Below are 49,384 nucleotides of genomic sequence, written 5' to 3'. Positions count from 1 at the left end.
GCGCCGTGCCGTCGGTCCGACGGCCCCCGGCGCGCACCGGTGCACCTCACATCTGGGACATTTTTCTATGCGTAAGAAGACGTTCGCCGCGGCGGCCCTGCTCGCCGCCGCCTCCCTGACCCTGTCCGCCTGCGGCAGCGGCGCCGACAGCGACAAGCCGGTCACCATGGTCTCCGAGGACACCGCCCAGCAGGCCGCCACCGTCCTCGACAAGCCCTTCGAGAAGCCCGACCTCGTCCTCACCGACACCCAGGGCAAGAAGTACGACCTCCGTGAGCAGACCGCCGGACGGCCCACGCTGGTCTACTTCGGCTACACGCACTGCCCCGACGTCTGCCCGCTGACCATGAACAACATCGCCGTGGCCAAGAAGCAGCTGTCGCAGGCCGAGCAGGACAAGCTCCGGGTCGTGTTCGTCAGCACCGACCCGGAACGGGACACCCCGGCCGCGCTGGGCAAGTGGCTCAAGGGCATCGACCCGCAGATCGTCGGCCTGACCGGCGACTTCGACACCATCCAGGCCGGCGCCCGCACCCTCGGCATCTCGATCGACCCGCCGGCCAAGGACAAGAACGGCAAGATCGTCTCGACCCACGGCACCCAGGTCGTCGCCTTCTCCCCGAAGTCCGACGCGGGCTACGTCCTCTACGGCGAGGACGCCACGGTCGACGACTACACCAAGGACCTCCCCAAGCTCGTCAAGGGAGAGAACCCGTGAGCGGCCGCGGCACCCGCCCCGCCCTCGCGGCCCTCGCGGTGATCGGCACGCTGGCCCTCGCGGGCTGCGGCGGCGCGGACTCCGGGGCCTCCGGGGCCTCCGGGGCCTCCGGGGCCGAACTCTCGGTCGGCGCCGCCTACATACCGCAGCCGGTCTCCGCCTCGATGGCCGCCGGATTCCTCACCATCACCAACGAGGGCGACTCGGACGACGAACTGACCTCGGTCACCAGCGAGGCCGGCGACGTCACCGTGCACGAGACCGTCGACGGAACGATGAAGGAGGTGGACCGCCTCAAGATCCCCGCACACGGTCAACTCGTGTTCAAGAGCGGCGGAAACCACCTGATGTTCGAGAAGCTGAAGCAGCAGCCGAAGCAGGGCCAGTCGGTCACCGTCGAACTGCACTTCGCCCAGTCCGACCCCGTCACGGTCAAGGTGCCCGTGAAGGCGGCCACCTACCAGCCCACCGGACACTCCGCACACACCGGAAACTGACCGGACCGAGGGAGGGACCACCTTGACACAGACCATCGCCCCACGCTTCCGGACCCTGGTGCTGCTGCTCCTGGCCGCGGCCTGCGCGCTGCTCGCCGGCGCCGGACCGGCCTCCGCGCACGCCGCCCTGACCGGCAGCGACCCCCAGCAGGGGGCGGTGGTCGACCGGGCTCCGGCCCAGGTCTCGCTCACCTTCTCCGAGTCGGTCTCCCTGGACGACGACTCGCTGCGCGTCCTGGACCCCAAGGGCAAGCGCGTCGACGACGGCAGCCCGTCCGGCACGGGCGGCACGACGTACTCCGTGAAGCTGCACACCGGGCTGCCCGACGGCACCTACACGGTGACCTACCAGGTGGTCTCCGCCGACAGCCACCCCGTCGCCGGCGCCTACACCTTCTCCGTCGGAGCCCCGTCCGACACCTCGGTCTCCGTCTCCGCCCAGGAGGCGGGCGGCGGGTTCGTCGGCACCCTCTACAGCTTCGGCCGGTACGTGTCGTACGCCGGGTTCGCCGTGCTGGTGGGCGGCGCCGCCTTCGTGCTGGCCTGCTGGCCGCGCGGCTCCGGGGTCCGCGTCGTCCAGCGGGTCGTCGTCTCCGGGTGGCTCGCGCTGACCGCCGCCACCCTCATGCTCCTGCTGCTGCGCGGCTCCTACACCGGTTCCGGTAAGGCCGGTGACATCGTCGACCTGAACCTGCTCGGCGAGGTGCTGCAGACCAAGACCGGCGCCGCGCTGATCTCCCGGCTGCTGCTGCTCGCGGCCGCCGCGCTGTTCGTCGCCGTGCTCTTCGGCGCCTACGACAAGCGGGAGGACGAGGAGAAGAAGGACCTCACCTTCGGGCTCGCGGTCGGCGGGTCCGTCGTCGCGGCGGGCCTCGCGGCGACCTGGGCGATGTCCGAGCACGCCTCCGTGGGCCTCCAGGCGGGCCTCGCCATGCCGGCCGACATCGTCCACCTGATCGCCGTGGCCACCTGGTTCGGCGGACTCACCGCACTGCTCGTCGCGCTGTACCGCGGCCCCGCGGACACACCGGTCCCGGCCGTCGCCGTACGCCGGTTCTCGCGCGTCGCCTTCGGCAGCGTGGTCGCGCTGGTGGTGACCGGTACGTACCAGTCCTGGCGCCAGCTGGGCTCCTGGACGGCCTTCACCGACACGCGGTACGGACAACTGCTCCTCGTCAAGATCGGGCTCGTCGCGGTACTGGTCGGCATCGCCTACCTCTCGCGCCGGTGGACCGCGCAGCTGGCGGGGGCGGCGGCCCCGGGCGTGGTCCGGCAGCGGGGGCAAGGGGAGAAGCACGAGAAGGGCCAGAAGGGCCAGAAGGGCGAGAAGGACGAGAAGGACGAGAAGGCGCAAAAGGAGCGGGTGGGCGCGTCGTCCGGCCGGGGAAACGGGAAGGCGAAGACTTCCGGGAAAGCGGCCGCCTCCGACAATGCGGCGGCTTCCGGCAAGGCGGCAGCCTCCGGCAAGGCGACCGGTGGCTCGAAGGGCTCCGGGGGCGCCAAGGGGGCCGGTGCGGGTGCCAAGGGGGCCGGTGCGGGTGCCAAGGGGGCCGGAGGCGGGAAGGGTTCCGGGGCCGCGAACGGCTCCGGCGGCTCCCAGCGTGCCGCTCAGCTCGCCCGGCAGCGCGCCGCCGTGGACGCCGCCCGGCAGAAGCGGCAGCGGGACGCCGACCCGAACCGCTTCGGACTGCGCCGCTCCGTGCTCGCCGAGGCGGGCGTCGCCGTCGTCCTGCTGGCCGTCACCACCGTGCTGACCCAGACCGAGCCAGGCCGGACGGAGCAGGAGGCCAAGGCCACCGGCGCCTCCTCCGCCACCACGCCCGCACCATCCACCGGCGCGGTGACCCTGGACATGCCCTTCGACACCGGCTCCCAGAACGGCAAGGGCGTCGTACGGGTCGAACTCGACCCCGCCCGGGTCGGCGCCAACGACCTGCACCTCTACGTCGAGCGCCCGGACGGGACAGCCTTCGACATACCCGAGGTGAAGGTCGCCCTGACCCAGGAGTCCAAGGACATCGGGCCGCTGCCCGTCGCCCCGGACCACATCACCACCGGCCACTGGTCGGCGAGCGGAGTGCAGATCCCGATCGGCGGCGACTGGGAAGTCTCGGTCACCGTGCGGACCTCCGACATCGACCAGGTGACCGTCTCCAAGAACGCGCAGATCGGCTGAACCGCACCATGTCTGACCAGACCACTCCGGAAGCTCTGAACGCCGAGACCGCCGAGACCGCCGCCCGCGAGGGTGTCTCGCGTCGGCGGCTGCTCGGCACCGCCGGTGCCACGGGGCTCGTACTCGGCGCGGCCGGCGGCGCCACCGGCTACGCCGCCGCCCCCTCCACTGCGGCCGCCCCGCTCACCTCGCTGGGCAGCGGGCGGGCGATGTTTCACGGGAAACATCAGCCCGGCATCACCGACCCCATGCAGGCCTGCGGCCATCTCGTCGCCTTCGACCTGACGGCCGGAGCCGGACGCAAGGAGGCCGCCGCGCTGCTGCGCCGCTGGTCCGACACGGCGCGCCGGCTGATGGCGGGCGAACCGGCCGGGACCCGTGACACGGACGTGGCCCGGGACTCGGGGCCCTCCTCGCTGACCATCACCTTCGGTTTCGGGTACAGCTTCTTCGGCCGGACCGGCCTGGACGGACAACGCCCGGTCGCCCTCGACCCCCTCCCCGACTTCTCCTCCGACCACCTCGACAGGAACCGCAGCAACGGCGACCTGTGGGTGCAGATCGGGGCGGACGACTCCCTGGTCGCCTTCCACGCCCTGCGCGCCATCCAGCGGGACGCCGGAGCCGCCGCCCGCGTCCGCTGGCAGATGAACGGCTTCAACCGGTCACCGGGCGCCACCGCCCGCCCCATGACGGCCCGCAATCTCATGGGACAGGTCGACGGCACCCGCAATCCGAAGCCGTCCGAGGCCGACTTCGACCAGCGGATCTTCGTCCCCGACCAGCCGGGGAGGAACGAGCGGGCTTGGATGGCGAACGGCTCCTACGCCGTCGTACGCCGGATCCGCATGCTCCTGGACGACTGGGAGAAGCTCTCGCTCAAGGGCCAGGAGGACGTCATCGGCCGCCGCAAGTCGGACGGAGCGCCGCTGTCCGGGGGCGGCGAGACGACCGAGATGGACCTGGAGAAGACGGACAAGGCGGGGAACCTCGTCGTCCCGATCAACGCCCACGCCCGCATCACCCGGCCCGACCAGAACGGCGGCGCGGCCATGGTCCGCCGCCCCTTCTCCTACCACGACGGCTTCGACACCGACGGTGTCCCGGACGCGGGCCTGCTCTTCATCTGCTGGCAGGCCGACCCACTGCGCGGCTTCGTACCCGTCCAGCGCAAGCTGGACCGGGGCGACGCCCTGTCGCAGTTCATCCGGCACGAGGCGAGCGGCCTGTTCGCGGTGCCGGGCGGGGCCGCGGAGGGTGAGTACGTGGGCCAGCGGCTGCTGGAGGGGTGAACCGGCGGGACCCGGGAGCAACCGGGTCTCACCCGCGTCTCACCCGCGCGAGGGGCCGGTATGAGACACGTGAGCCGTGTCTCCCCGGGCCCATTAGGGTGAGGTCATGCCAGCCAGTTACGCGTATCTCGGCCCTGAAGGCACCTTCACCGAAGTCGCCCTGCGCACACTTCCGGAGACGGCGACCCGGGAGCTGGTCCCGTACGTTTCGGTCCAGTCCGCGCTCGACGCGGTGCGCACGGGCGAGGCCGAGGCCGCGTTCGTGCCGATCGAGAACTCCGTCGAGGGCGGCATCACCACCACCCTCGACGAGCTGGTCGCCGGCCAGCCGCTGATGATCTACCGCGAGGTGCTGCTGTCCATCACCTTCGCGCTGCTGGTCCGCCCCGGCACCAAGCTGTCGGACGTCAAGACGGTCACCGCCCACCCGGCCGCCCAGCCCCAGGTCCGCAACTGGCTCAAGGCACACCTCCCGGACGTCGCCTGGGAGTCCGCCGCGTCGAACGCGGACGGCGCCCGCCTGGTCCAGGAGGGGCGGTACGACGCCGCCTTCGCCGGCGAGTTCGCCGCGGCCCGTTACGGTCTTGAGGTGCTGGAGGCCGACATCCACGACGCGGAGAACGCGCAGACGCGCTTCGTGCTGGTGGGCCGTCCGGCCCGGCCCGCGGCCCCGACCGGCGCGGACAAGACGTCCGTGGTGCTCTGGCAGCGGGACGACCACCCCGGTGGCCTGCGTGATCTGCTGGGCGAGTTCGCCACCCGGGGCATCAACCTGATGTTGCTCCAGTCCCGGCCCACCGGCGCGGGCATCGGCAATTACTGCTTCTGCATCGACGCGGAGGGTCATATCTCCGACCGCCGGGTCGCCGACGCGCTGATGGGCCTGAAGCGGACCTGCCTCCAGGTGCGCTACCTGGGCTCGTACCCGCGCGCGGAGGTCGGGGTCGCGGACGTGGACGCGCTGCTGCCGGGCACCTCGGACGAGGCGTTCGTCGCGGCCGCGGACTGGGTGGCGCGCTGCCAGGACGGCCGGTTCTGACGGCCGGTTCCGACGGCCCCGTGCGACCGGTCCTACCTGCTGATTTTCGTTATCCACAGGAGTTATCCACAGGTCTGCATCTCGACCTGGGGACAAGTCGACAACGTAAGGGCATTCAGTCGACATATCCCCCTACAGCCCCCCACTTCGTCCACAGAGGCCCAAGCCACCCTTCGTCCACCTGTTTCTTGCACCCCATCCTCCGGAGTGACACCGGGTGTCCCGTTTCCACTCGAAAGTGCAGGCATGGAGGGTTTGGACAGGCCGCCCCCAGGAATTGGGAATGATCACTTCCGAGAGTCCACAGATCTTTCGCACAGCCTGTGGATAACTTTTTCGGGCTGTGGATTCCTGTGGGTAGTCACGCCTCAAGTCCCGTTCCCCACAAGGAAATCCGGTCAACCCGTCGTCCCTCAGGTGCCTCGTTCCAGGGATGCCGCAGCATTTCATTGACCGGCCGCACGGAACGTGAGACGCGCGTTCGGCAATAGTGGGTCGAGACCCGTCACCGCACACCGGTAGCCTTGACCGCGTGATTGACCTTCGCCTGCTCCGTGAGGACCCCGACCGTGTGCGCGCCTCTCAGCGCGCCCGTGGAGAGGACGTCGCGCTCGTCGACTCCCTCCTGTCCGCCGACGAGCGACGCAGGTCGTCCGGCGTGCGCTTCGACGAGCTGCGCGCCGAGCAGAAGGGCCTCGGCAAGCTCATCGGCAAGGCCTCCGGCGACGAGAAGGCGGAGCTGCTGAAGCGCGCCGAACAGCTGAAGACCGACGTCAAGACCGCCGACGCCGAGCGCGACGCGGCCGACGCCGAGACGCAGGAGCTGCTCCAGCGGCTCGGCAACCTCGTGCACCCCGACGTCCCCGTCGGCGGCGAGGAGGACTTCGTCACGCTGGAGACCCACGGCACGCACCGCGACTTCGCAGCCGAGGGCTTCGAGCCCCGCGACCACCTGGAGCTGGGCCAGCTGCTCGGCGCCATCGACGTCGAACGCGGCGCCAAGGTCTCCGGCTCACGTTTCTACTTCCTGACCGGCGTCGGCGCGCTCCTGGAGCTGGCCCTGGTCAACGCGGCGATCGCGCAGGCCACGGCCGCGGGCTTCACCCCGATGCTGACCCCGGCGCTGGTCCGCCCCCAGTCGATGGCCGGCACCGGCTTTCTCGGCCAGGCCGCCCAGGACGTCTACCACCTCGACAAGGACGACCTGTACCTGGTCGGCACCTCCGAGGTCCCCCTCGCCGCGTACCACATGGACGAGATCCTCGACGCCGACCGCCTGCCGCTGCGCTACGCCGGCTTCTCGCCCTGCTTCCGCCGCGAGGCGGGCTCGCACGGCAAGGACACCCGGGGCATCTTCCGCGTGCACCAGTTCGACAAGGTCGAGATGTTCTCCTACGTCCTCCCCGAGGACTCGCAGGCCGAGCACCAGCGCCTGCTGGAGTGGGAGAAGCAGTGGCTGACGTCGCTGGAGCTGCCGTTCCGCGTCATCGACGTCGCCTCGGCCGACCTGGGCTCCTCGGCCGCGCGCAAGTACGACTGCGAGGCGTGGATCCCGACCCAGGGCAAGTACCGCGAGCTGACCTCGACCTCGGACTGCACCGAGTTCCAGTCCCGCCGGCTGTCGATCCGGGTCCGCGAGGACCGGAAGGTGCGCCCGCTCGCCACGCTCAACGGCACGCTGTGCGCCGTCCCGCGCACGATCGTGGCGATCCTGGAGAACCACCAGCAGGCCGACGGCTCGGTGCGCGTGCCCGAGGTGCTGCGTCCGTACCTGGGTGGCCGGGAGGTCCTGGAGCCGGTGAAGAAGTGAGCGACACCGCCTCCGCCACGGATCCCGGCACCGGTGGAGCCGGGTCCTTCCCGTACCGGCTGATCGCGACCGATCTCGACGGCACGCTGCTGCGCGGCGACGACACGGTCTCGGGGCGCACCCGGGACGCGCTCGCCGCCGCCACCTCGGCGGGTGCCGCCCACATCGTGGTGACCGGCCGGGCGGTCCCGTGGACCCGGCACATCCTCGACGACCTGGGCTACGACGGTCTGGCCGTCTGCGGCCAGGGCGCGCAGGTCTACCACGCCGGCGAGCACCGGCTGCTGACCTCGGTCACGCTGGACCGCCAGCTGGCCGGGGTGGCGCTGGCCAAGATCGAGGCGGAGACCGGGCCGCTGTACCTGGCGGCGAGCCGCGACGGCCTGGACGGCGACGTCCTGGTCGGCCCGGGGTACGAGGTCGGCGGCGATCTCCCCGCGGTGCCCTTCACCGACGCCTCCGACTTGTGGTCGGCGCCGCTGAACAAGATCTACATCCAGCATCCGACTCTGTCGGACGACGAGCTGGCCGAGGCGGCCCGGCGCACCGCGGGCGGCTTCGTCACGGTGACCATGGCCGGCGCGGGCATCGTCGAGCTGCTGCCGCTCGGGCTCTCCAAGGCGACCGGGCTGTCGCTGGCGGCCCGCCGGCTGGGGCTGAAGGCGGCGGACACGATCGCCTTCGGCGACATGCCCAACGACGTCCCGATGTTCGGCTGGGCCGCCCGCGGCGTGGCGATGGCCAACGCCCACGAGGAGCTGAAGGCGGTGGCCGACGAGGTGACGTCCTCGAACGACGAGGACGGTATCGCGGTGGTCCTGGAGCGTCTGTCGGGCTGATCCGCCCGGCACGGAGCCCACGAGCCGGACGGCGCCGACGTCCCCGTCGGTCGGCCCACGCGAGGCATCCCGCGTGCTCGAAGCGGCCGCCCGATGCGCCGGCGCCGTCCGGCCTCGTGCATCCACCACAATGCCGCCGCGGAAAGCCGGGCGCCACCGATTAAAGGCGGACATACGCCGCGTCAGCTCCGGCGCCACCTGCGGCGTCTGGCCTTGCTGAAGAACCAGCCGGCGGGCGGCTCGTCGGAGCGCCACGGCTGCGGCTCCGGCTTCTCGCGGCGCCAGCGGGCGGCGAGCATCCGGGCGCGGGCCGAGGGCTCGGAGGTGCCGGCCTCGCGCACGAACTCCTCGTCGAGGACGAGGCCGTCCCAGCCGTCGTCACCGGCGCTGTGCCCGGCGCCGCCCCTGGTGGCTTCCTCGCCGCCGTCCCGCGGTCGTCCGTGGCCGTCCTGCTGAGGTGTCTGGCCCGCCATCCCGGTCCTCCCAGCCCCGTGTCCCCCGTGTGTTCCCCGTTCTCTTCCCGGCCCAGTGTGCCCGGGCCGGGGTGAAGGCCCCGTCAGGTCGAGGCCCCGCCGGGCCGGGGCCCACTCACTCCTCGCCGGCGAGCGTCAGTGACCTGAGCTTCTGGCCCGCGTACCAGGTGGCGAGGACGGTCACGCCCACCAGCAGCGCCGTCGCGGTCGGCAGGCCGACGTCGGAGGTCACCAGGTTTCCGTCGGCGACCTTCTGGGCCACCGCCAGGGACCACTGCTGGACGCTCAGCGTGCGGGCGCCCGGCACCAGGGAGCCGAACAGGGCCTCCCACACGAGGGCGTAGACGAGCCCGAAGACCACCGCGTGCCGGGACACCGTGCCCAGCAGCAGGAACAGCGCGGCGTAGGCGATGGAGGCGACCAGCGCGGCGATCGTGTAGGCGACGGCGATCTGCTGACCGTTGCCGTTGAGGATCAGGCCGGCGAGGAACGTGGGTACGGCGGAGAAGACCATCGTCACCGCTATGGCGACGATCAGCTTGGTGAAGATGATCGTCGGCCGTTTGATCGGCTTGGACAGCAGGTACACCACCGAGCCGTCGTCGATCTCCGGACCGATCGCACCGGTGCCGGCGATGACGCCGATGATCGGCACCATGGTGGCCAGGGCGAACCCGCCCAGCACGTCCGCCGCGGTCTGGTCGTCGACTCCGGCCAGCGCGCGCACCGCGACGGCGATGACGAGCAGCAGCAGGGGCAGCACGCCGAGGATGAGGGCCCGGCGGCGGCCGAGCAGGGCTCGGTAGGTGAGCCGGGCGACTGTGGGGTCGTACATTCTTCGGCCTCCTACGCCGCGACGAGGTACGAGAAGACGGACTCGAGGGACTCGTCGGACGGCGAGACCGTGAACAGCCGGATGCCGTGGTCGCGGGCGACCTTGGGCAGCAGGGCCGTGAACCGTCCGAAGTCGACGGCCTGGACGCGCAGCGCGCCTTCGGCGAGGTCGACCTCGATGCCGGACGTCGACGGGTCGGCGATCAGCGCGGCCGCGAGAGCGCGGTCGTCGCTGGAGCGCACCAGGTAGCGGTGCGGCCGGTCGGTCATCAGGCGGCGGATCTTGCGGAAGTCGCCGCTGGCCGCGTGGCGTCCGGCGACGATCACCTCGATGTGCCAGGCGAGCTGTTCGACCTCTTCGAGGATGTGTGAGGAGAACAGCACGGTGCGGCCCTCGTCGCCCATGCGCCGCAGCAGATCCATCAGCTGCATGCGCTGGCGCGGGTCCATACCGTTGAACGGCTCGTCGAGCAGGAGCAGGGACGGCTGGTGGACGAGGGCGGAGGCCATCTTCACGCGCTGCCGCATGCCCTTGGAGTAGGTGGCGATCTTGCGGTCCTGCGCGTACTCCATCTCCACGGTGGAGAGCGCTTCCTGTGCCGCCTTGGCGCCGAGGCCGTGCAGTTCGGCGTTGGCCAGGACGAAGTCGCGGCCGGTGAGGAAGTCGTACATCGCCTCGCGCTCGGGGACGATGCCGATGTGCTTGTAGATGGCCTCGTTGCGCCAGACCGGCCGGCCGTCGAGGGTGACGCTGCCGGTGGAGGGGGCGAGGAAGCCGCCCATCATGTTGATGAGGGTGGACTTTCCCGCGCCGTTGGGGCCGAGGAGGCCGGTGACGCCGGGGCCGATCGTCATGGTGATGTCGTTGACGGCGACCACGTTGCCGAACCAGCGGGAGACGTGGTCGATGCTGAGGGTGCTCACAGTCCCACCTTCTTGTAGCGGCGCACCAGCAGGCCGTAGGTGCCGGCGATCAGGCCCAGGGTGACGAGGACGAAGACCAGGCCCTCGCCGTTGCTCGGGCCGACGCCGCCCGGGAAGGCCGAGGTGGCGCCGAGGAAGGCGGACTGCACGCCGTCGATGAGGGTGATGGGCGAGAACAGGCCGATCCAGGAGACGGCCCCGGAGCTGCCCTGGACGTCGGCGATCGCCTGGAGCGTGGAGACCGCGCCGTAGGTGATGGTCAGGACGGCGATGACGGCCGCGATGCCGAAGCCGCGGCGCGGGGTGACCGAGGCGACGACCAGGCCGAGACCGGCGAAGAGCAGCGAGAGCAGTGCCACGGAGACGAGTCCCTGTGCGAACCCCTTGGTCTGGTCCGCGAAGTCGAGTTTGGCGAGCAGCGCGCCCACATAGAGCACCAGGAGGGGTGCGGCGGTGAGGATGAACAGGGCCGAGGACAGCGCCGCGTACTTCGCGCGGACGTAGTCGGAGGTCTCGATGGGCCGGGAGAAGTACAGCGGCACGGTCTTGAAGCGCAGGTCGCGCGAGACGGACTGGGGGGCCTGTGAGGCGACGTACAGGCTGATGACGGCCTGGAGGACGATCGCGTAGCGGGTGTAGTCCACCGGCAGGTCGTTCGCCTTGGTCGCGACGGCGACAGCGACCATGATGGCCGCGGGCAGGCACATCACCACGAACAGCAGCATCGGCAGCACCTTGGACTTGGCCGAGCGGCCGAGGCCGTAGGCGCCGCGCAGGGACTGCGAGTACAGCGAGCGGCGGGCGTAGGCGCGGCCGAGGCGGGGGCCGTCGTAGTTGCGGTAGCCGATGTTGTGGATGCGGGTCTGGTCACCCGGGACCGTGGCTGTGGGCTGTTCAGCTGCCATGGCCGACCGCCTCCTTCCGTGCTTCGTCGCTGTCCTTGAAGACCTCCGAGATGTGGTGCCGGCGCTGTTCCATCCGGACCAGGCCGAGGCCGAGGTCGGCGATGACGTCCCGGACCAGGTCGTAGGTCTCCTCGCCGGAGGCGGTGAGCAGCAGGACGTGGCCGGCGCCGGGGAGGCCGCTGCCGTCCTGGACGGTCACTCCGCGGGCGTCGAGCGCGTCGCGCACCGCGCGGGTGCCGTCGGGGTGTTCGTCGGTGTCGGTGACCTCGATGGCGAGGGTCGTCGTGTTCTGCGTGAAGTCCGTGGTGGAGCTGGAGCGCAGCAGCTTGCCGCCGTCCACGACGACGACGTGGTCGCAGGTGCGTTCCAACTCGCCGAGCAGGTGTGAGGTGACCAGGACGGAGATGCCGAAGTCGGTGTGGATGCGGCGGATGAGGCCGAGCATCTCGTCCCGGCCGACCGGGTCGAGGCCGTTGGTCGGCTCGTCGAGGAAGACCAGCTGGGGGTCGTGCACCAGGGCCTGGGCGAGCTTCACGCGCTGCTTCATGCCGGTCGAGTAGCCGCCTATGGGCCGGTAGCGCTCCTCGTAGAGGCCGACGTGGCGCAGGGTGTCGGCCGTACGCTCGCGCGCGGCGGTGGGCGGCAGGCCGGACATGCGTGCCATGTGGACGACGAACTCGGTGGCCGAGACGTCGGGAGGCAGGCAGTCGTGTTCCGGCATGTAGCCGACCCGCTCGCGGATGGTGGCGCCCTTGGTGGCGACATCGAGTCCGAGCACTTCGGCCCGGCCCTCGGTGGCGGGAGACAGACCCAGAAGGATCTTGATCAGGGTGGACTTGCCGGCGCCGTTGGCACCGACGAGTCCGGTCACACCGGGTCCGACATCCACGGAGAGCCGGTCGAGCGCGGTCACCCGGGGGAACCGCTTGCTCAGGCTTTCGGTCGCGATCACAGTCACATCCACGACAGTAGTGACGCGCGCCACTGAAGTCGTCAGACCGCAGAGCCGTCTTGGAGTCAGACTCGAGTAGTACGGGCCCGTAGGGGATGCCGTACTTGAGAGCCACGGAGCGGGGTTGGAGGGCCCGCGCCCACCATCCTATTGACGTTGGGTCTAACAACTGGGAGATTCGGCGGCGTCACGTTACGAGCGAGTAGCACCGTCGGCGCGGACCGCGTCCGGACGGCTGGAACGGGGTGGCATGGCGACGGCAGTGGCGGCGGAACTCCGTGCGGACCTGCGGGGATTCCGGGAGGTGCAGCGTCTCGCCTACGAGTGCGCCGAGGCGGTGGCGGCCCGGCTGACGCCGGGGGTGACCGAGCGCGAGGCGGCCCGGATGCAGCGCGAGTGGCTGCGGGAGCGGGGTGTGCGGGACTGGTTCCACCTGCCCTTCGCCTGGTTCGGCGACCGCACGGCGTTCACGGACTTCCGGGTTCCGCTCCAGTTCTTCCCCACCGGCCGCCGTTTGGAGCCGGGGATGCCCTTCATCCTGGACATGGCCCCGGTGTACCGGGGCTTCACGGCCGACATCGGCTACTCCGGATCACTCGGCCCCAACCCGGTCCAGCACCGGCTGGCGGCCGACCTGGCGGCACACCGCGAGCTGATCCTGCGCGGGGTACGCGAGCGCCGTTCGCTGCGGGAGATCTACGAGGACGTGGACCGGCTCATGGTCCGTCAGGGCTATGCCAACCGGCACCGCGCCTATCCCTTCGGCGTCATCGCCCACAAGGTGGACCGGGTGCGGGAACGGAGGCTGTCGCCACGTCTGTTCGGCTTCGGCACGCAGTCGCTCAAGGGGCTGGCGGGCGACGCGCTGCACGGCCACCGCGAGGGCTGGTCCCCGCTGTGGTCGCCGTACCGCTTCTCCGACCACCCGCCCCGCCCGGGGCTGTGGGCGGTCGAACCCCACCTCGGTTTCCGGGGTACCGGCGCGAAGTTCGAGGAGATCCTGGTCGTCACCGACTCCACGGATCCCGCGGAGAGCGCCTTCTGGCTGGACGACGATCTGCCGCACGTGCGGCGCTGGGCGGAGGCGAAATGACGGTGCTGGACGGAGCGCGGGAGCGCTGGGTGCGCACGGGCGGGGTCGAGTTGTGCGTGGCCGAGCTGGGCGATCCGCGGCAGCCCACGGTCGTCCTGGTGCACGGCTATCCGGACAGCAAGGAGGTCTGGTCCGAGGTCGCCGGCCGCCTCGCCGACCGCTTCCACGTGGTGCTCTACGACGTCCGGGGCCACGGCCGGTCCTCGGCGCCGAGCCCGCTGCGCGGCGGGTTCACCCTGGAGAAGCTGACGGACGACTTCCTCGCGGTGGCGGACGCGGTCAGCCCGGACCGACCCGTGCACCTGGTGGGCCACGACTGGGGCTCGGTGCAGTCCTGGGAGTTCGTCACGGCCGGACGCACCGAGGGGCGCATCGCCTCCTTCACCTCGATGTCCGGGCCGTCCCTCGACCACTTCGGGCACTGGATCAACAAGCGCCTCAGGCGCCCCACCCCGCGCCGGGTCGGGCAGCTCATCGGCCAGGGCGCCAAGTCCTGGTACGTCTACCTGCTGCACACGCCCGTGCTGCCGGAACTGGCCTGGCGCGGCCCCCTCGGCAAGCGCTGGCCGCGCATCCTGGAGCGCGTCGAGCAGGTGCCCGGTGGGGACTACCCGACCGCGTCCCTGCCGACGGACGCGGCGCACGGGGCATGGCTGTACCGGGACAACGTCCGGCCCCGGCTGCGGCGACCGCGCGACGACGCCTACGCGCACGCGCCCGTGCAGCTCATCACGCCCCTCGGCGACGCGTTCCTGTCGGAGCGGCTCTACGACGGGCTGGAGGAGTGGGCGCCCCGGCTGACCCGCCGCACGCTGCCCGCCAAGCACTGGGTGCCGCGCACCCGGCCGGACCGGCTGGCGGACTGGATCACGGAGTTCGTCACCTCCACCGAGGACGGACGGTCCGGGACGGCGCCGCAGGGCAGGCACACCGACCGCTTCGGCGGACAGCTGGTGCTGGTCACCGGGGCGGGCAACGGCATCGGGCGGGCGACGGCGTTCGCGTTCGCCGAGGCCGGGGCGCGCGTGGTGGCCGTCGACCGGGACGCCGAGTCCGCCGCACGCACCGCGGAGCTGTCCAGGCTGATCGGCGCGCCGGACGCCTGGGCCGAGACCGTCGACGTCTCCGACGAACAGGCGATGGAGAAGCTGGCGGCCAAGGTCGCCGCCGAGTACGGCGTGCTGGACGTGCTCGTGAACAACGCCGGGATCGGACTGTCGGGCTCCTTCTTCGACACCACCGCGGAGGACTGGCGGAAGGTCCTCGACGTCAACCTGTGGGGCGTGATCCACGGCTGCCGTCTGTTCGGCCGGCAGATGGCCGAGCGCGGGCAGGGCGGCCACATCGTCAACACCGCGTCGGCCGCTGCCTTCCAGCCCTCGCGGGCCCTGCCCGCGTACAGCACGTCCAAGGCGGCCGTGCTGATGCTGAGCGAGTGCCTGCGGGCCGAACTGGCCGGGCAGGGCATCGGGGTCACGGCGATCTGCCCCGGCCTCGTCAACACCAACATCACCTCGACGGCGCGCTTCGCGGGTGTGGACGCCGACGAGGAGAGGCGGCGTCAGCAGCGCAGTGCGCGGTTGTACGGGATGCGCAACTACCCGCCGGAGAAGGTGGCCGACGCGGTCCTGGAAGCCGTCGTGCACAACAGGGCCGTCGTTCCCGTGACGCCGGAGGCGCGCGGAGCACATCTCATGTCCCGTTTCGCACCACGGGTGTTGAGGCGTCTCGCACGGGTGAAGCCACCGCTTTAGTTTCCACAGGAACGCCCAATCAGCCTGTGGATAACTCGACTTGACTGTGGATCAAACCTCGGCGGCAAAATCGATCGCGTGAAGCCTGTCTCTCTCGGCAGGCTGGCTCCATGCAACACGAACACAGCCCCGAACGCAGAAGTGAGCACATCGACGACAGACGCACCGTGAAGGTGTCCAAGTACCTGTCGAAGCATCTGCGCCACCAGCCGGAGCACATCGGCCTCACCCTCGACGAGGCAGGCTGGACCGAGATCGACACGCTGATCGCCGCGGCGGCCGCGCACGGCTTCCGCTTCACCCGTGAAGAGCTCGACCACGTGGTGGCCACGAACGACAAGCAGCGCTTCGCCGTCGTGGGCACCCGGATCCGCGCAAGCCAGGGGCACAGCGTCGACGTGGATCTCGGACTGCCCGCGGCGACCCCGCCGCCGTACCTCTACCACGGGACCGTGGCCCGCCACCTGGACGCGATCCGGGGCGAAGGGCTGCGGCCGATGAGCCGGCACGACGTACACCTCTCGCCGGACCGCGAGACCGCCACCCGGGTCGGCTCCCGCCGAGGCCGGCCGGTCGTCCTCTCGGTAGACACCGCCGCCATGCACCGCGACGGCCACGTCTTCCACGTCAGCGCGAACGGCGTCTGGCTGACGCGGGCCGTTCCCCCGCAGTACCTGCGCTTCCCCTCCGGCCACTGACCACGCGTCGCGTGTGGTGACAGCGCGTGATGTTTCACGTGAAACAGGGTCGGCCGCTTAGGCTCGGGGGCATGAGTCTGCGTCTGAGCACCGTGATCCTTCCGTACCGCCGCTGGCACGAAGGCGGACGTTCGTCCTGGACGCGTGCCGAGCAGCTCGGCTTCCACACCGCGTACACCTACGACCACCTGTCCTGGCGGAGCTTCCGGGACGGCCCGTGGTTCGGCGCCGTGCCGACGCTCACCGCCGCCGCGGCGGTCACCGAGCGGCTGCGGCTGGGGACCCTGGTCACCTCCCCGAACTTCCGGCACCCGGTGACGCTCGCCAAGGAGCTGATCTCCCTCGACGACATCTCCGGCGGCCGGATCACCCTGGGCATAGGAGCGGGCGGCACCGGCTTCGACGCCACCGCGCTCGGCCAGGAGCCGTGGACGCCGCGTGAGCGGGCCGACCGGTTCGGCGAGTTCCTGCCCCTGCTCGACCGGCTGCTGACGGAGGACGCCGTCTCGTACGAGGGCGACTTCTACTCCGCCCATGAGGCGCGCAACATCCCCGGCTGTGTGCAGCGGCCCCGGCTGCCGTTCGCGGTGGCCGCGACCGGTCCGCGCGGGCTGCGGCTCGCGGCACAGTACGGACAGGCGTGGGTGACCACCGGTGACCCGAAGCTCTACGAGAACGGCACCCCCGAGCAGTCCGACCGGGCCCTGCGGCAGCAGAGCGACAAGCTGGCCGACGCCTGTGCCGCGATCGGCCGCGACGTGGGCGAACTGGACCGGGTCCTGCTCACCGGCTTCACTCCGGACCGCAGCCGCCCGCTGGAGTCGGTCGACGCGTTCGTGGACTTCGCCGGCCGCCACCGCGACCTGGGCTTCACCGAGCTGGTCGTCCACTGGCCGATTGCCGACTCGGACTTCACAGCCGACGAGAAGATCTTCGAGCGGATCGCCATGGAGGCCCCGGCACAGCTGAAGGCCTGAGAGCCGTAGCTCACAGATGTGCGGACCGCCGCACGGGCGTGCACGCATGTGCGTGACAATGACCCGGTGACCTCAGCGACCCGACAGCCCGAGCCCCCGGCCGCCGCCACCCGCCCGCGGCTCATCGCCACCGACCTCGACGGCACTCTGCTGCGCGACGACAAGTCGGTCTCCCCGCGCACGGTCGCCGCACTGGCCGCCGCGGAGAAGGCGGGCATCGAGGTCTTCTTCGTCACCGGCCGCCCGGCCCGCTGGATGGACGTCGTCAGCGCTCACGTCCACGGTCACGGGCTCGCCATCTGCGGCAACGGCGCCGCCGTGGTCGACCTGCACGGCGGCCCCGGCGCCCACCGCTTCGTGAAGGTGCGGGAGCTGGCCCGGGAGAACGCGCTGGACGCCGTGCGTCTGCTGCGCGAGGCCGCGCCCGGCACGGTGTACGCGGTCGAGCAGACGTACGGCTTCCACCAGGAGCCCGCGTACCCGAAGCTGCACATGGAGGTGCCCGACGACCTCCTGCCCGCCGAGGACATCCTGGCCCCCGGCGGCCGCGCCGCCGACGAGCCGGTCCTCAAGATCCTGGCCTTCCACCCCGAGCTGGACCCCGACGGCTTCCTCACCGTGGCCCGCCTCGCCATCGGCGACCGTGCCAACGTCACCCGCTCCAGCCCCAGTGCCCTGCTGGAGATCAGCGGGCCGGAGGTGTCCAAGGCCAGCACCCTCGCCCTGTGCTGTGCCGAACGCGGCATCTCGCACGAAGAGGTCGTCGCCTTCGGCGACATGCCGAACGACGTGGAGATGCTGACCTGGGCGGGACGGTCGTACGCGATGGGCAACGCGCACCCGGACGTGATCGCCGCCGCGTCGGGGCGGACGGTCGCCAACAACGAGGACGGCGTGGCGGTCGTCATCGAGCGGCTGCTGGCCGGCCTGGACTGACGGCCGCGCCCGCGTCAGGTCAGAGGGGCACTCCGCGCTGCGACAGCCACGGCACCGGGTCCACAGCGGAGCCCGTCTCTGGCGTCACCCGTACCTCGAAGTGCAGGTGCGGTCCGGTGGAGTTGCCGGTACTGCCCGACTGCCCGATCCACTGACCCGGACGGACCCGGTCGCCCTGGTCGACGGCGACCGAGGCGAGATGGGCGTACTGCGTGTAGTAGCCGCCCGCGTGCTGGACGACGACCTGGATGCCGAAGGCGCCGCCGCAGGACACCTGCACCACCCGGCCCGTACCGACCGACCCCACCGGCGTGCCGACCGGTACCGCGAAGTCCTGGCCGGTGTGCCGGTGCGCCCACCGCGAGCCGCCGCTGCCGAAGGACGCCGACAGCTCGTACGCGTCCACCGGCGCCACCCAGGGCCGGCCGACGGGCAGGTCCCGCTGGTCGAGGCGGACCGCGCCGGGGCACGAGCCGGCCGCGACGGAGGCGTCCGCCCGGCCCTCCAGCCGCGCACGCGCCGCCTCCAGCTTGCCCTCGATCCTGGTCTTCAGCGCCGCCAGATCGGCGTTGCGCTGCTCCAGCGCCTGCCAGGCCGCCTGCGCCTTCGCCTCGTCGGCGGCGAGCCGGGCCTCGGCCCGCAGACTCCTGCCGATGGCCTTGTTGACCGCCAGGTCCGCGCGCGTGAAGGCCCGCTGACCGCGCATCAGCTCGTCCGGGTCGTCCGCGAGGAACATCCGCGCCGTGAGGGGGAGCCCACCGCCACCGCGGTACTGGGCGCGGGCGATCCGGCCCAGGTCCGCGTGCATGGCGTCGATCTTCTGCCGCTGCTCGTCCAGCCGCTCCTCGTACGCCAGCGCCTTCGTCCGCTGTGCCTCGGCCTCGCGCCGCCCCTCCTCGTACCGCTGGGTCGCTTTGGCCGCGTCCTCGTACAGGCGTGCCACCTCCGGGCCCGGGCCGGCACCCGATGCGGCGTCCGTGCCGTCGGCGGGGCGGGCGGCGAGCACGGCGAGCGCGCACAGCAACACCGGAACGAGCAGCGGATGTCGGCGGGATGAGCGCATGCCAGCGATCGTGGACCGTGCGGGGCCGCCGGGTCTCCTTCACGTCGTACGAGTGGGGGAACGGTTGCTGCACACGGATCAGCGCGACTGCTGCAACCGGGGCAACGGCGCCCCGGCGACGTTCAGTACGGCGCCTCCCACCACACCGTCGTACCGCCGCCGTCCGCCCCGATGCCCCGGCCGAGCCGGCTGGTGCCGCCGACCGTCTCGGCGCGGCGCTCCAGGTTGTGCAGGCCGCTGCGCCGGCCGCCCTCGGGGATGCCGACACCGTCGTCCGCGACGGTCAGCCGCACGCCGGGCCGCCCGTCCGGCAGGGTCGCCGTCGCGTCGACGGCTACCTCGATCCGGGTGGCGTGGGCGTGCCGGAAGGCGTTGGACAGGGTCTCGCGCAGCGCGGCGATGAGGTTCTTGCCGGTCAGCTCGCCGACGGCGGTGTCGACCGGGCCGACGAAGCGGTGCGCGGGCGTGAAGCCCAGTGGTACGGCGGCCATGGTGATCTCGCGCAGCATGCGGGTCCGCAGGCCCGTGGGTGCCTCGGCGGGCTGCTGCAGGGCGAAGATCGCCGAGCGGATCTCCTGAATGGTGACGTCGAGTTCGTCGACGGCTCCACCGACGCCGTCGCGCACCTCGGGCGCCGTCGCCCTGCGCTGGGCGCTCTCCAGCATCATTCCCGTCGCGAACAGCCGCTGGATGACGAGGTCGTGCAGGTCCCGGGCGATGCGGTCCCGGTCCTCGTACACGGCGAGCCGTTCCCGGTCGCGCTGGGCGTCGGCCATCATCAGCGCCAGCGCGGCCTGCGCGGCGAACTGGTCGCCGAGTGCGCGCTCCGTCCGCGTGAACGGGCGCTCGCCCCGGGCGCGGGGCATGACGAGGCCGCCGAGGATCCTCCCGTCCCGGCACAGCGGCAGCAGCATGATCGGCCCGTAGGCGCGCACCGGGCCGGCGTCCAGACGCGGGTCGGTGGCGGCGTCGTCCACGAACACGGGACGGCCGGCGAGGAGTTCGGAGACGATGCCGTTCTCGGGGGGAATGACCTTGCCGAGGGCGTTCGTGCGGTGCGATGCGGCGACCGCCACGATCTCCAGGCCGCCCCCGTCGGCGGGCAGCAGCACGATGCCGGCGGCCGCTCCGGAGAGCCGGCGGGCCTGCTCGGCGACGGTCTGGAGGGCGTCGTCGGTGTCACCGCCGGACAGCAGCGCCGTGGTGACGGCGACCGACCCGTCGATCCACCGCTCCCGCTGCTGTGCGGCCTCGTACAGTCGCGCGTTGCCGATGGCGATGCCGGCCTCGGTGGCCAGGACCCGGACCATGGCGAGGTCGTAGTCGGTGAACGGCTCGCCCGTGTGCTTGTCGGTCAGGTAGAGGTTGCCGTAGACCTCCTCCTGCACCCGGATGGGGACCCCGAGGAAGCTCCGCGCCGGAGGGTGGTTCTCGGGGAGGCCGCACGCGCGCGGATCTTCGGTCGGGTCGGTGAGCCGGACCGGCTCGGGGTCGGCCATGAGGGCGCCGAGCAGCCCTGTGCGGCCGCCGGTGAGGTGGCCGACGCTCCGGACGGTCGCCTCTTCGAGGCCGTGGTGCACGAAGTCGGCGAGTCCGTCCCCGTCCTCGTCGACGACTCCGATGGCCGCGTACCGGGCGTTCGCCAGCTCGGCGGCCGTCTCGCAGATCCGTTTCAGCGTGGAGTGCAGCTCCAGTCCACTGCCGACGGAACGCATCGCCTCCAGCAGTTTCGGCACCCGTGCCAGAAGCTCGGCGGAGGCCCCCTCGCGGGGCGGCGGGGGGCCGGGGGGCGGCGCTGGGTGCATGACCCGAGCCTAATGAGACCCTTTTGTTCAGGAAAGTCGGTTTACCGAAGAATTTCTTGACCGTGCCCGCGCCGCGCCCGTGCGCGTGCCTGTGCCCCTGCCTACGGCCGTGTCTGTGGCACCAGCAGCTCCGCCGCCGCCTCCCGCCCGGCCATCTCCCGCAGCGGACCCGGCACGGCCGCCAGTTCCGCGTACGTCCCCCGCTGCACGACTCGGCCCCGGTCCAGCACGAGCACCTCGTCCACGGCCCGCAGGCCCGCCAGCCGGTGCGTGATCAGCAGGGTCGTCCGGCCCTCGGTGGCGGCCAGCAGATCGGCGGTGAGCGCGTCCGCGGTCGGCAGGTCGAGGTGTTCGGCGGGCTCGTCGAGGACCAGGACCGGGAAGTCGGCGAGCAGAGCCCGGGCCAGGGCCAGCCGCTGCCGCTGGCCACCGGACAGCCGGGCCCCGTGGGCGCCGACCAGCGTGTCCAGGCCGTCGGGCAGGCTGTCGGCCCACTCCAGCAGCCGGGCCCGGGCCAGCGCCTCCCGCAGTGCGCCCTCGGTGGCGTCCTTCCTGGCCAGCAGCAGGTTCTCGCGCACCGAGCTGTCGAAAAGGTGCGCGTCCTGGGCGCACAGCCCGACGAGGCGCCGCACGTCGTCGCCGGCCAGGGCGTACGCGTCCACCCCGGCCAGCGTGTAGGAGCCGGCGTCCGCGTCGAGGAAGCGCAGCAGCGTCTGGGCGAGCGTGGTCTTGCCGGAGCCGGACGGCCCGACCACGGCGACGCGGCGGCCCTCGGCGAGCGTGAGGTCCAGGCCCGCCAGGGCGTCCCGGTCCTGCCCGGCGTGCCGTGCGGCCAGCCCCCTCAGGACGACCGGGAACGGCGAGGAGGGAGCCTGCCGGGGTGTCTCCGGCTCCCGTACCAGCTCGGGGGCGTCGAGCACCTCGTACACGCGCTCGGCGCTCCTGCGCACCCGCTGCCGGTACTGCACGGCCAGCGGCAGCCCGAGTACGGCCTCGAAGGCGGCCAGCGGCGTGAGGACGACGACGGCCATGGCCACGCCGGCGAGCCGGTCGTCGGCCACCGCCTGGGCGCCGACGAGGGCGGCACCCGCGACGGTCAGGCCGGAGATCAGCGCGGTGAGTCCGTCGCCCAGCGCGGTGGCGGTGGCGGCGCGCGAGGCGATCCGGGTGAGCGTGCCGTCGGCCCGCCGTGCCTCCGCGGCCCGGCCGGGCAGGGCTCCGGCGACGGTCAGCTCCGCGGTGCCGGTCAGCAGGTCGGCCACCCGGGTGGCGAGCACGCCCCGCGCGGGGGCGAGCCGGCGCTCGGCCCGCCGGGCCACCGCCCCGGTCACCAGCGGGACGCCAACCCCGGCCGCCAGGAGACCGGCCGCGAGGACCGCACCGGCCTCCGGCAGCAGCCAGGCCGTGAACCCGATCGAGGCGGCGGAGACGACGACCGCGCCACCGGCGGGCAGCAGCCACCGCAGCCAGTAGTCCTGCAGGGCGTCGACATCGGCGACGAGCCGGGACAGCAGGTCGCCCCGGCGGGTGCGGCACAGTCCCGCGGGCGCCAGCCGCTCCAGCCGCCGGTACACCGCGACCCGGGTGTCGGCCAGCATCCGCAGCACGGCGTCGTGCGTCACGAGCCGCTCCGCGTAGCGGAACACGGCCCGCCCGATCCCGAAGGCGCGCGTCGCTGTGACGGCCACCATCAGGTACAGCACCGGCGGCTGCTCGGAGGCCCGTGAGATGAGGTACCCGGAGGTGGCCATCAGGCCCACGGCACTGCCCAGCGCCAGGCTGCCGAGCAGCAGCCCGAGAGCGAGCCGTCCGCGCCGGGCGGCGGACATGGCACGGACCCTGGCGAGGACACCGCCCCGGGCCTCCACCACGGGCGCCGGGCCGTCCGGAGCGACGGAAACGGCGGATGCGGCGTTCTTCTCGGCACCACGGTCGGCCGCTACGGGAAGGGTGCCGTCGGACAGGTCGGCGGGCGCCGGCTCCGCGAGCCGCACCACCCGGTCGGCCACCTCCAGCAGCGCCGGACGGTGCACCACCAGCAGCACCGTCCGCCCCTCCGCCAGCCTGCGCACGGCCGCCACGACCTCGGCCTCGGTGGCCCCGTCGAGGGCCGCCGTCGGCTCGTCCAGCAGCAGCACCGGCCGGTCCGCGAGGAACGCCCGGGCCAGCGCGAGCCGCTGCCGCTGCCCGGCGGACAGCCCCGTCCCGTCCTCGCCGAGGACGGTCTCCGTGCCGTCGGGCAGCGCGTCCACGAACTCCAGCGCGCCCGCGTCCGCCAACGCCCGGCATACGGCGAGTTCGTCGGCGTCGGGCCGGGCCAGGCGTACGTTCTCCGCGATGGTCCCGGCGTACAGGTGCGGGTGCTGCGGCACCCAGGCGACCTGGGTGTGCCACTGCGCCGGGTCGAGCGAGGAGAGGTCGGTTCCGCCGATCCGGATCCGTCCCGCGCTCGGGGTCACGAAGCCCAGGAGGGCGTTGAGCAGCGTCGACTTGCCCGCTCCGCTCGGGCCGACGAGCGCGACCGTCTCCCCGGGCTCGACGGTGAGGCTCACGTCCGTGACGGCGTCCGCGGAGCGTCCGGGGTAGCGGACCGTGACGTCCTCGAAGGCGAGGGCGCCGTGGGCCGGAACCGGGGCGTTCCCGGATGCCGGTACGGGCCGTTCCAGGACCTCGAAGATCTCCTCGGCGGCGGCGAGCCCCTCGGCGGCCGCGTGGTACTGCGCCCCTACCTGCCGCAGCGGCAGGTAGGCCTCGGGCGCGAGGACGAGGACGACCAGGCCGTCGTACAGGGCCATGTCCCCGTGGACGAGCCGCATGCCGATGGTGACCGCCACGAGGGCCACGGACAGGGTGGCGAGCAGTTCCAGCGCGAAGGACGACAGGAAGGCGATCCGCAGCGTCCGCATGGTCGCCTGCCGGTACTCACCGGTGATGCGCTTGATCGACTCGGCCTGGGCCTTGGCCCGTCCGAAGACCTTCAGCGTCGGCAGTCCCGCGACCACGTCCAGGAAGTGCCCGGACAGCCGGGACAGCAGGCGCCACTGGCGGTCCATCCGGGACTGGGTGGCCCAGCCGATCAGCACCATGAAGACCGGGATGAGCGGCAGGGTCCCGACGATGATGGCCGCCGAGACCCAGTCCTCGGTGACGATGCGGGACAGCACCGCCACGGGTACGACCACCGCGAGGCCCAACTGCGGCAGATAGCGCGAGAAGTAGTCGTCGAGGGCGTCGACGCCCCGGGTGGCGAGGGCGACCAGCGAGCCGGTCCGCTGTCCGCTCAGCCAGCCGGGGCCGAGCGCCGTGGCCCGCTCCAGCAGCCGGCCCCGCAGCTCCGACTTCACCGCCGCGCTCGCCCGGTGGGCGGCCAGTTCGGTGAGCCAGCCGACCAGCGCGCGCCCGCAGGCCACGGCGACCAACAGGAGCAGGGGGGCGCGGAGTTCGGCGGCGGTCGTGGAGTGCTGGAAGGCGCCCACCACCACTTCGGCGATGAGCATCGCCTGCGCGACGAGCAGTCCCGCCCCGACGGCTCCGAGGACGACGACGGCCGTGAGAAAGAGCCGGGTGGCGCGGGCGTACCGCAGAAGGCGTGGATCGATGGGTTTCACGTGAAACAGACCTCCCCGGCACTCAGTGCTTGGCGTCGGCGAGGTGCTGGGTGCCGATGCGCTTGCGGAACACCCAGTACGTCCAGCCCTGGTAGAGCAGGACGACCGGTGTGGCGATCACGGCCAGCCAGGTCATGATCTTCAGCGTGTAGGCGCTCGAGGACGCGTTGGTGACGGTGAGGCTCCAGTCCGGGTTGAGCGTGGACGGCATGACGTTCGGGAAGAGCGTCAGGAAGAGCATCGCCACGGCGGCGACGATGGTGCCGCCGGAGAGCGCGAACGACCAGCCCTCACGCCCGGCCTGGTTCGCCACCAGGGCCGCGACCAGGGCGGCGACGGCCACCACGAGGGCGACCAGGCTCTTACCGTTCCCGCTGTGGGCCTGCGTCCAGACCAGGAAGACCAGGGCCAGCACGGCCGTGACCAGCCCGACCCGCAGCGCCAGGACCCGCGCGCGCTCCCGGATCTCACCGACGGTCTTGAGGGCGGTGAACACCGTTCCGTGGAAGGTGAACAGGGTCAGCGTGACCAGCCCGCCCAGCAGCGCGTACGGGTTGAGCAGCTCCCAGACGGTACCGACGTACTCCAGGTCCTGGTCGATCTTGACCCCGTGAACGATGTTGCCGAAGGCCACCCCCCACAGGAACGCCGGGATCAGCGAGGTCCAGAAGATCGCGGTCTCCCAGTTGCGCTGCCAGTTCTCCTCGGGCCGCTTCACGCGGTACTCGAAGGCGACACCCCGGACGATCAGGCAGACCAGGATGACCAGCAGCGGAAGGTAGAAGCCGGAGAAGAGCGTGGCGTACCACTCGGGGAAGGCGGCGAAGGTGGCCCCTCCGGCCGTCAGCAGCCACACCTCGTTGCCGTCCCACACGGGGCCGATGGTGTTGATCAGCACCCGCTTCTCGGGCCGGTTCCGGGCGAGCAGCTTGGTGAGTACGCCGACCCCGAAGTCGAAGCCCTCCAGGAAGAAGTAGCCGGTCCACAGGACGGCGATCAGTACGAACCAGACGTCGTGCAGTTCCATGACTGTGCAGCTCCCTCGGCCTAGTACGAGAAGGCCATCGGCTTGTCGGCGTCACGGAGGTCGCCGCCGATCTTCTTGGGCGGGTTGAGGTCGGCCTCGGACAGCTCGGGCGGGCCGGCCTTGACGTACTTCACCAGCAGCTTGACCTCGATCACGGCCAGGACGGCGTAGAGCAGGGTGAAGACGGACATCGAGATGATGACCTCGGTGGTGGAGACACCGGGGGAGACCGCGTCCCGGGTCTGCATCACGCCGTAGACCACCCAGGGCTGGCGGCCCATCTCGGTGAAGATCCAGCCCCACGAGTTGGCGATCAGCGGGAAGGCCATCGTCCAGACCGCCAGCAGCCAGTACCAGCGGGTGAGCCTCGCCCCGAGCGGCTTCCTCAGCAGGACCAGGTGCGGCACTTCGTCCTCGCCGGTGCGCAGCGGGGCCGGCAGCAGGAACCTCTTCCGGGTGAGCCACAGGCCCAGCAGGCCGAGGGAGAAGGACGCCATGCCGAAGCCGATCATCCACCGGAAGCCCCAGTAGGCGACGGGGACGATGGGCTTGTAGTCACCGGGGCCGTATTTCTCCTGGAGGGCCTTGTTGGTGTCGTTGATGCCGGGCACGTAGGACTCGAAGTCGCTGTGCGCCAGGAAGGACAGCAGTCCGGGGATCTCCAGGGCGACCTTGTTGTGCCCCTTGTCGACGTCCCCGTAGGCGAACACCGAGAAGGGCGCCGGCTTCTCGCCGTCCCACAGGGCCTCGGCGGCGGCCATCTTCATCGGCTGCTGCTCGTACATGACCTTGCCGAGGGTGTCGCCGCTGACCGCGGTGAGCACGCCGCCGACGGCCAGGGTGACCAGGCCGAGCCGCAGCGAGGTCCGCATCACCGGGATGTGCTTCTTGCGCATCAGGTGGAAGGCGGCGATGCCGACCATGAAGGCACCGCCGGTCAGGAAGGCCGCCGAGAAGCTGTGGAAGACCTGGTTGAGGGTGGTGTTCTGGGTGAGGACCTGCCAGAAGTCGGTGAGTTCGGCTCGGCCCTTCTCCTCGTTGATCCGGTAGCCGACGGGGTGCTGCATCCAGGAGTTGGCCGCGAGGATGAAGTACGCCGACAGCAGGGTGCCGATCGAGACCATCCAGATGCAGGCCAGGTGGATCTTCTTGGGCAGCTTGTCCCAGCCGAAGATCCACAGCCCGATGAAGGTGGACTCGAAGAAGAAGGCGATCAGCGCCTCGAAGGCGAGCGGGGCGCCGAAGACGTCGCCGACGAAGCGCGAGTAGTCGGACCAGTTCATGCCGAACTGGAACTCCTGCACGATGCCGGTGACGACACCCATGGCGATGTTGATCAGGAAGAGCTTGCCCCAGAACTTGGTCGCCCTGAGGTACTTCTCCTTCTCCGTGCGGACCCATGCGGTCTGCAGCCCGGCTGTCAGGGCGGCCAGTGAGATCGTCAGCGGGACGAACAGGAAGTGGTAGACGGTCGTGATGCCGAACTGCCACCGCGCCAGGGTCTCCGGCGCCAGAGCCATGTCCACGTCGTCACTCTCCTTACCTCGCCACATCGCCGTGGTCAGCGGCGTTTTGAACGTGTTTGTCGCACCCAAGGCGGGTGCAACCGGGACACGCTTGTGAACGCGTTCACATTCACAAGCAATTATGACCTACTGCTTTTCGGCATCGGAAGGGGGGTCCCCTGTGACGTCAACCCCTTGGCAGGGACTTCAACATATTGTTGAATCCGCCGCATGCAGATTCGGATCTCATGGCCTGCGGGACATCTCACCGCGGCACTCGACGACACCCCGACCACGCAGGCGCTTCTCAAGGCCCTGCCGCTCACCGCCTCCGCCCACACCTGGGGCGAGGAGGTGTACTTCGACACAGGTGTGTCGGTTTCACGTGAAACGGACGCCCGGGAGGTCGTCGAACCGGGCACGATCGCCTTCTGGACCGACGGGGACGCCCTGGCCCTCCCCTACGGACCGACACCGATCTCGCGAGGCGAGGAGTGCCGCCTCGCGAGTCCGTGCAACGTCATGGGCCGCTTGGACGGCGACCCGCGTCTACTGGCGACGGTGCGCGACGGCGACCCGGTACGCGTCGAGCGCGTCGACGCCTGACGGTCGTGTCCCGGCCCGCCTCCTGACAAGCCCGCCCCGGCCCGCCGCCCTGGCAGGCGTGTCCCGACCTGCCGCCTGACCTACGGCTCCTTCTGATCTACAGCACCTACAGCTCCTTGCGGAACGCTTCCGACACCTTCAGGAAGATGTCGTTCGCCTCGCTCTCTCCGACCGTGACCCGCACACCCTCGCCCGGGAACGGTCGGACGACCGCGCCGGCCTGCTCGCACGCGTTCGCGAAGGCGACCGTGTTCTCCCCCAGCCGCAGCCACACGAAGTTGGCCTGGGTCTCCGGCACCGTCCAGCCCTGTGCGCGCAGCGCGTCGACCACGCGCGTGCGCTCGCACACCAGCGAGCCGACCCGGCCGATCAGCTCGTCCTCGGCGCGCAGCGAGGCGATCGCCGCCTCCTGCGCGATCTGGCTCACCCCGAAGGGCACCGCGGTCTTGCGCAGCGCCGCCGCCACCGGCTCGTGCGCGATCGCGAACCCGACCCGCAGCCCCGCGAGACCGTACGCCTTGGAGAAGGTGCGCAGAACGCAGACGTTGGGCCGCGTGCGGTAGATCTCGACGCCGTCCGGCACCTCGGGGTCGCGGATGAACTCGCGGTAGGCCTCGTCCAGGACCACCAGCACGTCGTTCGGCACCCGGTCGAGGAAGCGCTCCAGCTCGGCCCGCCGCACCACCGTGCCGGTCGGGTTGTTGGGGTTGCAGACGAAGATCAGCCGGGTACGGTCGGTGATCGCGTCCGCCATCGCGTCCAGGTCGTGCACGTCGCCCGGGGTCAGCGGGACCTTCACGGACGTCGCGCCGCTGATCTGGGTGATGATCGGGTACGCCTCGAAGGAGCGCCAGGCATAGATCACTTCGTCGCCCGGGCCCGAGGTCGCCTGGATCAGCTGCTGCGCCACGCCGACCGACCCGGTGCCGGTGGCCAGGTGGGTGAGGGGCACGGCGAAGCGGTCCGACAGCTCGCTCATCAGGGACGTACAGGCCATGTCCGGGTACCGGTTGAAGGACGCGGCGGCGGCCGTCACCGTCTCCATGACCCCCGGCAGGGGCGGATAGGGGTTCTCGTTGGAGGACAGCTTGTAGGCCACCGGGCCGTCGGCCGCGGCGGGCTTGCCCGGCTTGTAGGTGGGAATTCCCTCCAGCTCGGCGCGCAGCTTGGGGCTCGTCTCGCTCACCGCAGTCCTCCTCGTAACCACCACCGGCATCGAATACTTCTCACCTTATGAGGATTCGCCGCCGCTGCGTATAGGGGAGGCCGGACCTCCTCCGTCACACTGGCAACAGGGGCATCAGGGTACGAAGGCGCACGTTTCGGGGGGCGCGCCGCACATATATCTACGCGCCGGTGGCTCGCGCCGTGGCGCGCATCCCCCGTGCAGGTGAGTTGAGACCTCTTCGCAACATCCGCCCCATGGCAGGCCCTCACTGGTCGGCACGCCAGGTACTGGCATGACTGGACCCAACTAGCTTGCTTTCCAAGGCTGTTCTGCGTTAATGATCATGCAGAAACGTGACTGTCAACGCGTGCATATGCGTCCGCCCTACCCCACCCCATGAGCCCTACTATCGGCTCGCCATGACAGCAGCAGGGAAGCACCAGGTGAGCCGCGCGGAAACCTCACGTCGAGGCAGCCGGCCGGGCCGGGCGGGCATCAGGGACGTGGCCGCCGCCGCCGGAGTATCCATCACTACCGTCTCCGACGCACTCAACGGCAAGGGCAGACTCCCGGATGCCACCCGGCGCCATGTGCGCGAGGTCGCCGACCGTCTGGGCTACCGGCCCTCGGCCGCCGCCCGCACGCTCCGCACCGGCAAGTCCGGACTCATCGGCCTGACCGTGACGACGTACGGGGATGAACCTTTCACCTTCACCGAGTTCGCGTACTTCGCGGAGATGGCGCGCGCCGCCACCTCCGCCGCGCTCGCCCGCGGCTACGCCCTCGTGATCCTCCCGGCGACCTCCCGCCACGACGTGTGGTCCAACGTCGCACTCGACGGGACGGTCGTCATCGACCCCTCGGACCACGACCCGGTCGTCACCGAACTGGTCCGCCAGGGCTTACCGGTCGTCTCCGACGGCCGCCCGGCCGGCACGCTCCCCGTCACGGCGTGGGTGGACAACGACCACGAGGCGGCCGTCCTCGGCATCCTCGACCACCTCGCCGACGCCGGCGCCCGCAGGATCGGCCTGCTCACCGGCACCACGACGGACACGTACACCCATCTGTCGACCACCGCCTACCTGCGCTGGTGCGAGCGCGTCGGGCAGGACCCGGTCTACGAGGCCTACCCCGCCCACGACCCGTGCGCCGGCGCGGTCGCCGCCGACCGGCTGCTGGCCCGCCCCGACCGGCCCGACGCCGTCTACGGCCTGTTCGACCCGAACGGGACCGACCTCCTCGCCGCCGCCCGCCGCTACGGACTGCGCGTCCCCGAGGACCTGCTGCTGGTCTGCTGCAGCGAGTCCACCGTGTACGCCAGCACCGAGCCGCCCATCACCACCCTCTCGCTCAAACCCCGCCGCATCGGGACGGCCGTAATCCAGGTGCTGATCGACGCGATCGAGGGGCTGCACTCGGACCAGCCGGTCGAGCAGGTCATACCGACCGAACTGATCGTGCGCACGTCCTCGCAGCGCCGCCCGCCCCGGACGACGGTCAGCCCGCCGCGGTCACCGGAGAGCCACTAGGAGCGCGCCGGGCCACGCTCGGCGCGTGCGGCGGCGCGCCCCGGTCCGAAACGGGGCGCAAAAGGGCGGCGCACGGGGCGCGCGGAAGGCGGCAAACGCCACACCCGGCACGCTCGCAACACGGCCGGACGGCATTCACGGACGGGCGAAGACCGGCCCAATCGGGGCGAAAGCCGCGGTGAACCGGAGTCCTGTTCTGATTCACCACCCCTGGGTCATCACACAGCGCGATCCGCATTCCTATGATGGGCCCACACACCGCGGGCCGCTGCGACCAGGCAGTCCGAAGCGGTGCAGATGCGGCGCGATGGTGGAGGGGTCAATGACTCAGGGGGCCGGTCAGGGACCCGAGGTGGAGCGGACCGCGACGGTGCGCGACTTCCGGGTGCCCGCTTACGTCCACGAGACCGCTCCGTATGCCGGCCCCGGCACACCGGCGGGCGAGCCCGCGCCGCCCTCCGAGGAGGGGGCCGAGGAGCCCTACCCGGAGGGGTACACGCCCACGCAGCGGGATCTGCCCGTCATCCGCCGGGGTGACACGGTTCAGGTGCCCGTCGACCCCGAGCCGATCCAGGTGGGGCAGCCCGTCACCGGCCAGGGTCCGCTCTTCGTCGTGGGCGACGTGCACGGCTACCTCGACGAACTGCTCGCCGCGCTGCGCGAGAAGGGCCTCGTCGACGCCGACGGCCAGTGGTGCGCGGGCACCTCACGCCTGTGGTTCCTCGGCGACTTCACCGACCGCGGCCCGGACGGCATCGGCGTCATCGACCTGGTGATGCGGCTGTCCGCCGAGGCCGCCGCGGCCGGCGGCTACTGCAAGGCTCTGATGGGCAACCACGAGCTGCTGCTGCTCGGCGCCAAGCGGTTCGGCGACACGCCGGTCAACTCCGGCGCCGGCACCGCCACCTTCCAGGCGGCCTGGCTGCTGAACGGCGGCCAGAAGACCGACATGGACCGCCTCCAGGACCACCACCTGCAGTGGATGTCCCGCCTCGACGCCCTCGAGGAGGTCGACGACCACCTCCTGGTCCACTCCGACACCACCACCTACCTCGACTACGGCCGCTCCATCGAAGAGGTCAACGACACCGTCCGCGAGACCCTCACCCGTAACGACGCGGAAGAGGTCTGGGACCTGTTCCGCAAGTTCACCAAGCGCTTCTCCTTCCGCGACGAGGGCGGCGCCGAGGCCGTGCGCTCACTGCTGGATACGTACGGCGGCACCCGGATCGTTCACGGACACAGCCCCATCCCCTACCTGCTGGGCGAGGTCGGCTCCGAGGACGGCGAGGACGACACCCGTACGGCGGTCGAGGGACCCCACGTCTACGCGGACGGGCTGGCCATCGCGATGGACGGCGGCGTGACCATGGCCGGAAAGCTGCTGGTCCAGCAACTTCCGCTGGACGTCTGACCGTTCGACGGACGAGCGTTTCGACGGCGGGACCCGTACGGGACGGCACCCAATTTCTGGAAACCCCCTGTCACCCTCCACCGTCACCGCTCTACCATCGGCTTATCCGTAGCAGGCTCCCCTCCGTTTCTGCCCGACGGCTCGTTGGCATGCGAGCCCCAAGCCCTACGGAGCATCGGGGGATGCACATGAACAGCGTTCCGCAGCACCTGTCCAACGAGGACCGCCAAGAGTACGAGCGGATCCTCGACGAGGCGCTGCGCTCCGCACCACACCGCCCGGAACTGGCCGCTGTCGGCCAGCGGCTCAACTCCGAACAGCTGCGCACCATGGCACTCAACGCGACCGCCCTCATCACGGCGGCGGCCACCACCGAGTACCAGCACTACGTGAAGGCCCGCGAGGAACTGCGCCACCCCGCGCCGTCCGCCACGTCGCCCACCACGTCGCCCGCCACGCGCGAGTCCGGCTCCGAGGAGCAGGGCAGGGACGCGGTGGGACTCGCCGCCACCGTGGGGGAGGTGGCCGAGGCGACCGGTGCGGGGGCCGTCGCCGTCGTCGCCGTCCTGGCACCCGTCCTGGCCGGCACCGCAGCGGCGATCTTCCTGCTCGTCGGCTACATCCTGAAGATGCTGGATCCGGGGCAGGCCTTCGCGCAGACCATGCTCACCACGGGCTGGATGTTCGGCGCCGTGACCGCGGTGGCGATCCTCGTCGCCGCGGTGGGGCTGCTGATCACCGCGCTGCGCAACCGGCCGTCCGCCGAGTCCGGCTCCTACGGCGTACTCGACGAGGAAGTGGCCCGGGCCAGGGACGCCTGGCACGACGCCCTGCTGGAACGCGGCATCCTGCCCTTCCTGCAGGAGGCGCTCGGTAACCCGGGCACGGCGGCACTGCACCGCACGGGACCCAAGGCCCCGAGCAGCCGCATGCCGCACCTCGGATACGGCCGACCCGGGTTCACCAGTCCCGACGGCGGCCCCGAGACCGGTCACCGTCCGAGCTACTCCAGCCCGGACTACAGCAGCCCGGACTTCGGGGGTCCGGAACACCGGTCCGAGTAGCCACCGGTCCGGGCGGGCGGCGCGTCAGAGGATGCCCGCCCGGCCGGCGGCTGTGATCCAGGACGGAAACTCGGACAGCAGGCGGTCGTAGAGCTCCGGGTCCGGCACGGTGGCGATGTCGTCCACGGCGAAGAAGCCGACGTTGTCGACGCGGCGGCCCGTCAGGGTGTCGAAACGCTCCAGCACGCCGTACTTGGCCCGGCCGAGCCCCACGAACTGCCAGAAGACCGGCTCCTCCACCGCCTCCCGCAGCTCCCGCTCGATCTCGGCGTCGCGGTAGACACCGCCGTCGGAGAAGAACAGGACCAGGGTCGGAACCGGTGCCGGATTCTCCCGGACGAAGGCACGGACCTGGGCAATCACCTTCTGCTCCTCGTTCTGGATCCCGACCGCCCGCATGTCGGCCTGCCGGGGGTCCAGGCCCTTCTTCCGGCCGCGGCGGAAGAGGCTGATCTCCCCCACGCGTACGTGCAGCCGCAGCCACTCGGGCAGCTCGCCCAGGCGCAGGTCGGGCAGGCGCGCCGGGTTCGAGGCGAAGGTCCATGCCTGCATCTCGCCGTCGTCGTCCAACTGCGCGGCGACGGCGGCCATCCGCTCCACGACGTCCGCCACGACGCCCTTGGAGTAGAGGAACGACATGGAACCGGAGGCGTCCAGTACGAGGATGACGCGCGCGGTGACGCCGTCCGCACCGTGTTTGCGCAGGCTGACGGCGACCTGCTCCTTGCGGAGGGACAGCCGCTTGCGCATGTCCACGGGCAGCTCCTCCTCGCCCTTGGTCAGCCGGGTCCGCCCGGCGGATGCGGTCGCCGGTGGGGACAAGGGCTGAGGGGGTGGCGTCGGCGTCGGCGTCGGCGTCGGCGTCGGCGTCGGCGTCGGCGTCGGCGTCGGCGTCGGCGTCGGGGGAGTGTCGTCGTCCACGGTGATGCCGAAGTCGGTGGCGAGCCCCGCGAGTCCGGCGGCGTACCCCTGCCCGACCGCGCGGAACTTCCACTTCCCCTGCCGCCGGTACAGCTCGCCGCCGACCAGGGCGGTCTCCGTCCCGGCGGTCATGTCGAACCGGGCCAGCTCGGTCCCGGAAGCGGCGTCCAGCAACCGCATCGACAGCCCCGGCACCCGGCCGAACGTCCCGCCGTCCGCCGAGGCGCACAGCACGATGCGTTCGACGGCCGGCTCCACCGAGACCAGGTCCACCTCGACCGAGTCGGTGGTGACACCCGCGGGCCCGCCGGGTCCGCCCCGCTTGCCCAGGTGCCCCACCGCGCCGGACGCGTGCCGGGGCTGGTTGTAGAAGACGAAGTCGCCGTCGTCCCGCACCCGTCCGGCCGAGGTGAGCAGCAGCGCGGAAGCGTCGATCTCGGGAACCCCGGGCCCCGCGGCCCAGGCGAGTTCGATCCGCACCGCGGGGGAGTCGACGGCGAGGTTGGCGCCCTTGCTCAGGGAGGTGGATGTCATGCCCCCAGTCTGCCGAGACGGACCCCTCGGCGGGGAGAGGACGGACCTACGGTCTGCCCGTCCCCACCGCACGGCACGGCACGGCACGCGGGGACGTCAGTCCGCGATCGGCAGATACACGCGATTGCCGGCGGCCGCGAACTCCTTCGACTTCTGGACCATGCCTTCCTCGATCTCGGCCTGGCTCCCTCCGTGCTCGCGCCGGATGTCGTGCGAGATCTTCATGGATGAGCACCTTCCCCAGGTGATCGCGGGCTCTCGCCTCGACGCTCGGACAAGCGCTGCAATTCCTCGCCTGTGGCGTACAGCTCGACCAGGAGTGACCGCAGCGACCTGCCCGCCTCCGTCAGGACGTATCGCGTGCGGGCCGGGAAGCCGCGTCGGCGATCCGCCGTCACCAGGCCGCTCTCCCGCAATGCACGGAGCCGGTCGCTGAGCACTTTCGCCGACAGCTCGGGAAGCAGCGTCCGCAGCTCCATGAAGCCGCGAGGACCACCCATCAGTTCACGCAGGAGCAGCGTGGTCCAGCGACCGGACACCGCCGCGAGGGCTACCTCAACAGGGCAGTCGGCCTCAGGCCGATCGGTGCGGCCCCGCGGGCCGGGCACCAACTCCTCGTCCCAGGTGACGTGGGTTTCCGTTTGGTGACCTATGCCGGCCTGCTGTTCGCTCGCCCCATGACGCATTCCACCAGTGTGCAGTTGGCACGCAGCGCGGCCGAGCATCCGTACGCCTTCGCTCGTGCGTTCAACACCTTCGACCCGGAAGCGCTCGACCAGCTCTACGAGCCCACCGCGGGCTTCATACCGGAGCCCGGCCACCTGGTCACCGGGGCGGGCAGGCTCCACGCCAATGGAGAGTTCCTCCGGCTGCGCGTTCCGATCACGGTGACGCCACGTCATACGTACGTCGTCGGCGAGCTGGCGCTGCTGATCGTCGACTTCGTCATCACCGGAAGCGCGGCGCACGGCGAGCACGTCCACATCGAGGGCACCGCAACGGATGTGGCTCGCCGTGGCGCGGACGGATACTGGCGCTACGTGATCGACAACCCGTTCGGGGTGGCACGTCACACCGAACCGGCCTGAGCACCGCGAGCCGGCCCCAGACAGCGGCGGGCCCACGCAGCGGCGGGGCCCGCGGCTCCCCGCGGCGCGAGCCCCGTCCGTGGCTTCTGTGTGCCGTGCTCAGTCGTCCAATGGCAGGTCGTCCCGGTTGCCGGACGCTGCGAACTCCTTCGCCTTCGCCGGCCTCCCGGCCTTGATCTCCTCCAGGGTCGCCTCCACGTCACCACCGAACTGCTCTGAGATGCTTCGGCTGATCTTCATCGGTCCGCGAATCGGTGCCCACACGCGTCCCACGGTTGTCGGCGCGAGCAGTGGAACCAGAAGACTGACGCTGGTCAGCGTGGCGGCCGAGCCCCACGGCTCAGGCTGCGCTGTGAGCGCAGGGCTCCCAACCTGCGGTGGTCATCGGGGCCGGACAGACTCTCGTCCAAGGCCAGGAGCGACAGGAGCTGCACGGAACGTCCGGCCGAGGCTGCCGCCTCCAGCTTGTGGTGGCCGTCGAGCAGAAAATGCGTCAGCCCCCAGTGCTCGTACTCGTCCGTCGACGGGAGGCTCAACGCAGGCTGACAGAGATCCAACGTCGACACCGCGACTGCTGTCGGCACCACCCCCTGCCCCATCCACTCGACGTACTCCGCGACCCGCTCCCGGTCGTTCCAGAGTGGAGGAACCATCGGTACGGCGAACTCATAGAGATGTGCGGTGCCGTCGATCACCGTCTCGAACGTGCGGTAATACGGCGTGCGAGGGTGCTCCGGAAGACCCCAGAACTGGTTGGGCCCCCAGGTGGCCACTTGCTCATTGCTGAAGTAGTCACCGTCCTGCCCTGGAGTCACCAACCGTGGCTCGACACGAAGCAACAGTGGCAGGTAATTCCCTTCCGGCAGCAGGGAGCCGAACGCAGCCAGGATGCCGTCGTCCAGATCGGAGACCTGTCCGGCGAGGAGATCTTGCATGCCTTCCAATGACAGCGTCTGGCCGGCGCCCTCAAGCCGCTGAAACAGGAACTGACACGTCCCACACCACGGGGAGAGCTCAAACGCGGGATTCCCGTCGAGCACCAGCAACCTGCGCCGCGGTGCCGACCCCAGTTCCTGAAGCTCTGTCTCGAACCGCAGCCTCGCTTCAGGCCCGGGTACTCCGAGCCTGCGCCGCTCGCCAACGATGTTCATCACGCCCACGACCGTACGAGCGGTGCGACCACACACCAAAGGGGCCCTTCAGCACAGAGCGCGTCCGGCTCTCCTTCGCAAGCGCTCTGGAGCTGTGCAGGGGGCTGGGGAGCGCCGTTCAAGGCAGCGCCGCCCCGCCACCCGCTTACTCAGTCCGCCATCGGCAGGTACACCCGGTTCCCGCGCTCCGCGAACTCCTTCGACTTCTGGAGCATCCCCTCCGCGACCTCTTCAGCCGTCGCCCCCGCAGCCGCCGTGCCCCCGAACTGCTCTGTGATGCTTTGGCTGATCTTCATCGAGCAGAACTTCGGCCCGCACATCGAGCAGAAGTGGGCCGTCTTGGCGGGCTCGGCCGGCAGGGTCTCGTCGTGGAACTCCCGTGCCGTGTCCGGGTCGAGGGCCAGGTTGAACTGGTCCTCCCACCGGAACTCGAATCGGGCGTCGGACAGCGCGTCGTCCCACTCCTGCGCACCTGGGTGACCCTTGGCGAGGTCGGCGGCATGGGCGGCGATCTTGTAGGTGATGACGCCGGTCTTGACGTCGTCACGGTTGGGCAGGCCCAGGTGCTCCTTGGGCGTGACGTAGCAGAGCATTGCCGTGCCCCACCAGGCGATCATCGCGGCACCGATGCCGGAGGTGATGTGGTCGTACGCCGGCGCGACGTCCGTGGTCAGCGGGCCGAGCGTATAGAACGGAGCTTCATCGCAGATCTCCTGCTGAAGGTCGATGTTCTCCTTGATCTTGTGCATCGGGACGTGTCCCGGGCCCTCGATCATGGTCTGAACGTTCAAACGCTTGGCGGTCCGGTTGAGTTCCCCGAGCGTGCGCAACTCTGCGAACTGCGCCTCGTCGTTGGCGTCCGCGATGGAGCCCGGCCGCAGGCCGTCGCCGAGGGAGTACGTGACGTCGTACGCGGCGAGGATCTCGCAGAGTTCCTCGAAGTTCTCGTACAGGAACGACTCCCGGTGGTGCGCCAGGCACCAGGCCGCCATGATCGAGCCGCCGCGCGAGACGATGCCGGTCTTGCGGTTCGCGGTCAGCGGCACGTACGCCAGGCGCACGCCCGCGTGGACCGTCATGTAGTCCACGCCCTGCTCGGCCTGTTCGATCACGGTGTCCTTGTAGACCTCCCAGGTCAGCTCCTCGGCCCGGCCGTCGACCTTCTCCAGGGCCTGGTAGAGCGGCACGGTCCCGATGGGGACGGGGGAGTTGCGCAGGACCCACTCGCGGGTGGTGTGGATGTTGCGGCCGGTGGAGAGGTCCATGACCGTGTCGGCGCCCCACCGGGTCGCCCAGGTCATCTTGTCGACCTCCTCCTCGATGGAGGAGGTCACCGCCGAGTTGCCGATGTTGGCGTTGACCTTCACCAGGAACCGCTTGCCGATGATCATCGGCTCGATCTCGGGGTGGTTGACGTTGGCCGGCAGTACGGCACGGCCCGCCGCGATCTCCTCACGGACGACCTCCGGCGAGACGTTCTCCCGGACGGCCACGTACTCCATCTCGGGCGTGATCTCGCCCCGGCGGGCATACGCGAGCTGCGTCACCGCGGTGCCGCCCCGGCCCCGGCGGGGCTGCCGCGGCCGTCCGGGGAAGACGGCGTCGAGGTTGCGCAGCCCGCCGCGCGGCGAGGTGTGCTTGATGCCGTCGTCCTCGGGACGGACGGGACGGCCCGCGTACTCCTCGGTGTCGCCGCGGGCGATGATCCAGTTCTCCCGAAGCGGCGCCAGTCCCCTGCGGACGTCGGTGTCGACGAGCGGATCGGTGTACGGACCGGAGGTGTCGTACAGCGTGACCGACTGCCCGTTGGTGAGGTGCACCTGACGGACCGGCACCCGCAGGTCGGGGCGCGAGCCCTCGACGTACGCCTTGTGCCAGCCGATGGACTTCCCGGCCTCCGCGGTCTCCTCCTGGGAGGAGTTCTGCGTGGAGGCAGGCGTGCGTGCGTCCTTGATGGTCATGAGACCTACTCCCTACGCCGGCATTACCCGGTAACAGGTTCGGCGGTCGACGCAGCGGATTCCGTCCGCCGACGCTTCGTGGGATACATCACTCGACTTCGGTCATGTTTCCCGTGAAACATCGCTGGGACGGAGGTCAGCGCCCTCTCAGCCCGGTGCTCCGAGCTCCCGCGTGTACAAAGGTGCCTCCACGCTAACGCCCATTCGGGCGCGGTGAACAGAGGGCCCCCCTTGTTCTTGCGATGATCGGTCGGTGACCACACCGCAGCATCCCCCCGTTCCGCCGCACGATCCCCGCCGCGGACCGCACGCCGACAGGGGCGCCGACCGTGGAGCCGGCGACCCTGGACACGGCCCCGGTGGCGGCGGCCACGGGCCCGGAGCGGGAGGAGGCCACGGGCCCGGAGCGGGCAGCGGCCACGGGAGCGGGGCGGGAGGAGGCCACGGGCACTCGCACAGTCATGGCCCCGCGGCGCCCGTCTCCCGGCATCTGCGGAAGGTCATCGCCGCGATCCTGATCCCGTTCGCCGCGGCGGTCCTGATCGGGCTCGCTGTCCTGTGGCCGGGCGGCGCGCCGCCGCACGAGCGCACCGGCGTCGGCTTCGACCGGCAGACGCAGCAGGCCACCGTGACCAAGGTGGTGGAACTGAGCTGCCAGTCCGTCAACGCCTCGGGCTCCACCCCCACCGGCGACACCTCCACCGCCGAGGGCTCCTCCGCGGTGCAGCAGGCGAACGGCGAGTGCAAGCGGGCGACGATCCGCGTGGACAGCGGCAAGGACAAGGGCCGCACGTTCGAGGAAATCGTGCAGCCGGACCAGTCGCGGCAGCTGCACGAGGGCCAGGAGGTCGTGGTCGCCTACGAGCCCTCCGCACCGCGGGACCTGCAGTACTCGGTGACCGACATCAACCGCAGGCTCCCCCTCACCCTGCTCGCCGGCATCTTCGCGTTGGCCGTGGTGGTCGTCGGAAGGCTGCGGGGCCTGATGGCGCTGATCTCCCTGGCCATCAGCTTCCTGCTGTTGAACTTCTTCATCCTCCCCGCGATCCTCCAGGGTTCGAACCCGCTGCTCGTCGCGGTGATCGGGTCCAGCGCCATCATGCTGATCGCGCTGTATCTGTGTCATGGCCTCTCCGCACGCACGTCCGTGGCGGTGCTCGGCACACTGATCTCCCTGTTGCTGATCGGCATCCTCGGGTCGCTGTTCATCGACTGGGCGGCGCTGACCGGCAACACGGACGACAACACCGGCCTCATCCACGGCCTGTATCCGGCGATCGACATGAGCGGTCTGCTGCTCGCCGGCGTGATCATCGGTTCGCTCGGTGTCCTCGACGACGTGACGGTCACCCAGACGTCGGCGGTCTGGGAGCTGCACGAGGCCAACCCGACGATGGGCTGGCGCGGGCTGTACCGCGCGGGCATCCGCATCGGCCGCGACCACATCGCCTCGGTCGTCAACACGCTCGTGCTCGCCTACGCGGGCGCCGCGCTGCCCCTGCTCCTGCTGTTCTCGATCGCGCAGAGCGGGGTGGGGACGGTCGCCAACAGTGAGTTGGTCGCGGAGGAGATCGTGCGCACGCTGGTCGGCTCGATCGGTCTGGTGGCGTCCGTGCCGGTCACCACGGCCCTCGCCGCGCTCGTCGTCTCGGCCGACCGGACGGCCGCACAGTCCGCTGGGGCGGGGCCGGGCGGGGACGCGGCCCCCGTACGCGGCGGACGCGGCCGTCGCCGCAAGCGCTGACGCGCCCGGGGCGAAGCGTTACGCCCGCTCCGCGCCTGCCGTAACGGTTCAGCCCGCGCTCTGTTCCTCCGCCAGGATGCGGTCCAGCGCCTCGTCGAGGTGGGTGTCGAAGTCCGCGAGCGCGCCCTCCTGACCCAGGGGCACCAGTTTGTCGGTGCGGTCGAGGAACGCCACCAGGGGAGCCGCCGAGGAACGGAACAGTGCCTGGTCGGCGCCGACCTGGAGGCGGATCAGCACCTCGGCCAGCGGCTCCGGCTCGACCGGTGCGATGCGCACGTCCCCGTCACCGCACGGCCGGCCCACCCCGTCGACCAGTAGCTCCCGGCCGAAGGCCCAGGTCACCGGGGCGTCCCCGGGGAGATGGAAGGTCAACCGCACGGCATAGGGATCACAGGTCGCGTAGCGCAGCTCCACCGGAATGCGGAACGAGAGCTCCTCGGACACGAGAAAGCTCATCATGACCTCTGCCTGTACGGACTCGCCCATCGCACACCCGTCATTCGCCGTCGACTGTCCGGGAATCAAACCTCTAACACTGGTGGCATCTTGCTCAACGTACACACCAGATCACAAGGAGTGAGTTTTCAGATACTGATAGAGATCGCGAGTGACCCCAGGAGCCGCCCCACCTCGTCCTGCAGCCGCTCCGCGGCCGACAACAGCCGGTCGGCCTGGTGAAGGGGCAGGGAGACGGCCATCGTGGCCACCGTGGTGCCGACGGTGATGGGGATCGCGGCGCACACCGTCCCCAGGGCGTACGCCTGGCTTTCGGTCACCGGAGACGTCCGCCGCATGCGTTCGAGACGTCTCAGCAGGGCATTGCCATCACGGACCGTGTACGGCGTGAGTGACTGCACCGAGTAGCGGTTCAGGTGGTCCCGGCGGGCGTCCTCGTCCAGTTGCGACAGCAGACACTGCCCGACGGCGTGCGCGTGCCCGGTCTCGCGGAAGTCCGCCCACTCCTCCACGGCCGGGTTGCCCGGGGTGTCGGAGACGCACATGACCTCGATCTCGCCGTCGCGGTACATGGCGTAGTACACGGGGGCGCCGATCGCGTCGCGCACCTGCGCGAGCGCGTCGACCACCGTGCTGCGACGTTTCTGCGCGGCCCCGCTGCTGCCCAGCCGCTCGGCGGCGTCGCCGAGGAAGAACAGCCCCTTCTCCCGGCGCAGGTAGCCCTCGTGCACCAGGGTGCGCAGCAGGTGGTACGCCGTGGGGAGCGCCAGCCGTGTCTCCCGGGCCAGCTGCTTGGCGGGGGCTCCGTACTCGTGTTCCGCGACACACTCCAGGAGACGCATCGCCCGCTGCACGGAGCCGATGAGGGTCGCCGAGGGCGGGTCGGCGGACTGGTGCGGGGGCGGGGGCGTCGAGTAGGGCTGCACGGGCAGGGCGGGCAGCGGTGCGCATGCGGTGTCAGCCGTGGCCAAGGTTCACTCCCGGGAACGCGAGGAGGCCGTCCGTGCGGGGAACACGGGTGGGGGTGGGCGCCGTTCGCGAGGTCGCCCCCGCGTGGAGTTCCGGACTCTAATCGCCGGTCACCGCCCGCCGACGGCCCGTCCGGGAAACTTCCCTCGCCCGAGGGAACCGGTGGTTCCCGTTACCGCCACCCGCGTCCCACGGCTCTCACCAGTCGCTGCGCGAGGACGAACTCGACATGAACTTGCGCACGACGTAGATCAGTCCGCCGACGAGCGCGACGAAGACCAGCAGCTTGAACAGCAGTCCGATCACGAACCCGACCACGCTGGCGATGAGCCCGCCGAACACGACCAGGGCGATGACCGGCACCGCGATCCACTTCACCCACCACGGCAGTCCCGTGAAGATCTCTCGCATGGCCCTCGTCCTTACCTTCCACCCTTTCGAGGACCGGGCCCCGCGTGGGCCCGGTCTCCCGCCGGGAATGCTCTGATGTCCTGCACCCGATGCTAGGGCCGCGAAGGCGCGCGCAGGGCGCACGCATCCCTTGTCTCCCCCTGACCGTTCCCCTAGGGAACCCCTGGGTGGGGACTCAGCTCTCCGGCGGAGAGAACACCACGAGAACCCGCAGATCCTCACTGATGTGGTGGAACTTGTGGGCGACCCCGGCCGGAACGTAGACCACGCTGCCGCGCGCGACCTGGGTGGTCTCCATCCCCACGGTGATCGCTGCCCGCCCGCTCACCACGAAGTACACCTCGTCCTGCGCGTGCGGGTTCTGTGGATCGGACGTGCCCGCGTCGAGGGCGTACAGGCCGACCGACATGTTCCGCTCACGCAGGAACTGCAGGTAGGCACCGTCGTTGGCGGCGCGCTCCGCCTCCAGTTCGTCCAGCCGGAATGCCTTCATCGCCTCGTCCGCCCCTGCCTCACCGTTTCGCTTCCGATCGCGTCTGCCACGATCAGACACATGAAGAATTTCCTAGTCAAGACGATCGCCAACGCCGGCGCCCTCGCGGTCGCCGTGTGGCTGCTCGACAAGATCACCCTGACTGGGGGCAGCACGGGTGAGAAGGCCGTCACGCTGATCGTGGTGGCGCTGGTGTTCGGCCTGGTGAACATGCTGGTGAAGCCGATCGTGCAGGTGCTCACCTTCCCTCTGTTCATCCTGACCCTCGGTCTGTTCACGCTGGTCGTCAACGCGCTCATGCTGCTGCTCACCTCATGGGTGGCCGACAAGCTCGACGTGAGTTTCCACGTCGACGGCTTCTGGACCGCCGTCCTGGGCGGACTGATCATCTCGATCGTGTCGTGGGCCCTCAACGCGTTCCTGCCCGACGGGGACCGGTCGCGATGACCTACCGCGTCTGCTTCGTGTGCACGGGCAACATCTGCCGTTCCCCGATGGCCGAGGCCGTCTTCCACGCGCGCGTGGAAGACGCCGGGCTCGACGCCCTGGTGACGGTCGACAGCGCCGGCACCGGCGGCTGGCACGAGGGCGACGGGGCCGACCCGCGCACCGTCGCCGTCCTGGCGGAGCACGGGTACGACCTCGGCCACACCGCCCGGCAGTTCCAGCAGTCCTGGTTCTCCCGCCTCGACCTCGTGATCGCCCTCGACGCCGGCCATCTGCGGGCCCTGCGCCGGCTGGCTCCCACGGAGGAGGACGCGGCCAAGGTGCGCCTGCTGCGCTCCTACGATCCCGCCGCCGACGACGGTGACCTGGACGTTCCGGATCCGTACTACGGGGGCACGGACGGCTTCGAGGAGTGCCTTGAGATGGTGGAGGCGGCGAGCGGAGGACTGCTCGCCGCGGTACGCGAGCAAGTGGAGGGACGGGCGGCATGAGTGATTCCGCTACGAACGACGAGCACGGCGGGCACGGGCCGGGGGTGCCCACCGGCACCGGCGACGGCACGCGCGCGGTGCGGGCCGGGCTGCCCGAACCCGTCAAACACGAGCCGACCCTGCCCGGTCCCGTGTTCGCCGCCCACTTCCATCTGCCCGGCGAGCCGACCGGCCCGTACACCTACGGCCGCGACGAGAACCCGACCTGGACGCATCTGGAACGGGCCATCGGCGAGCTGGAGTCTCCCGGGCGGGACGGCGTCGAGACGCTCGTGTTCGCCTCCGGCATGGCCGCGATCTCCTCGGTGCTCTTCTCGCAGCTGCGGGCCGGGGATGTGGTCGTCCTGCCCAGCGACGGCTACCAGGTGCTGCCGCTGGTCCGTGCCCAGCTGGAGGCGTACGGCATCGAGGTGCGTACCGCGCCGACCGGCGGGGACGCCCAGCTCGACGTCCTGGACGGGGCGAAGCTGCTGTGGATCGAGACGCCGTCCAACCCCGGTCTCGACGTGTGCGACGTACGACGGCTCGTCGAGGCGGCCCACACACGCGGCGCCCTGGTCGCCGTCGACAACACCCTCGCCACACCGCTCGGACAGCGCCCGCTGGAGCTCGGCGCCGACTTCTCCGTCGCGAGCGTCACCAAGCAGCTCACCGGCCACGGAGACGTCCTCCTCGGGTACGTCGCCGGCCGCGACGCCGAGGCGATGACCGCCGTACGGCGCTGGCGCAAGATCGTCGGCGCGATCCCCGGCCCCATGGAGGCCTGGCTGGCGCACCGTTCGATCGCCACCCTCCAGCTGCGGGTCGACCGGCAGAACGCCACCGCGCTCAGGGTCGCCGAAGCGCTCCGGGCGCGGCCCGAGGTCACCGGTCTGCGGTACCCGGGGCTGGCCGACGACCCCTCGCACAAGATCGCCTCGCAGCAGATGCTGCGCTACGGGTGCGTCGTCTCCTTCACGCTGGCCACGCGCGCGCGTGCCGATCGTTTTCTCGACGCGCTGCGGCTGGTGGAGGGTGCGACGAGCTTCGGCGGCGTGCGGTCCACGGCCGAGCGGCGCGGGCGCTGGGGCGGCGACGCGGTGCCGGAGGGCTTCGTGCGGCTCTCGGTCGGCGCGGAGGACCCCGAGGACCTGGTGGCCGATCTGCTGCGCGCACTGGACGAGACGGCGGACTGAACCGCGGTACGACGGCCGTACAGCGGACGGTCCGAGCCTCCCCCCTCGTGGCTCGGACCGTCCTCCGGTTCCGCGCGCGAAGAACCGCGCGACCAAGGCTAGTTGACTCTGTGTCAGTGTCCAATCACAGTAGCGACAGCGACCTATCGACATATTTATATTTGGCCACGCCGGGGGCCGGACGTTCGCAAGAGGGGGCATTCCGTGGATCTGGCCTTGCTGCGCACCTTCGTCACCGTCCACCGGGCCGGTTCCTTCACGCGCGCGGCAGCCCTGCTCGGCCTCTCACAGCCCGCTGTGACCTCGCAGATCCGCACGCTGGAGCGCCAGCTGGGCCGCCCGCTGTTCCTGCGCCAGGCCCGCGGCGTGACCCCGACGACCATCGGCGACGAACTCGCGCACAAGGCCGCACCTCATCTCGACGCCCTCGTGGAGATCGCCGAGACCGGCGTCCAGGACGACTCCTCCCTGCGGACCCTGCATCTCGCCGGGCCGCCCGAGTTCACCGCCGAGCGGGCGCTGCCCGTCCTCACCGAGCTCACCGGTGAGGACGGACAGGGCTTCGCGCTGCGCGCCTCGTTCGGGAACGCGGAGGAGACCTTGGAGGGGCTGTCCGCCGGACATCATGATCTGGCCATCAGCACGGCACGTCCCCGGGGAGTGCTGCTCACGGCGACTCCGCTCTGCGACGAGGAACACGTCCTGGTCGCCGCGCCGGGCTGGGCGGAGCGAGCGGGCATCGACAAGCCCCACAGCACCGACGCGCCCGCGCTGGAGCGTGTACCCGTGGTCGAGGTGCACGAGTCGCTGCCCTTCGTCGCCCGCTACTGGGCTTCCGTCTTCGACGCCCGCCCGGCAGCCCCCGGCACGATCGTCGCCCCCGACCTGCGTGCGGTTCTCGCCTGCACGGTCGCCGGCGCGGGTCTCGCCGTACTGCCCCGCTATCTGTGCGCACCGGCGCTGGAGCGCGGCGACGTGGTCGCCCTGCACGACCCGGCGGTACCGCCGCTGCGGACGTACTTCCTGGTGGTGCGGACCGGCACGTTGGCGATGCCGCACATCGCCCGGGCCCATGAGTGGCTGCTGCGCGCGGCGGCCGGCTGGAACTGAGCCGACGGGCTCGCGAGCTGCGGGTGCGTGGCCATGTTTCACGTGGAACCAACCGGGCCACATTTCTCCCATGACCGTCCGACCCGTGGTCAAGCGCACCGCTCGCGCCGTTCTCCTGGACCGCGAGCACTTGATCCTGATCAAGCGCACCAAGCCCGGGGTCGATCCCTACTGGGTCACGCCCGGGGGCGGGGTCGAGCCCGAGGACGCCACCGTGGTGGACGCACTGCACCGCGAGGTGTACGAGGAACTCGGCGCCAAGATCACCGATGTCGTCCCCTGCTTCGTGGACACGGTGGAGCACATCGGCGAGGACGGCGGCGCGACCGGCGTGAAGGTGCAGCACTTCTTCGTCTGCCGTCTGGGGTCCATGGACCCGGCCCTGCGGCACGGCCCGGAGGTCGACGAGCCCGCCGGCGAGTACGAGATCGTCCGGGTGCCGTTCACCCGGGTCGGGATCGCCTCGGTCCACCTGGTGCCACTGTCGCTGCGGCACTATCTGGACGGCAACATCGAAGGGGTGCGGGCTCTGCACGCCCCCGATCTCGGCTGAGCCGCTCAGGCACGACATGGCCAAAAGCTTGCCCGTTCCCCCGGAAACGGGTGGACGCGGGAGGCCGCTGTCGTACAGCCTGACCTGCGTGCCGACACCTTCCCCCGCCTCCGCTCCGATCCGCCGTCTGACGCTGCGCGATCTCACCGCCTGCGCCGACCTGTCCGAGGACCGGGGGTGGCCGCGCGAGGAGCACAAGTGGGGGTTCCTCCTCACCGCCGGGACGGGGTACGGCATCGACGATCCCGCCGGCGGCCTCGTCGCCGCCTGCACCGTGACGCAGTACGGCCCGCACGGCCGGCCCTCCCTGGCCGCCATCGGCATGGTGCTGGTGGCCGAGCGCCACGCCCGCCGGGGCGTCGGCCGCAGGCTGATGCGCCATGTCGTCTCCGAACTGGGCACCACCCCGCTGACCCTGCACGCGACCCCGTACGGCCGGCCGCTCTACGAGGAGCTCGGGTTCAAGGTCACCGGCCGGGCGGAGATGGTCCGCGGGCGCTTCACCCCGGTGGGGCCGGAGCCCGGGATCGCCACGCGGGCGGCCACGGCCGAGGACCTCACCACGATCGTCCGGCTCGACGAGGAGGTGTTCGGCGCCGACCGCACCCCTGTCATCACGCGCCTGCCCGCCTTCGCGGACCAGCTGCGGGTCGCCGAGGAAGACGGCCGGATCACCGGGTACGCCGCGGCCTGGCCGAACATGGACACGCACGTCGTGGGCCCGCTGATCGCCCGGGACACCGAGACGGCGAAGGCGCTGATCGCTTCCCTGGCCGCCCGCACCGACCGCCCACTGCGCACGGACATCGACGTGCGCCACGAGGAGTTGCTGGCCTGGGTGCGGGAGCGCGGCCTGGCGGTGGTCGCCCCGAACGCCGTGATGACGTACGGCATCACCGAGCTGCCCGGCGACTGGAACCGGCGGTTCGCGCCGCTGACGGTGGCGGCGGGCTGACCGGGGCGACCTGGCCGCCTGCCGTCAGGCGAGGGCCTTCACGGCAGCGGAGGCGAAGCCGTGGTCCTGGTCGGGTGCGCCACCGCCCACTCCGATCGCGCCGATCAGCCGGCCCTCGCGGTGCACGGGCACGCCGCCCGCGATGAACAGCAGGGGCCGGTCGAGTGCCGTGGGCAGGGTGTGGAAGAGCCCTCCGGGCTGAACGGCGGCGACGAGGTCGGCGGTGGGGGCGTTCAGCTGGAGCGCGGTGTAGGCCTTGCGGGTGCTGGTCTCGCCGGAGATCAGGACGGCACGGTCGTCGCGCCGGAAGGCGAGCAGGTGGCCGCCCGCGTCGAGGACGGTGACGCTGACGGTCACCCCGGCGGCCTCGGCGGCGCGGTGGGCGGCGGTGACGAGGGATTCGGCGTCCTCGATCGTCAGCGGGGTGACAGCGGTGGTGCTCATGAGGTTTCTCCTTGGTCCGTGCCCGGTGGGGGCGGTGGTGGGTGGCGCGGCGGCACCGCCGGCGCGGGAATGCGCCGGGGGTGCGCTGTGGCGCCTGGTGCGGTGCTTCGGTGAGCGCCGGGGCGGAGTGAGCCGCGGGGAGCGGGGACGGCCCTGGCCCCGCCCCCCGCGGCCCGGGTCGGTCAGTGGTGAACGGCCGCGGTGCGCTGCTCCGCGGCCGTGGAGCCCGCGACGACCGCGGCAGGCGCGCTCTCGCGACGTTCGAGCGCGGCCGAGAGGACGGCGAGGAGCAGGGCGGCGCCGGCCAGCACGGCACCGACCCAGTTCGGGGCGGTGTAGCCGAAGCCGGCGGCGATGACCACACCCCCGAGCCAGGCGGAGAGCGCGTTGCCGAGGTTGAAGGCGCCGATGTTCACGGCCGAGGCCAGCGTCGGGGCGCCGTGCGCGTGGTCCAGGACACGCTTCTGCAGCGGCGGCACGGTGGCGAAGCCCAGGGCGCCGATGAGGAAGACGGTCACGGCCGACGCGATCCTGTCGTGTGCGGTGAGGGTGAAGAGGGCCAGCACGACGGCCAGGGCGCCCAGGGAGATGTACAGCATCGGCATCAGGGCGCGGTCGGCGAACTTGCCGCCGACGAGGTTGCCGCCGACCATGCCGAGGCCGAAGAGGACCAGCAGCCAGGTGACGGAGCCGTCAGCGAATCCCGCGACGTGGGTCATCATCGGCGCGATGTAGGTGATCGCCGCGAAGACGCCGCCGAAGCCGAGGACGGTCATGGCCATCGCCAGCAGGACCTGGACGTTCTTGAACGCGGCCACTTCGTGCCGCAGCCGCACCCCCTCGGGCTTGGGCACGTCGGGGACCAGCTTGGCGACACCGGCCAGACCCACGACGCCGAGGGCGGCGACGACGGCGAAGGTGACGCGCCAGCCGGCGGACTGCCCGATGAGCGTGCCGAGCGGGACGCCGACGACATTGGCGACGGTCAGACCGGTGAACATCATCGCGATGGCACCGGCCCTCTTGTGCGGGGCGACCAGGTCGGCCGCGACGACCGAGCCGATGCCGAAGAAGGCGCCGTGGGCGAGGGACGCGACCACGCGGCCGATCAGCATGACGGAGAAGGCGGGGGCGAGGGCGGAGAGCAGGTTGCCGATGATGAACAGACCCATCAGCAGCATCAGCATCCGCTTGCGCGGGACCTTGGTGCCGAGGACGGTCATCAGCGGGGCGCCGAACATCACGCCGAGCGCGTATCCGGTCACCAGGAAGCCGGCGGTGGGGATGGAGACCCCGTAGTCGCTCGCGACCTCGGGCAGCAAGCCCATGATCACGAATTCGGTGGTCCCGATACCGAAGGCCCCGATCGCGAGGGCCAGAAGCGCGAGAGGCATGGAGGGGTACACCTTCCCAGAAGATTGCAGGAGCGCTTTGCGTGCGTTCACAATAGTTGCAGACGCGGGTTAAATGCAACCGCAGGCTATTGCACCCCTGGTCTACCCTGGTCTCAGCCGCTCCGGGACGGAGGAACCACATGACAGCGACGGACCCCGCGCTCACCGCCCTCTCCCAGGGCTGGTGCGCACTCTCCCTGCTGCACGGGAGGATCGAGGCCCACATCGAGCGCGCGCTGCAGGCCGGGCACGACCTGAGCGTGCGCGAGTACTCCCTGCTCGACGTGCTCAGCCAGAGCGCGACGACCCGCCTGGTCACCCGGCTCGAGGACCGCGGGCTGCTCGAGCGCTACCTGTGCCCCACGGACCGTCGCGGTA

The 49,384-nt window shown here is 70.9% G+C and carries 46 protein-coding genes, 2 pseudogenes and 1 riboswitch; of the genes and pseudogenes, 25 read left to right on the top strand and 23 right to left on the bottom strand.

Features of this window, described 5'->3' with window-relative positions; genetic code table 11:
* Nucleotides 1-67: 67 nt before the first annotated feature.
* The 7 genes from ACFW01_RS33965 to ACFW01_RS33935 all read left to right on the top strand — a co-directional run bounded on the left by ACFW01_RS33965 (nt 68) and on the right by ACFW01_RS33935 (nt 8,371).
* Nucleotides 68-718, top strand: a complete 651-nt coding sequence (locus tag ACFW01_RS33965; RefSeq protein WP_234956385.1) for an SCO family protein — start codon at nt 68-70, stop codon at nt 716-718.
* Nucleotides 715-1,215 (top strand): copper chaperone PCu(A)C, encoded by a 501-nt coding sequence (locus tag ACFW01_RS33960; protein WP_384510064.1) that lies wholly within the window; start codon nt 715-717, stop codon nt 1,213-1,215. The genes ACFW01_RS33965 and ACFW01_RS33960 overlap by 4 nt, the downstream gene beginning before the upstream one ends.
* A gap of 22 nt (nt 1,216-1,237) precedes the next feature.
* The gene (locus tag ACFW01_RS33955; protein ID WP_234956389.1) at nt 1,238-3,391 is read left to right on the top strand and encodes a copper resistance protein CopC; all 2,154 of its coding nucleotides are present in this window, start codon (nt 1,238-1,240) and stop codon (nt 3,389-3,391) included.
* An 8-nt stretch (nt 3,392-3,399) separates the two neighbouring features.
* Nucleotides 3,400-4,683, top strand: coding sequence for an iron uptake transporter deferrochelatase/peroxidase subunit (efeB, locus tag ACFW01_RS33950; protein ID WP_234956391.1), 1,284 nt, complete (start codon nt 3,400-3,402; stop codon nt 4,681-4,683).
* A gap of 106 nt (nt 4,684-4,789) precedes the next feature.
* Complete coding sequence (gene pheA, locus ACFW01_RS33945; protein ID WP_122616501.1) at nt 4,790-5,722, top strand: prephenate dehydratase; 933 nt, start codon at nt 4,790-4,792, stop codon at nt 5,720-5,722.
* A gap of 532 nt (nt 5,723-6,254) precedes the next feature.
* A complete protein-coding gene (serS, locus tag ACFW01_RS33940; RefSeq protein ID WP_234956393.1) occupies nt 6,255-7,532 on the top strand; it encodes a serine--tRNA ligase in 1,278 nt (425 codons plus the stop codon).
* On the top strand, nt 7,529-8,371 hold the full coding sequence (locus ACFW01_RS33935) for an HAD family hydrolase (protein WP_384510059.1): 843 nt from the start codon (nt 7,529-7,531) through the stop codon (nt 8,369-8,371). The genes serS and ACFW01_RS33935 overlap by 4 nt, the downstream gene beginning before the upstream one ends.
* A gap of 182 nt (nt 8,372-8,553) precedes the next feature.
* Here ACFW01_RS33935 and ACFW01_RS33930 read toward each other — a convergent pair whose 3' ends face one another.
* From ACFW01_RS33930 to ACFW01_RS33910, 5 genes are all read right to left on the bottom strand, one after another.
* Nucleotides 8,554-8,844 carry a hypothetical protein gene (locus ACFW01_RS33930; RefSeq protein ID WP_384510056.1) on the bottom strand — a complete coding sequence of 97 codons (291 nt, stop codon included), beginning with the start codon at nt 8,842-8,844 and terminating at the stop codon, nt 8,554-8,556.
* Nucleotides 8,845-8,959: 115 nt separating this feature from the next.
* On the bottom strand, nt 8,960-9,679 hold the full coding sequence (locus ACFW01_RS33925) for an ABC transporter permease (protein ID WP_234956399.1): 720 nt from the start codon (nt 9,677-9,679) through the stop codon (nt 8,960-8,962).
* An 11-nt stretch (nt 9,680-9,690) separates the two neighbouring features.
* Nucleotides 9,691-10,602, bottom strand: a complete 912-nt coding sequence (locus ACFW01_RS33920) for an ABC transporter ATP-binding protein (RefSeq protein WP_234956401.1) — start codon at nt 10,600-10,602, stop codon at nt 9,691-9,693.
* Nucleotides 10,599-11,507, bottom strand: coding sequence for an ABC transporter permease (locus ACFW01_RS33915; protein ID WP_234956403.1), 909 nt, complete (start codon nt 11,505-11,507; stop codon nt 10,599-10,601). The genes ACFW01_RS33920 and ACFW01_RS33915 overlap by 4 nt, the downstream gene beginning before the upstream one ends.
* Nucleotides 11,497-12,459, bottom strand: a complete 963-nt coding sequence (locus ACFW01_RS33910; protein ID WP_234956656.1) for an ABC transporter ATP-binding protein — start codon at nt 12,457-12,459, stop codon at nt 11,497-11,499. The genes ACFW01_RS33915 and ACFW01_RS33910 overlap by 11 nt, the downstream gene beginning before the upstream one ends.
* 250 nt (nt 12,460-12,709) lie before the next feature.
* Between ACFW01_RS33910 and ACFW01_RS33905 the strand changes: the two genes are divergently transcribed.
* The 5 genes from ACFW01_RS33905 (at nt 12,710) to ACFW01_RS33885 (ending at nt 17,917) form a co-directional block, all read left to right on the top strand.
* Entirely contained in the window at nt 12,710-13,552 is an 843-nt protein-coding gene (locus ACFW01_RS33905; protein ID WP_234956406.1) for a M24 family metallopeptidase, read from the top strand.
* Nucleotides 13,549-15,306, top strand: coding sequence for an SDR family oxidoreductase (locus tag ACFW01_RS33900; protein ID WP_384510052.1), 1,758 nt, complete (start codon nt 13,549-13,551; stop codon nt 15,304-15,306). The genes ACFW01_RS33905 and ACFW01_RS33900 overlap by 4 nt, the downstream gene beginning before the upstream one ends.
* 110 nt (nt 15,307-15,416) lie before the next feature.
* A complete protein-coding gene (locus ACFW01_RS33895) occupies nt 15,417-16,004 on the top strand; it encodes an RNA 2'-phosphotransferase (protein WP_234956409.1) in 588 nt (195 codons plus the stop codon).
* Between the two features lie 71 nt (nt 16,005-16,075).
* Complete coding sequence (locus ACFW01_RS33890) at nt 16,076-16,981, top strand: LLM class flavin-dependent oxidoreductase (protein ID WP_234956411.1); 906 nt, start codon at nt 16,076-16,078, stop codon at nt 16,979-16,981.
* A gap of 48 nt (nt 16,982-17,029) precedes the next feature.
* Complete coding sequence (locus tag ACFW01_RS33885; protein WP_234956413.1) at nt 17,030-17,917, top strand: HAD family hydrolase; 888 nt, start codon at nt 17,030-17,032, stop codon at nt 17,915-17,917.
* A gap of 19 nt (nt 17,918-17,936) precedes the next feature.
* Here ACFW01_RS33885 and ACFW01_RS33880 read toward each other — a convergent pair whose 3' ends face one another.
* The 5 genes from ACFW01_RS33880 to ACFW01_RS33860 form a co-directional block, all read right to left on the bottom strand.
* A complete protein-coding gene (locus ACFW01_RS33880; RefSeq protein WP_234956415.1) occupies nt 17,937-18,980 on the bottom strand; it encodes a M23 family metallopeptidase in 1,044 nt (347 codons plus the stop codon).
* A gap of 122 nt (nt 18,981-19,102) precedes the next feature.
* A complete protein-coding gene (locus ACFW01_RS33875) occupies nt 19,103-20,785 on the bottom strand; it encodes a GAF domain-containing protein (RefSeq protein WP_234956416.1) in 1,683 nt (560 codons plus the stop codon).
* A 101-nt stretch (nt 20,786-20,886) separates the two neighbouring features.
* Nucleotides 20,887-24,393, bottom strand: a complete 3,507-nt coding sequence (gene cydD / locus ACFW01_RS33870; protein WP_234956418.1) for a thiol reductant ABC exporter subunit CydD — start codon at nt 24,391-24,393, stop codon at nt 20,887-20,889.
* A gap of 22 nt (nt 24,394-24,415) precedes the next feature.
* Nucleotides 24,416-25,420 (bottom strand): cytochrome d ubiquinol oxidase subunit II, encoded by a 1,005-nt coding sequence (gene cydB, locus ACFW01_RS33865; RefSeq protein ID WP_384510046.1) that lies wholly within the window; start codon nt 25,418-25,420, stop codon nt 24,416-24,418.
* Between the two features lie 20 nt (nt 25,421-25,440).
* Nucleotides 25,441-26,946, bottom strand: coding sequence for a cytochrome ubiquinol oxidase subunit I (locus ACFW01_RS33860; protein WP_234956422.1), 1,506 nt, complete (start codon nt 26,944-26,946; stop codon nt 25,441-25,443).
* Nucleotides 26,947-27,156: 210 nt separating this feature from the next.
* Between ACFW01_RS33860 and ACFW01_RS33855 the strand changes: the two genes are divergently transcribed.
* Entirely contained in the window at nt 27,157-27,531 is a 375-nt protein-coding gene (locus ACFW01_RS33855) for a cyclophilin-like fold protein (RefSeq protein ID WP_234956424.1), read from the top strand.
* Nucleotides 27,532-27,637: 106 nt separating this feature from the next.
* On the opposite strand, the gene hisC is transcribed toward ACFW01_RS33855, so the two are convergent.
* Nucleotides 27,638-28,717: a histidinol-phosphate transaminase gene (gene hisC, locus ACFW01_RS33850; protein ID WP_234956426.1), complete on the bottom strand. Its 1,080-nt coding sequence runs from the start codon at nt 28,715-28,717 to the stop codon at nt 27,638-27,640.
* 401 nt (nt 28,718-29,118) lie between these two features.
* Between hisC and ACFW01_RS33845 the strand changes: the two genes are divergently transcribed.
* The 3 genes from ACFW01_RS33845 (at nt 29,119) to ACFW01_RS33835 (ending at nt 32,709) form a co-directional block, all read left to right on the top strand.
* The gene (locus ACFW01_RS33845) at nt 29,119-30,231 is read left to right on the top strand and encodes a LacI family DNA-binding transcriptional regulator (protein ID WP_234956428.1); all 1,113 of its coding nucleotides are present in this window, start codon (nt 29,119-29,121) and stop codon (nt 30,229-30,231) included.
* A 307-nt stretch (nt 30,232-30,538) separates the two neighbouring features.
* Nucleotides 30,539-31,645, top strand: coding sequence for a metallophosphoesterase (locus ACFW01_RS33840; RefSeq protein ID WP_384510041.1), 1,107 nt, complete (start codon nt 30,539-30,541; stop codon nt 31,643-31,645).
* A gap of 182 nt (nt 31,646-31,827) precedes the next feature.
* Complete coding sequence (locus ACFW01_RS33835) at nt 31,828-32,709, top strand: hypothetical protein (protein ID WP_384510038.1); 882 nt, start codon at nt 31,828-31,830, stop codon at nt 32,707-32,709.
* Nucleotides 32,710-32,733: 24 nt separating this feature from the next.
* Here the strand turns inward: ACFW01_RS33835 and ACFW01_RS33830 are convergent, their stop codons facing one another.
* The 3 genes and pseudogenes from ACFW01_RS33830 to ACFW01_RS33820 form a co-directional block, all read right to left on the bottom strand.
* Entirely contained in the window at nt 32,734-34,164 is a 1,431-nt protein-coding gene (locus ACFW01_RS33830; RefSeq protein ID WP_384510035.1) for a VWA domain-containing protein, read from the bottom strand.
* A gap of 96 nt (nt 34,165-34,260) precedes the next feature.
* Nucleotides 34,261-34,392, bottom strand: a pseudogene (locus ACFW01_RS33825) (thiamine biosynthesis protein ThiC); the annotation flags it as partial.
* Nucleotides 34,386-34,850, bottom strand: a complete 465-nt coding sequence (locus tag ACFW01_RS33820) for a winged helix-turn-helix transcriptional regulator (RefSeq protein WP_384510032.1) — start codon at nt 34,848-34,850, stop codon at nt 34,386-34,388. The pseudogene ACFW01_RS33825 and the gene ACFW01_RS33820, both read right to left, overlap by 7 nt.
* Here ACFW01_RS33820 and ACFW01_RS33815 point away from each other — a divergent pair.
* Nucleotides 34,842-35,252 (top strand): YybH family protein, encoded by a 411-nt coding sequence (locus ACFW01_RS33815; RefSeq protein ID WP_384510029.1) that lies wholly within the window; start codon nt 34,842-34,844, stop codon nt 35,250-35,252. The genes ACFW01_RS33820 and ACFW01_RS33815 overlap by 9 nt on opposite strands.
* 99 nt (nt 35,253-35,351) lie before the next feature.
* Here the strand turns inward: ACFW01_RS33815 and ACFW01_RS33810 are convergent.
* The 3 genes and pseudogenes from ACFW01_RS33810 to thiC form a co-directional block, all read right to left on the bottom strand.
* Nucleotides 35,352-35,492: pseudogene (locus tag ACFW01_RS33810) on the bottom strand (hypothetical protein); the annotation flags it as partial.
* A 74-nt stretch (nt 35,493-35,566) separates the two neighbouring features.
* On the bottom strand, nt 35,567-36,403 hold the full coding sequence (locus ACFW01_RS33805) for a hypothetical protein (RefSeq protein WP_234956657.1): 837 nt from the start codon (nt 36,401-36,403) through the stop codon (nt 35,567-35,569).
* A 149-nt stretch (nt 36,404-36,552) separates the two neighbouring features.
* Nucleotides 36,553-38,364 (bottom strand): phosphomethylpyrimidine synthase ThiC, encoded by a 1,812-nt coding sequence (thiC, locus tag ACFW01_RS33800; RefSeq protein WP_384510026.1) that lies wholly within the window; start codon nt 38,362-38,364, stop codon nt 36,553-36,555.
* A riboswitch (TPP riboswitch) is annotated at nt 38,357-38,546 on the bottom strand. Its footprint overlaps the gene before it by 8 nt.
* Before the next feature lie 71 nt (nt 38,547-38,617).
* Here thiC and ACFW01_RS33795 point away from each other — a divergent pair.
* Nucleotides 38,618-40,108 carry a YibE/F family protein gene (locus ACFW01_RS33795; protein ID WP_234956438.1) on the top strand — a complete coding sequence of 497 codons (1,491 nt, stop codon included), beginning with the start codon at nt 38,618-38,620 and terminating at the stop codon, nt 40,106-40,108.
* Nucleotides 40,109-40,156: 48 nt separating this feature from the next.
* Here ACFW01_RS33795 and ACFW01_RS33790 read toward each other — a convergent pair whose 3' ends face one another.
* From ACFW01_RS33790 to ACFW01_RS33775, 4 genes are all read right to left on the bottom strand, one after another.
* Nucleotides 40,157-40,594, bottom strand: coding sequence for an SsgA family sporulation/cell division regulator (locus tag ACFW01_RS33790; protein WP_161327498.1), 438 nt, complete (start codon nt 40,592-40,594; stop codon nt 40,157-40,159).
* Nucleotides 40,595-40,692: 98 nt separating this feature from the next.
* Nucleotides 40,693-41,418 (bottom strand): IclR family transcriptional regulator, encoded by a 726-nt coding sequence (locus tag ACFW01_RS33785; protein WP_384510067.1) that lies wholly within the window; start codon nt 41,416-41,418, stop codon nt 40,693-40,695.
* Nucleotides 41,419-41,731: 313 nt separating this feature from the next.
* Nucleotides 41,732-41,944 carry a DUF5326 family protein gene (locus ACFW01_RS33780; RefSeq protein ID WP_007388908.1) on the bottom strand — a complete coding sequence of 71 codons (213 nt, stop codon included), beginning with the start codon at nt 41,942-41,944 and terminating at the stop codon, nt 41,732-41,734.
* Nucleotides 41,945-42,119: 175 nt separating this feature from the next.
* On the bottom strand, nt 42,120-42,437 hold the full coding sequence (locus ACFW01_RS33775) for a cupin domain-containing protein (protein ID WP_114528306.1): 318 nt from the start codon (nt 42,435-42,437) through the stop codon (nt 42,120-42,122).
* Nucleotides 42,438-42,497: 60 nt separating this feature from the next.
* Between ACFW01_RS33775 and ACFW01_RS33770 the strand changes: the two genes are divergently transcribed.
* The 6 genes from ACFW01_RS33770 to ACFW01_RS33745 all read left to right on the top strand — a co-directional run bounded on the left by ACFW01_RS33770 (nt 42,498) and on the right by ACFW01_RS33745 (nt 47,168).
* A complete protein-coding gene (locus ACFW01_RS33770) occupies nt 42,498-42,884 on the top strand; it encodes a phage holin family protein (protein WP_161329461.1) in 387 nt (128 codons plus the stop codon).
* Nucleotides 42,881-43,375, top strand: coding sequence for a low molecular weight protein-tyrosine-phosphatase (locus tag ACFW01_RS33765; RefSeq protein WP_234956439.1), 495 nt, complete (start codon nt 42,881-42,883; stop codon nt 43,373-43,375). Before ACFW01_RS33770 ends, ACFW01_RS33765 begins: the two co-directional genes overlap by 4 nt.
* Nucleotides 43,372-44,550: a cystathionine gamma-lyase gene (locus tag ACFW01_RS33760; protein WP_234956440.1), complete on the top strand. Its 1,179-nt coding sequence runs from the start codon at nt 43,372-43,374 to the stop codon at nt 44,548-44,550. Before ACFW01_RS33765 ends, ACFW01_RS33760 begins: the two co-directional genes overlap by 4 nt.
* Before the next feature lie 204 nt (nt 44,551-44,754).
* Nucleotides 44,755-45,660: a LysR family transcriptional regulator gene (locus ACFW01_RS33755; RefSeq protein ID WP_234956441.1), complete on the top strand. Its 906-nt coding sequence runs from the start codon at nt 44,755-44,757 to the stop codon at nt 45,658-45,660.
* Nucleotides 45,661-45,730: 70 nt separating this feature from the next.
* A complete protein-coding gene (locus ACFW01_RS33750) occupies nt 45,731-46,213 on the top strand; it encodes an NUDIX domain-containing protein (protein ID WP_161343320.1) in 483 nt (160 codons plus the stop codon).
* 88 nt (nt 46,214-46,301) lie between these two features.
* On the top strand, nt 46,302-47,168 hold the full coding sequence (locus tag ACFW01_RS33745; protein WP_234956442.1) for a GNAT family N-acetyltransferase: 867 nt from the start codon (nt 46,302-46,304) through the stop codon (nt 47,166-47,168).
* Nucleotides 47,169-47,192: 24 nt separating this feature from the next.
* On the opposite strand, the gene ACFW01_RS33740 is transcribed toward ACFW01_RS33745, so the two are convergent.
* A complete protein-coding gene (locus tag ACFW01_RS33740) occupies nt 47,193-47,612 on the bottom strand; it encodes a heme-binding protein (RefSeq protein WP_234956443.1) in 420 nt (139 codons plus the stop codon).
* A 182-nt stretch (nt 47,613-47,794) separates the two neighbouring features.
* The gene (locus ACFW01_RS33735; RefSeq protein ID WP_234956444.1) at nt 47,795-49,006 is read right to left on the bottom strand and encodes an MFS transporter; all 1,212 of its coding nucleotides are present in this window, start codon (nt 49,004-49,006) and stop codon (nt 47,795-47,797) included.
* A 140-nt stretch (nt 49,007-49,146) separates the two neighbouring features.
* On the opposite strand from ACFW01_RS33735, the gene ACFW01_RS33730 reads away from it, so the two are divergent.
* Nucleotides 49,147-49,384: MarR family transcriptional regulator (locus tag ACFW01_RS33730; protein ID WP_376491218.1), on the top strand; the 238-nt coding region annotated here is incomplete at its 3' end.

It is taken from the genome of Streptomyces sp. NPDC058985 (assembly GCF_042740985.1).
Taxonomy (GTDB): Bacteria; Actinomycetota; Actinomycetes; order Streptomycetales; family Streptomycetaceae; genus Streptomyces.
The sequence above is the reverse complement of the archived record's forward strand: the minus strand, read 5'-3'. Positions and strand labels throughout refer to the sequence as shown.

Excerpts from the sequence above, each read along its gene's own strand:
- ACFW01_RS33965 (WP_234956385.1), top strand. The coding sequence starts at position 68 with ATGCGTAAGAAGACGTTCGCCGCGGCGGCCCTGCTCGCCGCCGCCTCC.
- efeB (WP_234956391.1), top strand. The coding sequence starts at position 3,400 with ATGTCTGACCAGACCACTCCGGAAGCTCTGAACGCCGAGACCGCCGAG.
- pheA (WP_122616501.1), top strand. The coding sequence starts at position 4,790 with ATGCCAGCCAGTTACGCGTATCTCGGCCCTGAAGGCACCTTCACCGAA.
- ACFW01_RS33930 (WP_384510056.1), bottom strand. The coding sequence starts at position 8,844 with ATGGCGGGCCAGACACCTCAGCAGGACGGCCACGGACGACCGCGGGAC.
- ACFW01_RS33925 (WP_234956399.1), bottom strand. The coding sequence starts at position 9,679 with ATGTACGACCCCACAGTCGCCCGGCTCACCTACCGAGCCCTGCTCGGC.
- ACFW01_RS33915 (WP_234956403.1), bottom strand. The coding sequence starts at position 11,507 with ATGGCAGCTGAACAGCCCACAGCCACGGTCCCGGGTGACCAGACCCGC.
- ACFW01_RS33905 (WP_234956406.1), top strand. The coding sequence starts at position 12,710 with ATGGCGACGGCAGTGGCGGCGGAACTCCGTGCGGACCTGCGGGGATTC.
- ACFW01_RS33900 (WP_384510052.1), top strand. The coding sequence starts at position 13,549 with ATGACGGTGCTGGACGGAGCGCGGGAGCGCTGGGTGCGCACGGGCGGG.
- ACFW01_RS33895 (WP_234956409.1), top strand. The coding sequence starts at position 15,417 with ATGCAACACGAACACAGCCCCGAACGCAGAAGTGAGCACATCGACGAC.
- ACFW01_RS33890 (WP_234956411.1), top strand. The coding sequence starts at position 16,076 with ATGAGTCTGCGTCTGAGCACCGTGATCCTTCCGTACCGCCGCTGGCAC.
- ACFW01_RS33880 (WP_234956415.1), bottom strand. The coding sequence starts at position 18,980 with ATGCGCTCATCCCGCCGACATCCGCTGCTCGTTCCGGTGTTGCTGTGC.
- ACFW01_RS33875 (WP_234956416.1), bottom strand. The coding sequence starts at position 20,785 with ATGCACCCAGCGCCGCCCCCCGGCCCCCCGCCGCCCCGCGAGGGGGCC.
- cydB (WP_384510046.1), bottom strand. The coding sequence starts at position 25,420 with ATGGAACTGCACGACGTCTGGTTCGTACTGATCGCCGTCCTGTGGACC.
- ACFW01_RS33855 (WP_234956424.1), top strand. The coding sequence starts at position 27,157 with ATGCAGATTCGGATCTCATGGCCTGCGGGACATCTCACCGCGGCACTC.
- ACFW01_RS33845 (WP_234956428.1), top strand. The coding sequence starts at position 29,119 with ATGACAGCAGCAGGGAAGCACCAGGTGAGCCGCGCGGAAACCTCACGT.
- ACFW01_RS33840 (WP_384510041.1), top strand. The coding sequence starts at position 30,539 with ATGGTGGAGGGGTCAATGACTCAGGGGGCCGGTCAGGGACCCGAGGTG.
- ACFW01_RS33835 (WP_384510038.1), top strand. The coding sequence starts at position 31,828 with ATGCACATGAACAGCGTTCCGCAGCACCTGTCCAACGAGGACCGCCAA.
- ACFW01_RS33830 (WP_384510035.1), bottom strand. The coding sequence starts at position 34,164 with ATGACATCCACCTCCCTGAGCAAGGGCGCCAACCTCGCCGTCGACTCC.
- ACFW01_RS33815 (WP_384510029.1), top strand. The coding sequence starts at position 34,842 with ATGACGCATTCCACCAGTGTGCAGTTGGCACGCAGCGCGGCCGAGCAT.
- ACFW01_RS33820 (WP_384510032.1), bottom strand. The coding sequence starts at position 34,850 with ATGCGTCATGGGGCGAGCGAACAGCAGGCCGGCATAGGTCACCAAACG.
- ACFW01_RS33805 (WP_234956657.1), bottom strand. The coding sequence starts at position 36,403 with ATGAACATCGTTGGCGAGCGGCGCAGGCTCGGAGTACCCGGGCCTGAA.
- thiC (WP_384510026.1), bottom strand. The coding sequence starts at position 38,364 with ATGACCATCAAGGACGCACGCACGCCTGCCTCCACGCAGAACTCCTCC.
- ACFW01_RS33790 (WP_161327498.1), bottom strand. The coding sequence starts at position 40,594 with ATGGGCGAGTCCGTACAGGCAGAGGTCATGATGAGCTTTCTCGTGTCC.
- ACFW01_RS33780 (WP_007388908.1), bottom strand. The coding sequence starts at position 41,944 with ATGCGAGAGATCTTCACGGGACTGCCGTGGTGGGTGAAGTGGATCGCG.
- ACFW01_RS33775 (WP_114528306.1), bottom strand. The coding sequence starts at position 42,437 with ATGAAGGCATTCCGGCTGGACGAACTGGAGGCGGAGCGCGCCGCCAAC.
- ACFW01_RS33770 (WP_161329461.1), top strand. The coding sequence starts at position 42,498 with ATGAAGAATTTCCTAGTCAAGACGATCGCCAACGCCGGCGCCCTCGCG.
- ACFW01_RS33765 (WP_234956439.1), top strand. The coding sequence starts at position 42,881 with ATGACCTACCGCGTCTGCTTCGTGTGCACGGGCAACATCTGCCGTTCC.
- ACFW01_RS33760 (WP_234956440.1), top strand. The coding sequence starts at position 43,372 with ATGAGTGATTCCGCTACGAACGACGAGCACGGCGGGCACGGGCCGGGG.
- ACFW01_RS33750 (WP_161343320.1), top strand. The coding sequence starts at position 45,731 with ATGACCGTCCGACCCGTGGTCAAGCGCACCGCTCGCGCCGTTCTCCTG.
- ACFW01_RS33740 (WP_234956443.1), bottom strand. The coding sequence starts at position 47,612 with ATGAGCACCACCGCTGTCACCCCGCTGACGATCGAGGACGCCGAATCC.
- ACFW01_RS33735 (WP_234956444.1), bottom strand. The coding sequence starts at position 49,006 with ATGCCTCTCGCGCTTCTGGCCCTCGCGATCGGGGCCTTCGGTATCGGG.